This is a genomic window from Streptomyces sp. NPDC049837 (assembly GCF_040674455.1).
GTDB lineage: Bacteria > Actinomycetota > Actinomycetes > Streptomycetales > Streptomycetaceae > Streptomyces.
In genome coordinates, this window is the sequence record NZ_JBFAMP010000001.1 from 909587 (window position 1) to 962746 (window position 53160).

Consider the following 53160-nt stretch of genomic DNA (forward strand, 5'->3'; position numbering starts at 1 on the left):
CCACGCCGTCGGGCGCGAGATCATCCACGCGGGCCTGCACAACCGCGCGTTCGTCGAGCGGGCGACGACCGGTTTCGAGGAGTACGCCGAGCTGGTCGAGCCGTGGACCCCGGTCCTGGCCGAGAAGGTCACGGGCGTGCCGGCCGCGGCGATCCGGGAGCTGGCCCACGCCTACGCCCGGGCCGAACGGGCGCAACTGTGCTGGACGCTGGGCATCACCGAGCACCACAACGGCACCGACAACGTCCGCGCGCTGATCAACCTGGCGCTGCTGACCGGCCATGTCGGGCGGTACGGCTGCGGCGTGCAGCCGCTGCGCGGGCAGAACAACGTGCAGGGCGGCGGCGACATGGGGGCCATCCCCAACCGGCTGCCCGGCTTCCAGGACATCCTCGACGACGGCGTACGGCGGAAGTTCGCGTCCTTCTGGGGCACGGAGATCCGGCCGTCCTACGGGCGCACGCTCACCGAGATGTTCGAGGCGATGGAGACCGGCGAGCTGCGGGCGGTGTACTGCATCGGGGAGAACCCGGCGCAGTCCGAGGCCGACAGCGAGCAGGCGATGCGGCGGCTGGCGCGGCTCGACTGCCTGGTCGTGCAGGACATCTTCCTGACGAGGACCGCCGAGTTCGCGGACGTGGTACTGCCCGCGACGGCCGCCTGGTGTGAGACGGACGGCACGACGACCAACAGCGAGCGGCGCGTGCAGCGCGTGCGCAAGGCGCTCGACCCGCCCGGTGAGGCGCGCGAGGACATCGACGTCATCTGCGACCTGGCGCGGCGGCTCGGCCACGACTGGAAGTACCAGGACGCCGAAGCCGTCTGGAACGAGCTGCGGGCGCTGTCGCCGGACCACTGGGGCATGACGTACGAGCGGCTGGAGAAGCACCAGGGCATCCAGTGGCCGTGCCCGGACACCGAACGGCTGGAGCCGTCCTTCCTGCACGGCCGCCTGTGGGAGGCGGACCCGGCCCGGCGGGGCCGGCCGGCGCCCTTCGGGATCGTGCGGCATGACCCGCCCGTCGACCTGACGGACGACCACTACCCGATCCGGCTGACGACGGGGCGGCGGCTCGACTCGTACAACACGGGTGTGCAGAGCGGGAGTTTCGCCTCGCCGCTGCGGCGCGGGGAGTACGTCGAGCTGTGCCCCGAGGACGCGGAGCGGTACGGGGTCGTGGTCGGCGAACAGGTGCGGGTGACGTCCCGGCGGGGGTCGGTGACGGCGCCGGTGTGGGTGGACCCGGCGCTGCGGCCGGGGCTGGCGTTCATGACCATGCACTTTCCGGACGAGGTGGACACCAACCAACTGACGATCGAGGCGAACTGCCCGATCGCGGGGACGGCGGAGTTCAAGGCGTCGGCCATCCGCATCGAACGCATCGAACGCATCGATCACACCGATCGCATCGAGAGGAACTCAGGTGGACCTGCGCTTCGGTGACAGCAAGCCGACCGACGAGGAACGGGAGGCGGTCGACGCGCTGCTGGGCCCGCCGGCCTCGGCCTGGGAGGGCGGCGACGACCGCGCGGACGCGGACCTGCGCTGGGCGCGCGGCGGCCGCGGGGCCCGGGAGCGGCGCGACCAACTGTTGCCGGGGCTGCACGCCCTGAACGACCGGGTGGGCTGGATCAGCGACGGCGGCCTCGACTACCTGTGCCGGCGGTTGACGGTGCCGCCGGCGGAGGCGTACGGGGTCGCCACGTTCTACTCCCTGTTCTCGGTGCGGCCGCGCCCGGCGGCGGTGCTCCACGTCTGCACGGACCTGGCGTGCGCGGCGCGCGGCTCCGCCGGGCTCACAACGGCCCTGGAGTCGCGCCTGGGTCCGCCCGGCACGCCCTCGGACGGTGCCGTGTGGCAGCCGAGCCCCTGCCTGGGCCTGTGCGAACGGGCCCCGGCGGCGCTCCTGCTGCGGGCGGGTGCCCGGCGCGCGGCGGCGGTGGTCGCGCCCGCCTCGGCGGACGCGCTCCAGGAGGCCGTACGGGCGCCGGGGGGCGCCCCCGCCGAACCGAGCGCGCTCATGGCCGTGCCGCAGGCGGGGCAGGAGGGCCTGTCGCTGCTGCGGCGCGTCGGGGTCGTCGACCCGTACAGCCTGGACGACTACCGGGCGCACGGCGGGTACGCCGCGCTGCGCCGGGCGTTCGCGCTGGGGCCGGCCGGGGTCATCCGGGAGGTGACCGAGGCGGGTCTCCTCGGGCGCGGCGGGGCGGCCTTCCCGACGGGCCGCAAGTGGCAGGCGACCGCCGCCCAGCCCGACCGGCCGCACTACCTCGTCTGCAACGCCGACGAGTCGGAGCCCGGCACCTTCAAGGACCGGGTGATCATGGAGGGCGACCCGTACGCGCTGATCGAGGCCATGACCATCGCCGGGTACGCGGTGGGCGCCCACCGGGGCTACCTGTACATCCGCGGGGAGTACCCGAGGGCCACGGAGCGCCTGGAGAACGCCATCGCACGGGCCCGGGAGCGGGGGCTGCTGGGCGACGACGTGCTCGGGCACGGCTACGCCTTCGACATCGAGGTCCGGCGGGGCGCCGGCGCGTACATCTGCGGTGAGGAGACCGCCCTGTTCAACTCCATCGAGGGCCACCGGGGCGAACCGCGCTCCAAGCCGCCGTTCCCCGTGGAGAAGGGCCTGTTCGGCAAGCCGACCGCCGCCAACAACGTCGAGACGCTCGTCAACGTCCTGCCGATCCTCACGGGCGGCACGGAGTTCGCCGAGACCAAGCTGTTCTGCGTGTCGGGGAACGTGGCCCGGCCGGGGGTGTACGAGCTGCCGTTCGGGGCCACGCTGGGCGAACTGCTGGAAGTCGCGGGCAGGCCGGAGCGGATGCGGGCGATCCTGCTGGGCGGGGCGGCGGGCGGCTTCGTACGCCCCGACGAGCTGGACATCCCGCTCACCTTCGAGGGCACCCGGGCCGCCGGCACCACCCTGGGCTCGGGCGTCGTCCTCGTCCTGGACGACACCGTCGACCTGCCGCGCGTCCTGCTCCGTATCGCCGAGTTCTTCCGGGACGAGTCGTGCGGCCAGTGCGTGCCCTGCCGGGTCGGCACGGTACGGCAGGAGGAGGCGCTGCACCGGATCAAGGACCGTACCGGCGCCGCGGCGGCCGACGACATCGCCCTGCTGCGCGAGGTCGGCCAGGCCATGCGGGACGCCTCGATCTGCGGTCTCGGGCAGACCGCCTGGAACGCCGTCGAGTCCGCCATCGACCGCCTGGGGGCCTTCGAATGACCGCCGTACCGCTCCACTTCCCGCGCCGTCTCGTCGAGTTCACCCTCGACGGCGAGCCCGTGCGCGTCCCGGAGGGGGCCACCGTCCTGGACGCCTGCCGGGCCGCCGGCAAGGACGTACCGACCCTGTGCCACGGCGACACGCTCACACCCAAGAACGCCTGCCGGGTCTGCGTCGTCGAGGTCGAGGGCGCCCGCACGCTCGCCCCCGCCTGCTCGCGCCGCGCCGAGCCCGGGATGACCGTCCGCACGGACACCGAGCGGGCCCGGCACAGCCGGAAGGTCGTGCTGGAGCTGCTGGCCTCCTCCGTGGACCTGTCGACGACACCCCGGGTCCAGGAGTGGATCAAGGAGTACGAGGCGAAGCCGGACCGTTTCGGCCCGGACGCTGCCCGCCTCAACGAGGACCCGAGGATCGACAACGACCTGTACGTCCGCGACTACGACAAGTGCGTTCTCTGTTACAAGTGCGTCGACGCGTGCGGCGAGCAGTGGCAGAACACCTTCGCCATCTCCGTCGTGGGCCGGGGATTCGACGCCCGTATCGCCGTCGAGCACGACGCGCCGCTCACCGACTCCGCTTGCGTGTACTGCGGCAACTGCGTCGAGGTGTGCCCGACGGGCGCGCTCAGCTTCAAGAGCGAGTTCGACATGCGGGCGGCCGGTACGTGGGACGAGTCGCGGCAGACCGAGACGACGACGGTCTGCGCGTACTGCGGAGTCGGCTGCAACCTCACCCTTCACGTGCAGGACAATGAGATCGTCAAGGTCACCTCGCCGCACGACAACCCGGTGACCCACGGCAACCTCTGCATCAAGGGCCGTTTCGGCTACCAACACGTTCAGAACCGGGACTGATCAGCATGGGACGGGTCACCGAGCGCCGCCGCGTCATCCGCATCCGGGACGGAGCCGTCTCGACCCGTCCGGACACCCTGGTCGCCGAGGAGCCGCTGGAGATCCGGCTCAACGGCAAGCCGCTCGCCATCACCATGCGCACACCGGGGGACGACTTCGCGCTGGCGGCCGGCTTCCTCGTCAGCGAGGGCGTCCTCGGGTCGGCGCAGGACGTCCGGAACATCGTGTACTGCGCCGGCGCCAAGGACGACGGGACCAACACGTACAACGTGGTGGACGTCCAGCTCGCCCCCGGCGTGGCCGTCCCGGACATCACGCTGGAGCGGAACGTCTACACCACGTCCTCGTGCGGCCTGTGCGGCAAGGCCAGCCTGGACGCCGTCCGCACCACCGCCCGCTTCCCGCTCGCCGACACTCCCCCGGTCCGCGTCGATCCCGAGCTGCTCGCCGCCCTCCCCGACCGGCTGCGGGAAGCGCAGAAGGTCTTCGACCGGACGGGCGGGCTGCACGCGGCGGCGCTGTTCTCGGAAGGCGGCGAGCTGCTCGACGTACGGGAGGACGTCGGCCGGCACAACGCGGTGGACAAGCTGGTCGGCCGCGCGCTGCGGGAGGACCTGCTGCCGCTGGACCGGGCGATCCTGCTGGTGTCGGGGCGGGCGTCGTTCGAGCTGGCGCAGAAGGCGGTGATGGCGGGTATCCCGGTGCTGGCGGCGGTGTCGGCGCCGTCGTCGCTCGCCGTGGACCTGGCCGCCGGGGCGGGCCTGACGCTGGTCGGCTTCCTGCGCGGCCGGAACATGAACGTGTACGCGGGTGAGGACCGGATCGCCCTGGCCGAGCCGGCCTCCCGGGGCTGACCCTCCCGGGGCTGACGGTCCGCCCGCTGCACGGGCCGGCGCCGGCCGGCGGGGTGCGCCCCCTGCGCCGGCCGGTTCCGCGCCCCTACTTCCTCGGCGGGTCGATCATCTGGAGCGTGAGCGTGTCCGGGGGCTCCGCGATGCCCGGCCCGCCCGCCTCCACCCAGGTGAGGATGTCGTCCAGGCAGTCGTCGTCGAGGGCCCAGCCGATCCAGGCGGCGCGGGCGCCCCGCCGCCGGCCCTCGGTGGAGGGCTGGACGACCACCACGTTGGCCTGGCCGCACGGGCCGAGGCAGTCGCTGGTGCGGACGGCGAGCCTGCCGCCGGAGGCCGCGGCGGCCGCGCGCAGCCTGGCGAGCTGGCCGGCGTGGTCGGTGCCGGGGCGTTTACGGGCGTCGCCGCAGCAGCAGCCGCGGCAGACGACCAGGGAGCAGGGGCGGGTGGCGCCGGGCCGTATCCAGGTGCGGTTCACCGGGCCGCGCCCCGGGCGTCGAATGAGGGCATGACCTCACGTTATCGACCTACGTGATCATCATGGGCCGGTGGGGTGCACGATCCGCTCCAGCAGGGCGGTGAACCGTTCGCGGTCGGCGGGGTCGAGGGGCGCCAGCAGTTCGGCGTTGGCCCGGTCGGCGGCGGCTTGGCAGCGGCGGAGGCGGCGGGTGCCGTCGGCGGTGACGGTGATGGCGTTCTTGCGGCGGTCCGTGGGGTCCGGGGTGCGCGTGACCAGGCCGTCGCCCTGGAGGTCGTTGAGGATGCCCACCATGTCCTTGGGGTCGATGGCGAGGCTGCGCCCGAGTTCGGCCTGGGCGACCGGGCCGCGTTCGGCGACGGCGGCCAGCACGGCGTGGTGCCACATCTTCATGCCCTCCTCGGCGAGGGCCTCGGCGACCAGCGCCCGGCCGCGGGTGGCGGCACGGCCGAGGAGCCAGCTCGGGAGGGTGGCGATGCGGGCGGGGGCGGGCGGGGTGTCGGCCATGCCGCCAGCCTATCCATAAACCGTTGGGCTCACCAACGATCTCTCCGTATCGTTGGTCATCCCAACGATCAGAGGGCGAGGTGTCGCGCCATGCGGCGTGTGCGGTACGAGGTCAACGGCGGCCCCGAGGTGCTGTTCCTGGAGCACGTCCCGGAACCCGTGGCCGGTCCGGGCGAGCTGCTGGTGCGGGTGGAAGCGATCGGAGTGAGCCTGCCCGCCGTGAAGCGGGTGCGGGAGGCGGCCGGGCCGCTGCCGCTGGGCGGCGAGGTGGCCGGGACGGTGGAGGCGGTCGGCGACGGGGTGACCGGCTTCGCGGCCGGGGACCGGGTGACGGGCGTCTGCTTCGCGCACGGGTACGCCGAACTCGCCGTCGTCCACGCCTCGATGGCCTCGCTCGTCCCGGACGGCGCGACGGCGGTCGACGCGGTGGCGCTGGTGCGCGGCGGGCTGGTCGCGCGGGGGGCGTGGGAGGCGGCGCGCCCGGTGGCGGGCGAGTCGGTGCTGGTGACGGGCGCGGCGAGCGGCGTGGGGCAGCTCACGGTGCAGCTCGCCCGGCTGGCGGGGGCCTCGCGGGTGGTCGCGGCAGCGGGGTCGGCCGCCAAGGCGGAGTTCCTGTACGGGCTCGGCGCGGATCAGGTGGTGACGTACCGGGACTCCTCATGGGGCGAGCCGGTCGACATCGTGCTGGACGCCGTGGGCGGAGCGCTGCTCACGCCCGCGATCGCCGCTCTCGCTCCGGGCGGGCGGCTGGTGGCGTACAGCTCCGGCGGCGGCACGGTCGAGGCGTACGACCTGCTCGCCGGCGCCAAGTCGGTGATCGGCTTCCAGATGGCCCACCTGGTCCGCACCCGGCCCGGCGCGTACGCCGCCTGGCGGGACGAGCTGTGGCACCTCCACGCCACCGGCCGCCTCCGCGCCCGTGTGCACGCGGAACTCCCGCTGGCCGAGGCCGCCGAGGCCCACGCGCTCATCGAGTCCCGCGCCAACCAGGGCAAGGTGGTGCTGGTCCCGTGACGGCAGCCCTCAGCGGCGGGCGGACTCCGCCCGGCACATGTCCACCGCGAGCGGCTCCGGCGAGGCGGACGCCGGGTCGTTCGCACGGCGCTTGGCGATGACCGCGCAGACCATCAACTGCATCTGATGGAAGAGCATCAGCGGCAGGACGGCGAGCGAGGCGTGCGCACCGAACAGGACGCTCGCCATCGGCAGGCCCGCCGCCAGGCTCTTCTTCGACCCGGCGAACTGGATCGCGATCCGGTCCTCCCGGCCGAACCCGAGCCGCCCGGCCCCGTACCAGGTGAGCGCCAGCATCACGGCGAGCAGCACCGCCTCGACACCGAGCAGGGCCGCGAGCCGGGCCGGGGTTACCTGGTGCCAGACGCCCTGGACCATGCCCTCGCTGAACGCGGTGTAGACGACGAGCAGGATCGAGCCCCGGTCGACGTACCCCAGCACCTTCTTGTGCCGGGTGAGAAAACCCGCCACCCAGCGGCGCAGCGCCTGCCCCGCCAGGAACGGCACCAGGAGCTGCGCGACGATCCGCAGCAGCGAGTCCGCCGAGAAGCCGCCGGCGGTGCCGCCCAGCAGCAGGGCCGCCAGCAGGGGCGTGAGGACGATCCCGGCCAGCGACGAGAAGGAGCCCGCGCAGATCGCGGCGGGCACGTTGCCGCGCGCCATCGACGTGAAGGCGATCGACGACTGGATCGTGGACGGCACCAGGCACAGGAAGAGCAGCCCGCCGTACAGGGCGGGCGTCAGTACGGCCGGGACCAGGCCCCTGGCGGCCAGGCCCAGCAGCGGGAAGACCACGAAGGTCGCCGCCAGCACGGTCACGTGGAGGCGCCAGTGCCGCAGTCCGTCCAGCGCCTCGCGGGTGGACAGCCGCGCCCCGTACAGGAAGAACAGCAGCGCGATCGCGCCGGTGGAGATCCCGCCGACGGCGTCGGCGGCCGCGCCGGAGGCGGGGAGCAGCGCCGCGAGGGCCACCGTCGCGACCAGCGCCAGGATGTACGGGTCGATCGGCAGACGGAGGCGCGGGGCCAGGGGTCGGCGGCGGGTCATGTGCTCCACGTGCTCTCGGTTCAGGTCGTGCCCTCTCCATCGTCCATGCGATCGAGCCGATCGGGAATCCCGTACACCGCTCTGACTGTCATCACGTTCCGCGATGACCGCGCTAGCCTGGAGACGTGTACGAGCCGACGCAACTGCGCACCTTCCTGGCCGTGGCTCAGACCCTGAGCTTCACCCAGGCCGCCCGCCGCCTCGGGCTGCGCCAGTCGACGGTCAGCCAGCACGTGCGGAAGCTGGAGGAGGCGGCGGGGCGCGCGCTGTTCACCCGGGACACCCACAGCGTGGAGCTCACGGAGGACGGCGAGGCGATGCTCGGCTTCGCCCGGACGATCCTGGCGGCCCACGAGCGGGCGGCGGCGTTCTTCACCGGTACGCGGCTGCGCGGGCGGCTGCGTTTCGGGGTGTCGGAGGACTTCGTGCTGACCCGGCTGCCCGAGATCCTGGAGTCGTTCCGGCGCGAGCACCCCGAGGTGGACCTGGAGCTGACGGTGGGCCTGTCCGGCACGCTGCACGAGCAACTGGCCGCCGGCCGGCTGGACCTGGCCCTCGCCAAGCGGCGCGGCGGCGACACGCACGGCCGGCTGGTCTGGCACTCCACGCTGACGTGGATCGGCTCGCCCCAACTGCGCCTGGACCCGGAGCGCCCGGTTCCGCTGATCGTCTTCCCGCCGCCGGGCATCACCCGGGCGCGCGCCCTGGAGGCGCTGGAGGCGCACGGCCGCCCGTGGCGGATCGTCTGCACGAGCACGAGCCTGAGCGGCCTGATCGCGGCCGCCCGCGCGGGCCTGGGCGTGATGGCCCACACCCGTGGCCTGATCCCGCCGGGCCTGACCCCGCTCCCGGCCCGGGCGGGCCTGCCGGAACTGGGCGACGTGGACTTCGTCCTCCTGCACGGCCGCCCCAGGGGCACGGCCCAGGAGGCGGCGGACGCCCTGGCGGCAGCGATCCTCGCGGGCGGCGACCGGCTGCACCGGTAGCCGCCGTACGTGATGGCGCGTGAGCGCGGCGTGCCGCGTGAGCGTGGCGTACAGATTCCGTGGAGATTCCGGGACCCGCTACTTACCCGGTGGTCAGTAGCGTGCCCACACCCACCCCCGTGGCCGGGCACTTAGCTCCTGACCTGTGGCGATGTCGTACGGACAGGGTTCACGAAGGCCCTCCCGCGCGGGTCCGGCGTGGGGTACCGTCACCCTCCGCCGTGCGGAGCACCCCCCAAGGAGCAGGCCATTGCGCGAGTTCACTGTCCCACCCGTGGCGACGGCTCCCCTGGTCGGCGGACTTGCTGATTCCGTATTCGAGCACGCCGTGGACGACCCGGACCGGGTCGCACTGGGCCGCAAGGACGCGGACGGCCGCTGGGTCGACGTCACGGCCGCGCGGTTCCGGGACGAGGTGCTGGCGCTCGCCAAGGGGCTGCTCGCGGACGGCGTACGGTTCGGCGACCGGGTCGCCATCATGGCGCGGACGCGCTACGAGTGGACGCTGTTCGACTTCGCGTTGTGGACGGTCGGTGCGCAGTCCGTGCCCGTCTACCCCACCTCCTCCGCCGACCAGGTCCACTGGATGCTGCACGACGCCGAGGTGACCGCGTGCGTGGTGGAGCACGAGGACCACGCCATGACCGTCGGCTCGGTGGTCGACCGGCTGCCCCGGCTGAAGCGGCTGTGGCAGCTCGACGCCGGGGCGGTCGCCGAACTGGTGGAGGCGGGCGCGCGCATCGACGAGGAAGTGGTGCAGCGGCACCGGCGGGCGGTGACGCCCGAGTCGATCGCCACGATCATCTACACATCCGGGACGACGGGCCGCCCCAAGGGGTGCGTGCTGACCCACGCCAACTTCATGTTCGAGGCGGACACCCTGGTCAGCCGGTGGGAGCAGGTGTTCCACTCCAAGCCCGGCGACGAGGCGTCGACGCTGCTGTTCCTGCCGCTCGCGCACGTCTTCGGGCGGATGGTGGAGGTGGCGGCGGTCCGCAAGCGGGTGAAGTTCGGCCACCAGCCGCAGCTCGCGGCCGGGCCCCTGCTGGCCGATCTGGCGGCGTTCCGGCCGACGTTCGTGCTGGCCGTCCCGTACATCTTCGAGAAGGTCTACCAGGCGGCGCGGCGCCGAGCGGAGGCGGACGGGCGGCTGGGTCCCTTCGACAAGGCCGTCGAGGTGGCGGTGCGGTACGCGGAGGCGCTGGAGAACAAGGCGTTCGGGCTGGGGCCCGGCCCGTCGGCGGCGCTGCGGGTGCAGCACCAGTTCTTCGACAAGGTGGTGTACGGCAAGGTCCGCGACGCGCTGGGCGGCCGGGTGCGGCACGCGATGTCGGGCGGGTCGGGGATGGCCCGGCGGCTGGGGCTGTTCTTCGAGGGCGCGGGCGTGACCGTGTACGAGGGGTACGGGCTGACGGAGTCGGCGTCGGCGGCCACCGCGAACCCGCCCGAGCGGACGAAGTACGGCACGGTCGGGCCGCCCATCCCGGGGACGACGGTGCACATCGCGGAGGACGGCGAGGTGTGGCTGCGCGGCCCGCACGTCTTCTCGGGCTACCTGGGCGACCCGGCCGCGACCGCCGCCGTGCTCCGGGACGGCTGGCTGGCGACCGGTGATCTGGGGGCGCTCGACGAGGACGGCTATCTGACCATCACCGGGCGGAAGAAGGAGATCCTGGTGACGTCGGGCGGCAAGAGCGTGTCGCCGGCCGCCCTGGAGGAGCGGGTACGGTCCCATCCGCTGGTGGCGCAGTGCATCGTGGTCGGCAACGACCGCCCGTACATCGCCGCCCTGGTCACCATCGACCAGGAAGCCGTGGAGCACTGGCTCGCCATGCAGAACCGGGCGCCCCTGCCGCCCGCCGAACTGGTGCGGGACCCCGCGCTGGAGACGGAGATCCGGCGGGCGGTGGTGGCGGCGAACACGCTGGTGTCGCAGGCGGAGTCGATCCGTACGTTCCGCATCCTGGCGCATCCGTTCTCGGAGGAGCACGGCCTGCTGACGCCGTCGCTGAAGCTGAAGCGGAGGGCTATCGAGGCGGCGTACGCGGCGGAGGTCGACGCCCTGTACCGGTGATGAGCCTCACCGGTGAGGGGCGTCAGCCGATCGTCACCTTGAGGATCCGGTCCGAGCCCGCCGGCTGCCCGCCGTTACCGTCCGCGTTGGTCGTGGACAGCCACAGGTCCCTGCCGCCGGGCACCGTGGTGACAGTGCGCAGCCTGCCGTAGGTGCCGACGTAGTACGCCGTCGCCGTGCCGACGTTCTCGTTGCCGGCGTTGATGGGGATGCGCCAGAGCCGTTGGCCGCGCAGGGACGCCATGTAGACGGCGCCGTCGGCGACGGCGATGCCGCTGGGGGACGCTTCGGCGACGCCCCAGGTCTTCTTGGGGTTGGTCATGCCGGCCACATTGCAGGTGCCTTCGCAGGTGGGCCAGCCGTAGTTGGCGCCGGGCTTGATGAGGTTGAGCTCGTCGCGGGAGTTCTGGCCGAGTTCGGCCTCCCACAGCCGCCCCTGCGCGTCGAAGGCGAGGCCCTGCGGGTTGCGGTGGCCCATGCTGTACACGAGGGTGCCGAAGGGGTTGCCGGGGGCGGGCCTGCCGTCCTTGGTCATGCGGAGGATCTTGCCGTTGAGGGAGTTCCGGTCCTGGGCGAGCGAGGTGACCTGGGCGTCGCCGGTGGAGGCGTACAGGTATCCGTCGGGGCCGAAGGCGAGCCGTCCGCCGTTGTGGTAGCGGGCCTTGCGGATGCCCTGCACGAGCGTGGTGTAGCCGGTGAGCGTGGTCCCGTCGTAGGTCATGCGGGCGATCCGGTTGCCCTCCGACGACGTGTGCATGAAGTAGACGTGCCTGGTGGTGGCCCAGTCGGGGTCGACGGCCACGCCCATGAGGCCGCCTTCGCCGCCGGTGGTCTGGGAGTTGGGGACGGTGCCGATCCGGGTGCGGGCGCCGGAGGGAGTCACCTTCCAGACCGTGAAGGTGTCGCGTTCGGTGACGAGGGCGGCGGAGCCGTCGGGCAGCCAGTGGGTGCCCCAGGGGATGGTCCAGCCGGTGGACAGGGTGGTGACGCCGGTGGGTTGGCTCGCGGGGGCGGTCGCGGCGGAGGACGGCGTTATGAGGCCGGCGAGCAGCGCGGCGGCGCCGAGGGCGGCCGCGAGCAGGGTGGGGCGCGTGGGGGTCATCGGGGTCCTTCCGTGCGGTAGGAGTATCCGGAGTCGGTGCTCACGCCGGCCGCGTCGACGAGGGCGGTGACCAGCCCGTGGTCGGGGGACTTGCGGCAGACGGGGTCGGTGCGGGTGGCGTCGCCGGTCAGGGCGTACGCCTGGCAGCGGCAGCCGCCGAAGTCGGTGGTGCGCAGCTCGCAGCTCCGGCACGGTTCGGCCATCCACTCCTCGCCCCGGTACGCCGTGAACGCCGGGGACTCGCGCCAGATCCAGTCCAGGGCGTGGTCCTTGACGTTCGGCGCGCCGAGCCCGGGCAGGGCGGCGGCGGCCGGGCAGGGCAGGACCGTGCCGTCGGGGTGGACGGTCAGCGACAGGGCGCCCCAGCCGCCCATGCAGGGCTTGGCGGTGCCGTCCACGTAGTCGGGCACGACCCACACCAGGTCCAGGCGCCCGGCCAGCCGCTCGCGCCACCGGGCGACGGCGTCCCGCGCCCGGGCCACCTGTGCCCGGCCGGGCAGCAGTGCCGCGCGGTTGCGCAGCGCCCAGCCGTAGAACTGGGTGTTGGCCAGCTCGACGCGCTCGGCGCCCCAGGCGAGGGCCAGCTCCACGAGGTCGTCCAGCGCGTCGAGGCTGGCCCGGTGCAGGACGACGTTGAGGCCCAGCGGCAGCCGTGCCTCGCGTACGAGCCTGGCGGCGCGCTCCTTGGCGGTGAACGCCCTGGCTCCGGCGATGCGTTCGGCGGCGCCGGCGTCGGTGTGCTGCACGGACAGTTGGACGCTGCGCAGCCCGGCCGCCACCAGGCCGCGCAGCCGTGTCGCGGTGAGCCCGACGCCGCTGGTGACGAGCTGGGTGTGGATGCCGGTGCCGTCGGCGGCGGCCACGATGGCGTCCAGGTCGCGGCGCAGCAGCGGCTCGCCGCCCGACAGGTGGGTCTGGACGACGCCGAGCGCGGCGGCCTGCCGGAAGACGTCCGCCCACTGCCCGGCCGTCAACTCGGTGCTTCTGGGCAGCAGTTCGAGCGGGTTGGAGCAGTAGGCGCAGCGCAGCGGGCAGGCGTGGGTGAGTTCGGCGAGCAGGGCCCAGGGCGGTTGGGGCGGCTGTGTCATGTGAGCCAGCCCTCCTCCCGTAGCCGCCCGAGGAAGGCGGGCACCTCCTCGGCGACGGGCGCGTCCGGGTGGCGGGCCCGGAGTGCGGCGACGATGCCGTCGACGTCCCATTCGCCGTCGCAGAGCCGTACGACGGACCCGGCGTTGCCGTGCAGGACGACCACGCGTTCGGGCAGCACCAGCAGGTCGGTGCCGCGCACATGGTCGTGCCGGAGCATCACCGACCGGCGCAGTGCCGGTCGCCACGTACCGCTGTCGCTCGCGCTCATGCCCGCCCCCCGGCTTCGACGGCGTCCAGCAGCGACCACAGCACGTCGCATTTGAAGGCGAGCGCGGCCACCGCCCGTTCCTGTTCCTCGCGGGTGCGGGCCCAGTCGAGGACCAGGGCGAGCGCTTCGGCGCTGTCGCGGCTGCCCTGTCCGATCCGGTTCTGGAAATAGGCCAGCCCGTCCGCTTCGATCCACGGGTAGTGCGTCTCGAACGCCTGGATGCGGGTGCGCATGATGCTGGGCGCGGACAGTTCGGTGAGGGAGGCGGCGACGGCTTCGAGCCGGGGGCGCAGCCGGCAGAAGTTGACGTAGCCGTCGACGGCGAGCCGTACGCCGGGCAGCACCTCGTCGCCCGATTGGAGGCGGGCCCGGTCGATGCCGGCGGCCTCGCCGAGCCGCAGCCAGCGCTCGATCCCCCCGTCGCCCTCCTTCTCGCCGTCGTGGTCCTGGATGCGCCGCAGCCAGGCGCGGCGCAGCGCGGGTGTGTCGAACTTGGCGAGGATCAGGGCGTCCTTGACGGGGATGTGGCGCTGGTAGTGGAAGCGGTTGAGGATCCACCGGCGCACCTCGGCGGGGGTGAGGGTGCCGTCGTGCATGCGGACGTTGAAGGGGTGGCGGTCGTGGTAGCGGTCGGCGGCGACGGCGCGCAGCCGGGCCGTGAACTCCTCGGGTGTCAGGGGCTGTTGGCTCACAGCTCGATCACCATCCGGTCGGCGGCGACGCCGATGCCCTGGTCCGCGAGCAGCGCGTGCTGCGGGGCGGCGGGGTCGGCGAGGGGGTTGGTGTTGTTGAGGTGGGTGTAGAGGCAGCGGGTGCCCAGGGCGGCCAGCCGGCGGGCGGTGCCGTGCGGTCCGTCGATGGGCAGGTGCCCCATGCCGGTGGCGGTCCTGGTGGAGATGCCGGTGCGTACGGGTTCGTCGTCGTCCCAGAAGGTGCCGTCGACGATGACGCAGTCGGCCTCCTCGACGGCGTCCTGGAACGCGTCGGTCCAGGCGGCGAGCGCGGGTGCGTAGACGAGGGCCCGGCCGGTGTCCGTGTCGCGCAGCCGGAGGGCGACGACCCAGGTGGGGTCGTCGGGCCCGGCGCCGGCGGCGGCGTACCGGGGGCGTTTGGCGGAGACCGGCACGGCGTCGATCTCGATCGTCCCGCCGGGGTTGAGCGGCTGCGGCCTGGCGCCCAGCTCGCGCCACTCGACGCGGGTGTAGGGGGCGAGGGTGTCGCCGAGGCGGAGGCGGTCGGTGAGCGCGGTGCGAACGGGCGGGGTGGCGAGGATCTCGAAGCCGTCGGCCTCGCGGAGGCGGGCGATGCCGAGGGTGTGGTCGAGTTCGGCGTCGGTGAGGACGACGCCCGCGAGGGGCGTGTCGCGGGGGCCGGGCCCCGGCCGCAGTCCGGAGCTGTCCTCGATCTGTTCGCCGAGGTCGGGGGTGGCGTTGACGAGGTACCAGGAGCCCTCGTCCGCGCGGAGGGCGAGCGAGGCGTGGCGGCGGCGCCGCTCGGGGTGGGCGCGTGCCCCGGCGCAGCCGGGACACGCGCAGTTCCACTGGGGCAGCCCGCCGCCCGCCGCGGTGCCGAGCACCTGGAGCAGCATGGCGGTGGGTCTACCGGTCGGCGAGGAAATAGGCGGTGACTTCGAGGCCGGTCTCCACGACCGTGTACTCGGGGGTCTGCCAGGCGGCCGGGGTGGCGGCCGTCTCCTCGGCGTTCTCGTGGGGCGTGAAGGATTCCTGCATGGCCGGACCTGCTTTCCTGAGAGGTGGGGGTTCAGGAGTGCCGAACGCGGCTATTCAACCGTTCAGATGGCTGCATCGCGTTCAGCGACGTGCAATAGAGTCGCGCGTTGACGGGACGCGGTCAATGGCACGGTTATGGGAACGCGCCGGGAGTACGGCGGGAACACGTTCCAGGATGTGATCGTTGTCCCTGGGAGTACCGAACCTGTTAGTACCAACCGACGACGTTAGGATCGACCGCTCGTGACCAAGGTCCCCTCCATCACCCTCAACAACGGCGTCGCCATGCCGCAGCTCGGTTTCGGTGTCTGGCAGGTGCCCGACGACGAGGCGGCGAACGCGGTGGGCACGGCCCTCGAAGCCGGATACCGCAGCATCGACACCGCGGCGATCTACGGGAACGAGAAGGGCACCGGCGAGGCCATCGCCGCCTCCGGCATCGCCCGCGACGAGCTCTTCGTCACCACCAAGGTCTGGAACAGCGAGCACGGCCACGACGCGACGCTGCGCGCGTTCGACGAATCCCTGGCCAGGCTGGGGCTCGATTACGTCGACCTGTACCTGATCCACTGGCCGGTGCCCTCGCGGGACGCGTACGTCGACACGTACAAGGCGCTCGAAAAGATCCACGCGGACGGCCGCGCCAAGGCGATCGGCGTCTCCAACTTCCTGCCCGGGCACCTGGAGCGCCTCCTCGACGAGACCTCCGTCGTACCGGTGCTCAACCAGATCGAGCTCCACCCCCGGCTCCAGCAGAGCGAGTCCCGGGCCTTCCACGCCCGCCACGGCATCCGGACCGAGGCCTGGTCCCCGCTGGGCCAGGGCAGGGGCCTGCTGGAGGTCCCGACGATCGTGGCGGTCGCCCGGAAGCACGAGCGCACGCCCGCCCAGGTGGTGCTGCGCTGGCACCTCCAGCTCGGCAACATCGTGATCCCCAAGTCCGTGACCCCCTCCCGGATCCGGGAGAACATCGACGTCTTCGACTTCGAGCTGGACGCCGACGACCTGGCGGCCTTCGCCGCCCTCGACGAGGGCAAGCGGCTGGGCCCGGACCCGGCCACGTTCGGCCAGGGCTGAGCGCCGGTCGCGCGGACGGCGCAGCCGCCTGCGGGCGGCCGCGCCGGCCGGGTCACGGGTGGGGTCAGGTGGTCAGCAGGCGGTTGAAGAACGACCGGTACTGGCGCAGCGCCTTGCGGAGGTCCTCGGTGTCGACCTCCTCCCCGCGGTTCCACTGACCCTCCAGGTCCTTCTTGTGGTCGGCGAACGTCGAGGCCAACTGCTGCATGACGTCCGCGACGAGCGCGTCGGCCTTGTGCACGGCCTCACGAGGGTCGTCGACGAACTGGGTCTGGATCTCCTGCCAGCGGTCCCGGAAGCCCTCCTCGTCCCCCTCGTCCAGGAGCCGCGGTGTCTCGTCCTCGCTCGGGACGGCCACGTCCGGGGTCGTGGACGGTTCCGCCTCGGCCGCCCCGGCCGGCTCGGCGGTGCTTTCGAGCGGGTAGGCGGGGGCGTCCGGCGGCCCCTCGGTGGCTTCACCCGCGCCGCCCGGCTGGGCGATGTCCTCGGTGGACAGGCCGCTCTCGCCGGGTCCTGGTATGTCCTCGCGTTGCATCTCTCCTCCTCCACTGAGTTCCACCGGGGCTCGCCGGGTCAGGCCGGGGCCCGGTGGGACTGGCCCCCGTCGGACAGCAGCTCGTCGAAGAGGGCGCGGTAGTGCACCATGGCCCCGCGCAACTGCTCGGTCGTGGCCTGGTGCTTCATGCTCAGCCTGTTGATCTCGTGCGCGGCCCGGTAGTGCTCGATCGTGCGGCCGTGCTCGACCGAGAGGTCCTTCAGCCGCTGCTCCAGGCCCTCGGTCGGGTAGCCGCGCTCCCTCATCAGGGAGGTCACCAGGAGGTCCGCGTCCTGCACGGCGTCCTCCGGGCGGTCCACGAACTCGCCCTGGACGTCGGCCCAGTTGCGGCTGTAGCGGTCCCGGACGTCACCCGGCAGCGGCTTGATGTCCAGCTCGTCGTGGCGTTTCTCGCGGGCGCTCAGATCGCGCTCGGCGGCGATCCGGCTTCCGGTGTCCTCGACCGTCCTGTCGTACTCCGGTCCGAAGCGCTCGCGCAGGCGCCGGCTGCGGAAGCCGAGGAAGGCCACCACGGCCAGGGCGGCCAGGATCAGCGCGACGGGAATGACGATCGCCAGGAGGGTTCCTGTCGACATGGGACCGACCCCCTCACTCATGTCCGATTTGCCCCATTCAGGGTATCGCCGACACTCTGTCGCCGAAACGGCCGCGGGCGAGGTGCTGCCCCTAGGGCGAAATGATTGTCATTAGCCGCTACGGCTAATGTGTCGCTCCATGAACCGAGCCGCCCCCGTGCGGGAACGCCCGCCCGGCGCGATACCGCCGTCCGTCGCCGTCACCGGCGCCGTATCGCTGCTGCTGATCGGCGCCCTCGCGCTGCCGGTGCTGAACCACCCCGGCTTCCGGGCATGGCAGACCGTCTGCGTGGCGCTCACCGTGCAGGCGCTGCCCTTCCTGCTCTTCGGCACGGTCGTCTCGGGCGCCGTCAACGCCTTCGTCCCGGCCCGGATCCTCAGCAGGGCGCTCCCCCGCAACCCCGCACTCGCCGTGCCCGTCGCCGGTGCGGCCGGCGTGGTGCTGCCGGGCTGCGAGTGCGCCTCCGTGCCGGTCGCGGGGAGCCTGATCCGGCGCGGGGTCACCCCGGCGGCGGCGTTCGCGTTCCTGCTCTCCGCTCCCGCGGTCAACCCCGTCGTCCTCGTGTCCACCGCCGTCGCCTTCCCCGGCCAGCCGGGCATGGTCGCCGCCCGGCTCGTCGCCTCCCTCGCGACGGCGGCGACCATGGGCTGGCTGTGGCTGAAGTGGGGCCGCTCCGAGTGGCTGAGGATGCCCGCGCGGCACACCGGCCACCGGGCCGGGCACAGCCGCTGGGAGGAGTTCCGGGTGGGTTTCCAGCACGACTTCCTGCACGCGGGCGGCTTCCTCGTCGTCGGCGCGATGGCGGCGGCCACCTTCAACGTGCTCGTACCGCGCTCCGTGCTGGACGTCTTCGCCGGCTCCCCCTGGCTGTCGGTGCTGTTCCTCGCCGCACTCGCGATCGTCCTCGCCGTGTGCTCGGAGGCCGACGCCTTCGTCGCCGCGTCGCTCACCGGCTTCTCCCCCACCGCACGGCTGACCTTCATGGTGGTGGGCCCCATGGTCGACGTGAAGCTGATCGCCCTTCAGGCCGGAACCTTTGGCCGGGCCTTCGCGATGCGCTTCTCGGCGGCGACCGCCGTGGTGGCCGTGGCGTGCGCCTGCCTGACGGGGTGGTGGCTGCTGTGAGACGGCACATCCAGGCGGCCCTGCTGCTGCTCACCGGCTCCGCCGTCCTGCACATCTCGCTGCTGAGCCAGGTCTATCTGCGGTACGTGAAGGAGAGCCTGCGGCCCTTCCTGATCGCGTCCGCCGTGCTGCTGCTCGTGCTGGGCGTCGTCAGTGCCGTACGCGACGGGCTGCCGTTCGCGCCCCGCCGCGAGACGGACGCGGAGGCGGACGACGGGCACGGGCACGGGCATGACGGCGGGCCGCGTGTCGCCTGGGTGCTCCTCCTGCCCGTCCTGGCCCTGCTGCTGTACGCCCCGCCCGCGCTCGGCTCCTACACGGCGGCGCGCGAGACGGACAACGCGGTCGCCCCGGTGTCGGAGTTCGAACCGTTGCCGAACGCCGACCCGGCGCCGCTCGCCCTGTCCGGGTTCATCGCGCGGGTCCAGCAGGACCGCGACCGGAGCCTGGCCGGCCGCACGGTCCTGATGACCGGGTTCGTGACGCCCGCCAAGGACGGCACCGGCACCTGGTACCTCACCCGGCTCGTGGTGAGCTGCTGCGCGGCCGACTCCCGGTCGCTGCGCATCCGCGTCCACGGCAGGCCCGCGCCCCCCGCCGACACCTGGGTGACCGTGACCGGAACCTGGCACCCCGGTGGCGGCGGCGAGCTCGGCACGGCGGCCGCCGCGGTGGCGCTGGACGCCCGGACCGTGGAACGAGTGCCCGAGCCGGTCGACCCGTACCAGGACACCGCGCCCCCGCTGCCCTGAGGTCAGCCGCGGCGGGCCGTGTGCACCGTGCGGGCGGTCAGCATGAACAGGTCCGGCCGCTGGTGCAGGCCCAGCGGGTCCTCCGGGTCCAGCAGCCGGTCCAGCGTGGCCCGGTCCTCGGGCGCGAGCCGCTCGCCGAGCGCGTCACGGGTCCGGGTGAAGGTGGTCACGATCTGCTCCCGCACGGCGTCGGTGACCGGGGCCGGCAGGTCGTGGAGGAACGAGCGCGTACCGCTCGGCACGAGGCCCGCGTCCGCCAGGAGGGCCCGCCAGTCGTCGACGTCCTCCTTGGCGCCGGGCAGCCCCGCCCGCATCTCGGCGAACCAGTCGGCGTGCACGGCGTCGATCCTGGCCTCCAGGCCCGGGCGGCCGATGCCGAAGCTGTGCGGCAGGCGCCGCGTCGGCAGCCCGCCCTCGACGACCGCGAGCAGGCCGCCCGGCCGCAGCAGCCCCGCCAGCTCGGCGAGCGCGCCGCGCTGGTCGCCCAGGTGGTGCAGGGAGTCGGCCGCCCAGATCAGGTCGGCGCCGCCCAGCCCGGCGATGCCGTCCGGGAGTTCGGCGTGGTGCGTGGTGACCCGCTCGCCGAGCGACTCGGCACGGGCGCGCTGCCGGGTGCGCTCCAGGAGCTCGGGCGTGGCGTCGACGGCGACGACCTCCGCGTACGGGAACGCCTCGGCGAGCAGGCACGACTGCACGCCCGGTCCGCTGCCGACGTCGAGGACGCGGCGCACGCCCGCGACCGGTGCCAGCTCGCCGAGCCAGGCCGCCGCCTGCCGGTACAGCGGGCTCTGGAGCTCCGCGCCGTGCTCCAGCAGCGGGAGCATCTCGTTCCAGTCCATGTGGGTGTCGTCGTGGCCGTGGTGATGACCGTGGTGGTGTTGGCTCATGCGGACAGGGTGGCGGCGGGGTGCGGTCACGGCGAGCTTTGTTGCCGCTTCCGCAACGCCGGCGGCGGTACGCCGGGCGCGGCGGCGTACCGCTCGGCCAGCAGCCGGGCCGTTGCGGCCAGCCGGGTGCGCAGCTCCGTCGGGGCGAGGACCTCCACGTCCGCGCCGAGCGCCAGGAACTGGTCGTGGGCGTGGTCCGGTGACTCGACGGGCACCCGGGCGCGCGTCCAGCCGTCCGGTTCGCGGGTGCCGGTGGTGGCGGCGGCCCGGGCGGCGGCGCCCGTGAGCCGGGCGAGGCCGCGCGGCGAGAGGCGGACGAGGACCTCGTCCCGGTACAGCCGGGCGTGGAAGTCACGCTGGTGCGCCTGCCAGTACGCGGCCAGCCCGAAGTCGTCCGGTACGTCGAACTCGTCGTCCGTGACGGTGAGTTCCAGGATCTGGTCGACCCGGTACGTGCGCGGCCCCGACCCGCCCGGGCGCGCCGCCACGACGTACCACCGGCCCGCCTTCAGGACGAGCCCGTACGGCTCCAGGCGCCGTTCGACGTCGGTCGGCTCGGCCCAGCGGCGGTACCGGACGACGAGGACCCTGCCCCGCCACACGGCGTCCGCGACGGCCGGCAGGAACGGTACGTCCTCGTCCTCGGCGTACCAACCGGGCGCGTCCAGGTGGAACCGGCGGCTCATCCGGTCGGCCTGCGCCCGCAGTTGGGGCGGCAGGGCGGCGCGCAGCTTGAGCCGGGCGCCGGAGACGGCGGGGCCGAGGCCCAGGTCGGCGGCCGGGCCGGGGAGCGCGGTCAGGAACAGCGCCTCGGCCTCCCCTGCGGACAGGCCGGTCAGGCGGGTGCGGAAGCCGGCGAGCAGCTCGTAGCCGCCGCGGTGACCGGCGTCCCCGTACAGCGGGATGCCCGCCGTGTGCAGCGCCTCGATGTCCCGGTAGACGGTGCGGACCGAGACCTCCAGCTCGGCGGCGAGCTGGGCGGCGGTCATGCGGCCCCTGGTCTGGAGCAGGAGCAGGATCGACAGGAGCCGGCTGGACTTCACTGACACAGGGTGTCAGTGAAGCGCTCATACCGTCCAGCCATGGCTTTCGCAGAGAAATTCCTCTTCACGCCGCCGCCGGTCGAGGTGGACGGCCGCCGCGTCAAGCGCTACCACGTCACCGCCGACCCGTCCGGCATCGCACCGGACGTCGAAAAGGCGGCGTACGAGGTCCTCCCCGAGCTGCTCCCCGAGCCGGACGGGACCACCCCGCCGGCGTCGTTCACCGTCCTGCACCGGGGCGGTGACGACGGTGCGTACCTCAACACCTATAGCTGGGTGTGGGACAACGTCCTGCACTGCTCCATCGCCGTGGCGGGCCAGCCGTCGCTGGGCTGCCCGGACCGGGACCCGACGCATTTCGTCCCCCTGGAGCGGCCGTGGATCGGCTGCGTCTGGGAGCTGCCGCCGCTCGCGCACGAACGGGACGCGTGGGTACGGCACATACTCGCGCCGGACCGCCCCGATCTCGACGCGTACATGGCCGACTCGCTGCGCACGCCGCGGACGGGGGGCACGCGCGCGTAGACGCCCGCGCGCAGACACCGTCAGTTCGCGCCGTGGGTGGGCGCGATCTCCTCGACGCGGGAGGCGAGCGTGAAGTCCTTCTCCGTGATCGCGCCACCCGCGTCGTGGGTGTTCACGGTCAGGTTGACCGTGTTGTAGCCGAGGGTGAGGTCGGAGTGGTGGTTGAGCTCCTCCTGGATCTGGGCGACGTGGACGACCATGGCGGTCGCGGCGAAGTGCGTGCCGAGGCGGTAGGTGCGGGCGATCCGGTCGCCCTCCTGGGACCAGCCGGGAAGTTCGCGCAGCCGGTCCTCGATCTCCTTCTGCGACAGTGGCTCAGTGGGCATGTCCGGGCTCCCTCCGGGTCGGTGCGGACAATGTCGGCGTGACCGTGAGATTACGGTCCGACGGCCGCCCTCCGTGGTCAACACGTGGGTTACCGTCTGCGGTATGACAACTGTCGCGACGGCTACCGGAGTAGGGCCGCTGCTGCGCGGCTGGCGCGAGCGGCGGCGGCTGAGCCAGTTGGAGCTGGCGCTGCGCGCCGACTCGTCGGCCCGTCACATCTCGTTCATCGAGACGGGCCGGTCCCGGCCGAGCGAGGAGATGATCCTCCGCCTGGCCGAGCACCTGGAGGTGCCGGTGCGGGAGCGCAACGCCCTGCTGCTGGCGGCGGGTTACGCCCCCCGGTACGCGGAGACGTCCCTGGACGACCCGGCGCTGGGCACGCTGCGGGCGGGCATCGAGCAGTTGCTGGCCGGGTACGACCCGTATCCGGCGATCGTCGTGGACGGCTCGTACACGGTGGTGGCCGCGAACCAGGGCATCGCGAGGCTGCTGGACGGGCTGCCCGAGCACCTGCTGACGCCGCCGCTGAACGCCATGCGGATCACCCTGCACCCGGAGGGCCTGGCGCCGCGGATCCGCAACCTCCGCGAGTGGCGCGGGCACCTGCTGGCCCAGATGGAGCGCCAGATGGCGGTGGCCCGCTCGGAGCCGCTGCGCCGGGTGTACGAGGAGGTCGCGGCGTACCCGCTGCCGGAGCCGGCGGACGCCGCCGGGGAGGACCGGGAGGATCCGCATCCGTACCCGTACTTCGCGCTGCCGCTGCGGATCGAGCACGACGGCCATGTGCTGTCGTTCGTGTCGTCGATCTCGACGTTCAACACGCCGATGGACGTGACGGTCGCCGAGCTGGCCATCGAGACGCTGCTCCCGGCCGACCCGGCGACGGTCAAGTACCTCCAGTCGCTCTAGGGCCTTTCCCTAGCGCCCCACCGCCCGGAGGGCCGAGAACTGGAGGGCGGCGAAGCCGGCCACGGTCGCGGCCTGCATCGGGATCCACAGCGTTCCGGCGGTGGTGGGCGACAGCCAGGCGGCGAGCGCGACGACACTCAGCACGGCCCAGATCACGTTGGCGTCCACCACCAGCTTGACCGGAGTGGCGGGCGGCTGCGGCCGGGAGGCGAGGTAGCCGACTCCGGCGGCGAACGCGGTGAGGAAGAGGCCGAGTTCGAACAGGAGCGTCGCGTCGACGCCGAGGAGCCGCCCGAGGGGGGCGGAGGCGAGCGCGTACGCCAGCCCGTTGGCCCCGGTGACGACGGCGTCGAGGGCGAGGAAGCGGCGCAGCATGGTCTGCGGCTCGGTGGTGCGGGAGATGCCGGCGAGCAGGGCCTGGGACATGGCGGACCATCCTCCATCGTGTCGTAGGGGCCCGGAGCCCGGACGGAGTGCGAGACCGCCCGGGTTCCGGTACCGAGAACGATGCCGGGCGCCGCCGCCGGGGTCGATTACCGCTGAGGTAATGGAGCCGGTCAGGGCGCGATCAGGTCGCGGACGCGCTGCTCGGTCCAGTGGCCGGCCGCGCCCGGGCAGGAGGCGAGGTAGGCGGCGACGGTGTCCGCGTCCCAGGCGCCCGCCGCGAGGAGGCCGGCGGCGAGGTAGCGGAGGTAGCCGGCTGAGGGAGCGTTCCAGTCGACGTCCTGCATGCGCCAGGGGGCCGTGAAGGTGAGCATGGGCAGGCCGTCGAGGGTGCCGGGGCGGACGAGCGTCTCGTAACGGCCGTCGCCGAGCACGGCCCTGCCGTCGCGGAGGACGTCCGTCAGGTCGAGGTCGGTGTCCGGGCCGGGCTCGCGGTACATCTCCTGGGCGGCGATGTCGGAGAACTGCTCGGCGGTGACGCGGTGCGCCCGGGCCAGGACGCGGCCCTCGGCGTGCGGGTCGTAGAACGCCCGGCCGCCGGTCCACACCGGGGACTCGGTGGCGAAGTAGAGGGCGCCCTCCAGCTCCACCGGGACGGAGGCGGTCGGCAGGCGGGGGTCGCGGCAGCCGGGGTAGGCGCGGGCCCCGCCCGGGGGCGTACCGCCGACGATGTAGTGGGCCAGGCGGTCGACGTGGGTGTTGGAGCCGTAGGACGTGTACCAGACCTCCGTCGTCATGCGTCGAACGTAGCGGGGCGTGGCGCGTGAAGCTGCGCTGTTGACCCGCTTAAGAAAACCTCGATGGACGCGGCGGGCGCGGGTCGGCAGATTGGTGCGCGTTCACGATCTCTCCCCCTCTGCCTGGAGCCGCACCCATGAAGGCACTCGTCAAGCAGAAGGCCGAGCCCGGCCTCTGGCTCATGGACGTCCCCGAGCCCGAGACCGGGCCCGGCGACGTGCTGATCCGGGTGCTGCGCACCGGCATCTGCGGTACGGACCTGCACATCCGCTCCTGGGACGGCTGGGCGCGGCAGGCGGTGTCGACGCCGCTGGTGCTGGGGCACGAGTTCGTCGGCGAGGTCGCGCACGTCGGTGCCGACGTGACCGACATCGCGGTGGGCGACCTGGTCAGCGGCGAGGGCCATCTGGTGTGCGGCAAGTGCCGCAACTGTCTGGCGGGCCGCCGGCACCTGTGCCGGGCCACGATCGGGCTGGGCGTCGGGCGGGACGGGGCGTTCGCCGAGTACGTGGCGCTGCCCGCGTCCAACGTGTGGGTGCACCGGACCAAGGTGGACCTGGACGTGGCCGCGATCTTCGACCCGTTCGGCAACGCCGTGCACACCGCGCTGTCCTTCCCGCTCGTCGGCGAGGACGTGCTGATCACCGGGGCGGGCCCGATCGGGATCATGGCGGCGGCGGTCGCCCGGCACGCGGGTGCGCGCAATGTGGTGATCACCGATGTGAGCGAGTCGCGGCTGGAGCTGGCCCGCAAGGTGGGCGCCACGCTCGCCGTGAACGTGGCCGGGAGCAGCATCGGCGAGGCGCAGCGGCAGTTGGGGCTGCGCGAGGGCTTCGACATCGGGCTGGAGATGTCCGGGCGGCCCGAGGCCATGCGCGACATGGTCGCGAACATGACGCACGGCGGCCGGATCGCGATGCTGGGCCTGCCCGCCGAGGAGTTCGCCGTCGACTGGTCGAAGATCGTCACCTCGATGATCACGGTCAAGGGCATCTACGGCCGCGAGATGTTCGAGACGTGGTACGCGATGACCGTGCTGCTGGAGGGCGGTCTCGACCTCAGCCCGGTGATCACCGGCAGTTACGGCTACCAGGACTTCGACGCCGCCTTCGACGAGGCGGCCACCGCCCGCAGCGGCAAGATCATCCTCGACTGGACCGTCTGACCTTCCCCTTTAGGAGATCCCTTTCATGTACGCGTCCGTCCGCGACGAGCTGCGCGCCACCCTCGACGAGATCCGCGACGCCGGTCTCTACAAGCCCGAGCGGGTCATCGGCACCCCGCAGAGCGCGAAGGTGTCCGTCCCCTCCGGTGAGGTGCTGAACTTCTGCGCCAACAACTACCTCGGTCTCGCCGACCACCCCGAGGTGGTCGCCGCCGCCAAGGAGGCGCTGGACCGCTGGGGCTACGGCATGGCGTCCGTGCGCTTCATCTGCGGCACGCAGGACGTCCACAAGGAGCTGGAGCGGCGGCTGTCGGCGTTCCTGGGGCAGGAGGACACCATCCTGTACTCCTCCTGTTTCGACGCGAACGGCGGCGTCTTCGAGACCCTCCTCGGCCCCGAGGACGCGGTGATCTCCGACGCCCTCAACCACGCCTCCATCATCGACGGCATCCGGCTGTCCAAGGCGCGCCGCCACCGGTACGCCAACCGCGACATGGCCGACCTGGAGAAGCAGCTCAAGGAGACGCAGGACGCCCGGCGGCGCCTCATCGTCACCGACGGCGTGTTCTCGATGGACGGGTACGTGGCGCCGCTGCCGGAGATCTGCGACCTCGCCGACCGGTACGACGCCATGGTGATGGTCGACGACTCGCACGCCGTCGGGTTCGTCGGCCCCGGCGGGCGCGGCACGCCCGAGCTGCACGGCGTGATGGACCGCGTCGACATCATCACCGGCACGCTCGGCAAAGCGCTCGGCGGCGCGTCCGGCGGGTACGTGGCGGCGCGCGCGGAGATCGTCGCGCTGCTGCGCCAGCGTTCGCGCCCGTACCTTTTCTCCAACTCGCTCGCCCCGGTGATCGCGGCCGCGTCCCTGAAGGTCCTCGACCTGCTGGAGTCGGCCGGTGACCTGCGCCAGAAGCTGGAGGCCAACACCAAGCTGTTCCGTACGAGGATGACGGAGGCGGGCTTCGAGATCCTGCCCGGCGACCACGCGATCGCGCCCGTGATGATCGGCGACGCGGCGGAGGCGGCCCGGATGGCGGAGCTGCTGCTGGAGCGCGGCGTGTACGTGATCGGCTTCTCGTACCCGGTGGTGCCGATGGGCCAGGCGCGCATCCGGGTGCAGTTGTCGGCGGCGCACTCGACGGCGGACGTGGAGCGGGCCGTGGCGGCGTTCATCGACGCCAGGGCCGCCATGGCTGGGTGACAATGGGTGGGTGATCGACCCCCGGCGACTGCGCGTCCTGCGGGCCGCGGCGGACCACCGTACGGTGACCGCCGCGGCCGCGGCGCTGTACCTGACCCCGTCCGCCGTCTCGCAGCAGCTCGCCGCGCTGGAGCAGGAGACCGGGCACGTGCTGCTGACCCGCAGCGGCAAGGGCGTACGGCTCACGGCGGCCGGTGAGATCCTGCTGGAGCACGCCAACGAGGTGCTGGCGCAGTTGGAGCGGGCGGAGGCGGAGCTCGCGGCGTACGCGGGCGGCACGGCGGGCGAGGTGACGGTCGCCGCGTTCGCGACCGGGATCGCCGAGGTGCTGGCGCCCGCGATCGGGCGGCTCGGCGAGACGCACCCCGGCATCCGGGTGCGGGTGCGGGACGCGGAGGGCGACGAGTCGCTGCCGCTGGTCCTGGACGGCGAGGCGGACGTGGCGGTCGCGGTGGAGTACCGGGGCGCGCCGCGCGAGGGCGACCGGCGCCTGGCGCGCGTACCGCTGTACGCGGAGCCGTTCGACGCGGTGCTGCACGCGGGGCATCCGCTGGGGCAGGAACCGGAGGTCGCGCTGGCCTCGCTCGCGGACGCCGACTGGATCGCCCCCTACCCCGGCAACCCGTGCCACGACATGGTGCTCCTCGCCTGCGAGCTGGCCGGGTTCGATCCGCGGGTGGTCCACTCCTCGGACGACTTCCGCGCGGTGGTCGCCCTGGCGGGCGCGGGCGCGGGGGTGGCGCTGGTGCCGCGCTCGGCCCTGCGGGGCATCGAGCTGAAGGACGTGGTGGTCCGCCCGGTCGCGGGGCCGGCGGCGTTCCGGCGCGTGTTCGCGGCGGTACGGCGCGGGGCGGAGGACCACCCGCTGATCCGGCCGGTGCTGGACGCGCTGGCGGGGGCGGCGCGGGGGCTTTCGACGCTGGAAGGGTGACCCGGCAGGTGGGGGCCGGTGCCCCCACCCTTCCGTGGTGCGGGTTACTCCTCGTCCTCCTCGGGCGGCTGGGGCGCGGGGTCCGGCTCGGTGGGTGACGGGGCCTCGTGGTCGGCGGTGCGGGTGGCTTCCGCGCGGATCAGGGCGTTGAGGGCCGCGAAGGGGTCGACGGGCATGGTGGTGCTCCCTGTTCGGTACGTGGTCGGGCTGCGGTGAGCTGCGGGGCGTACCGCTCAGCAGCGGAGGACCACGCACCGGACGGTGCGGAGCGCCGGGTGGCCGTCGCGGGACGGAGCCGTGGGCCGGGTCACCGTGGGCGGCCGGGACGGGCGCGGGGGCCGGGGGCGGACGGCGCGCCGGTGGCGGCGGTCCGCGCGGTGCGGGGCGGCCGTCTCCGCCTCGGTCAGGTCCGGGTCGGGCGCGGCGGAGGCGGCCGGGCGCGGCTCGGCGCCCGTGGCCGGCCCGGTCCCGGCCGTGACGCCCAGGAGGGCGGCCAGCACGAGGAGGGTGACCAGCACGGCCCGGCGTGCGGCGACGGTGAGCCCGGTCATGCTGGTCATGGGCGTTCCTTTGCCCGTGACCGGACGTGTTGTGCCACTCCGGCGCGAGAACCGCTCGTTCAGCGGAGCCCTCAGCGGAGCCTGAACACCGGGCCCCGCGCGGTGAACGGCAGCGACGCCCCGTGCGGGATCAGGTAGGCGTGCTCGCGGCGGACGCGGAGCACGTCGCAGTACCCGTCCGTGATGATCAGGACGGGCGCCGTCGGCGGGAAGTCCTGGGCGCGCTGGAGGAGGTCCACGCCCGGCTGGAGGACCGTGCCGCCACGGCCCCGGACCCGTACCCGCCCGGCGATCTCCGTCGGCGGCAGGTACCCGGCGTCGTGCGGGGCCGCGTCGCAGAACACCACGCGCGCCGCCGGGACGTCGCGGGCCTCGGCGTACGAGGCGATGGCGCCGAGCGCCTTGCCGAGCAGCCGGCGGTCCATGGAGCCCGACGTGTCCAGGACGACGCCGAAGGTGCACCGGGCGACCTCCTCGGGCGGGAAGTACCGTCCGGCGCGCGGGATGTCCGGCGTGGACGCCTGGCGGCGGGCCGGCCGGGCGTAGCTGCGCACCGGCTCCGGGCGGGGCACGAACTCGTCGAACCAGCGCGCCAGTCGGGCGTCCCACGGCACCGGCGGGTGCGCCAGCGCCCGGATCTCCTCGACGAGCCCGGCGGGCAGCAGCCCGCGCTCCCCGCTCACGTGCAGGTCGAAACCCTGGACCAGGCCGCGCCGGTAGAACTCGTCGAGATCCACGTAGTCGTGGGGGCGCCCGCCGAGCGGTTCGCCGAGGATGTCGCCGGTGCCCTTGCCGCGCAGGGTGGCCAGGCGCCGCGTCCGGCGGGCGTCGGTGACGATCCGGTCGTACACCTCCTCCGCCGACAGCCCCTTGAGGTCGGGGTCGTGCAGCAGCCCTTCGGGCATGGTGCCCACGCCCATCTCGACGAGCCAGCCGTTGATGACGTAGTCGGCGGCGACGTTGAACAGGTACGGGTCGCGGGCGCCGCGCCGGTCGCCGTGGCGCAGCGCGGCGTGCAGCATCTCGTGGGCGAGGACGAAGCGCCACTGCTCGTCGTCGTAGCGGCGCAGCGGGTTGAGGTAGATCTCGCCGAGCGTGGCGTCGACGGCGGCGATGGAGATGCCGTGCGCGCGGGCGAGTTCGGCGTCGGCGACCAGCGTCATGCCGGCCGCGATGCCGCCGAGGAGCGGGTAGGAGGAGATGAACCAGCTCAGCGCCCGGTCCCAGGGCTGCTTCGGCCGGACCTCGCCGGTGAGGGAGTCGCGCCGGCCGCCGGCGACGTCCATGGCGGCGGAGACGGTGCGGGTCAGGGCGTGCGCGAAGGCGAGCTGCCAGTCGGGCGGGGTGTGCCAGGTCGACCACGGGACGAGGAGCTGGTCCGGTGCGTCGCCCGCCGTCCCGCAGTGCGCGTACGGGGCGGGGACGCCGCTCTTGCGCCAGCGGTTGGCGAGCTGCTCCTCCTCGCCGTCGGGGTAGCTGGTGGGCAGTTCCTCGGGTGCGCGGCCGACGTGGAGGGTGAGCAGGAAGCGGTTGACGACGGCGCAGCGGGCGGCGAGGTGGAAGCGGTCGGGCTGTTCGCGCCGCATGGCCCGGTCGGCGGGTACGTGGCCGAAGCCGAGGTGGATGAGGCAGTGGGCGAGCGCCCAGGCCCAGTCGGCGGGTTCGGCGCGGCGGTCGGGGTGGACGTGGATCCGGCCGTTGGAGTCGATGGCGGCCAGTCCGTGGCGCGGGGTGCTCTCGCAGTCGCGGCTGCGGCAGACGTCGGACTCCAGCGCGGCGAGGGCCGGGTGGCGCTTGACGAGGGCGAGCCCGGCGAGGAACGCCTCGGCGGCGGGGTCGTTGCCCTTGTTCTTGGCGCGCGGCGCGGGGGTCACCGGCGGGCCTCGACCAGCCGCGGCAGGTCGCGCGCCGCCTCGACCAGGAACCAGGCGGGCAGCACGGGCTGTCCGTCGGCGTCGTCGGCGATGACGGTCTGGGCGACCTCGACGGAGATCTCGGCGAGCTGCACCAACAGCGACTTGGCGCGGTGCGCGGCCTGCCGCACCGCGGGCGGCACGCGGTCCTTGGTGGCGGGCAGCTCCTTGATGAGCCGGCCGCGGAACGCGTCGGCGAGGTAGTAGAGCAGGTCGCGGTCCTCGACGCGGTGCGGCCAGGAGGCGTCGCCCTTGATGATGGCGTCGATGCCGTACGCGTGCCGCACGATCTTGGCGTACCCGCAGAAGGAGACGGCGTGCGCGGGCGTGAGGGTGCCGTGCGCCAGGATCTTGAGCGTCTCCTCGTCGAGCGTGGGCCCGAAGGAGTGCAGCGCGTCGGAGAGCATGTGCCAGGAGCGGGGCGTGGAGAACGGCTCCTCGGTCTTGGGCGGCTGGGACCAGAGGTGGTCGGGGCGGTCGGTGAGGTAGTCGGTGACCCACGGGTGGATGCCGTGCTCGCCCGCCCACACCAGCCAGTCCGTGGCGGAGGCGCGCAGGTGGACATGGGTGAGGCGGTTGACGAGCGCGGAGGCGATGGGGCGCGCGAGGGCGTTGTCGGTGGCGCGGTTGCCGGCGCCGATGACGATGGACCCGGCGGGCAGTTCGTAGCTGCCGATGCGCCGGTCGAGGATGAGGGAGTAGAAGGCCTTCTGTACGTCGGGGGTGGCGGCGTTCAGCTCGTCGAGGAAGAGGCAGTACGGCTCGTCGCGCGCGATGGCCTCGGGCGGGCAGAACACGGACTTGCCGTCCCGGATCCGCGGTACGCCGATGAGGTCCTCGGGCGCGAGCTGGGTGCCGAGCAGGCTCACGCACTCGAGCCCGAGGGACTCCGCGAAGTTCCGTACGAGCGACGACTTCCCGATGCCGGGCGCGCCCCAGAGGAACACGGGGCGTACGGTCGCGAGGCCGAGCAGCAGCTCGGGGATACGGGCGGGCGTGACGGTGACGGCGGCCTGCAAGCGGGCTCACTCCTGGAGGGTCAGGGTTCGGTGCCCGCCCAGTGTGTGCGCGGCACGTTGTGCGGCGCAGCCGAATATTTGGGCGGTCGGTCCGCCAACCGTGGTGGGCAGTCGTTCCGCAGGGCGATGGGGGTCCCCCCTGCTCGAGCGAAGCCGAGAGCTTGGGGGAGGGTGGGCACAACGGGACGGGGCGGTGCCTGTTCCCGGTGACCCCGGTTGCGGTGCCTGTCCGGTGGGTGGGGGCGGGGCCCCTCCGGGCTCACCTCCTCGAGGCCGGCGGCCTTGGGTTACGAGGTTGGGAGCCCAAGCTTCGCCGCCAACCTCTGCGGGGGCGACCCTGCACGGCCCCACCCGGCCGGACGCCGACTGCGGATCGTGGGGTGCGGGGCCCGGCGTTACGCGCGGCGGGCTGACATCCAGGCGTAGACCAGGACGCCTGCGAAGAGGAACAGCACGCCCTGGTAGACCGCCGCGTAGCCGGAGCCGGCGACGAGCCACATGGAGAAGGCGAAGGCGATCAGCGAGAGGACGGCGTCGCGGACGAGGCGGGGGCGGTGGACGCGCGAGGACTGGCCGGAGGCGAGGAAGTAGATCTGCGCGGCGGTCGACAGGAGGTAGGGCACCGTGGCGGTGAAGGTGGTGACCAGGACGAGGATCTCGAAGACGCCTTCGGAGCCGGCCGTGTAGTTGTAGACGGTCAGCAGGGAGGCGAGGACGACGGTGACGAGGACGCCGTAGGTGGGGACGCCGCGCCGCTTGTGGGTGAACGCCTTCGGGAAGAGGCCGTCCTTGGCCGCCGCGTACGGGGTCTGGGCGCTGAGCAGGGTCCAGCCGTTGAGGGCACCGACCATGGAGACGAGGGCCATGCAGGCGACGGCGGTGCCGCCCCAGGTGCCGCCGAACATGGTGTTGACGGCGGCGGAGAAGGGCGCACTGGACTCGACGAGCCGGTCGTGGGCGACGAGGCCGAAGACGGAGAGGGTGCCCAGCAGGTAGATGGCGGCGGCGCCGAGCGTGCCGAGGATGGTGGCGCGGCCGACGTTGCGCCGGGGGTCGCGGACCTCGCCGGCGCTGACGGCCGCGGACTCCACGCCCAGGTAGCTGAAGAGCAGGATGGCGGCGGACGCGGAGACCGCGCCGACGGCGCCGGAGTCGCTCGCCTGGAAGGGGCCGAGGTTGGCGGGGTCGAAGAAGAACAGGCCGCCGACGGCCACCAGGAGGAGCGGCACGAACTTCAGGACCGTGGCGACGAGTTGGACGGCGCCGACGTACCGCGTGCCGGCGAGGTTGGCGAGGGCGGGCAGCCACTGGAGGGCGAGGGCCGCCGCGATCGTCGCGGCCTTGGAGTCGTGTACGGGGACGAGGACGTCGAGGTAGCCGACGGCCGCGACGGCGAGCGCCGCGTTGGAGACCCAGGTGGTGATCCAGTACGACCAGGCGGCGAGGAATCCGGCGAAGTCGCCGAAGGCCTCGCGGGCGTAGATGTAGGGGCCGCCGGTGAGGGGGTGCCGCTGGGCGAGGCGGCCGAAGACGAGCGCGAGGGCGATGGCACCGGCGGTGAGGACGGCGAAGGCGACGAGGCTGATGGTGCCGTAGGGGGCGACGGAGGCGGGGAGGAGGAAGATCCCGCCGCCGATGATGTTGCCCATGACCAGGGCGGTGGCGATGGGCAGTCCGAAGCTGCGGGCGTGCTTGGACCGCTCGTCGGGGGTGGGGTCGGTGATCATGGGGGGTGGTGCGCCTTTCGCCGTACAAACCCGAACATGTTCGGGTACGGCGAACGCTGCACCAAATCAGTGGTGTTTGTCCGGCACGACGGGGTCGGCAACCGGAAATGCTTCTTCCGGTCGGGGGCGTGACGGGGATTCCTCCAGCGGCACCTGCGGGCCCCCGGCCTCGCGCAGCCAGCGCCGCAGCACCCGGTGGACCTCTTCGGCGCCCGTCAGGCGGCTGCCGTCGGCGACCGGCGCGGACAGGGTGCGCGGCGACAGCAGGAACGCCTCCGACTGCTCGCCGCCGAGTCCGCCGTGCGAGCCGATCTGTTCCTCGAAGGCGTGCACGGTGCCGGTCTCCGGGTCGTACATGGAGTTGACCATGATGTCGGCGACGTGCGGGAAGGAGTCGGTGCGGCGGATCAGGTCGGCCGCGCCGGGGCCGAACACCGCGAGCGGGCCGTCGTCGGTGAGGTCGTCCACGGGGATTTCCCGGCCGGCGGGGCCCAGCAGCACCGAGCCGTGCTCCTCGCTGCGCACGAGCACGAAACCGATGCCGGGGTGGCCCGCGAGGGTGCGCAGGAGGGCGGGGTGACGGCGCTCGATCTCCTCGCGGCACATCCGGTGGGTCACGTCCGGGAAGGAGATCAGGCCCAGGTTGCCGGAGGCCAGCACGATCGGGCCGGAGGTGCGGGCCGGGCGCTCCTCGCGGCCCTCCTCGACCGGCAGGTGCACCGCGCTGCGCAGCGCGTTGCGCGCCTCGGCGCCGCTCGGGGTGTGCTGGGCGCGGCGCGGTACGGGCAGCCCGCAGCCGGCCCGGACCAGGTCGCGCAGCGTCAGCCCGTACGCGGACTCGAAGGTCTCGCCCGGGCTCTGGCCGTGGTCGGAGAGGAGCACGATGCGGTAGGGGCGGGGGGCGTGCTCGGCGACCTTGGCGATCAGGGCGATGGACCGGTCGAGGCGTTCCAGGACCTTGAGCGCGTCGCGGCTGTGCGGCCCCGAGTGGTGGGCGACCTCGTCGTAGGCGACGAGGTCGGCGTACACGGCGGTGCGGCCGGCGAGCAGGTCGCCCATGACGGCGGCGACGACCACGTCCCGCTCGACGACGGTGGCGAAGGCGCGGATGAAGGGGTACAGCCCGCCCCGGCCGACCCTGGGGGTGTCCTTCCTGAGACGGGACCGGGTGGACTGGCCGATCTCCCGGCAGACCTCGGCGACGAAGGAGATGGCGGTGCGGACGGCGTTGGCGGGGTCGCGGAAGTAGGCGAAGTACCCGGCCCGGGAGCGGTTGCGGCGGCCCCGGCGGGCCGAGACGGAGAGCACGAGGGCGAGCTGGTCGGCGCCGCCGCTGAAGAGGTTGCCGCGGCTGGCGCCGTCCAGGGTCAGCAGCCCGCCGTCGCCGGTGCGCGTTATGGCGCGGCGCTGGAGTTCGACGGCGCTGGCGGGCCGGTTGCTGACCATGAGCCGGCCGGTGTCCTTCTCGTACCAGCGGAAGGCGGGTACGTCGTGGTTGGTGCCGTGCAGGATGGCGAGCTGGCTGGCGCCGGTCTGGCTGGACCAGTCGGTGCGCCAGGGCGTGAGGCGGTGGGTGGAGCCCAGCCAGGCGGCGACGGTCGGCATGACCCCGCCGGCGACGGCGTCCCGCAGCACCTGGTGGCCGACGCCGTCGAGCTGGAGGAACACCGTGCCGGGCGGGCTGTCGGGGCCTATTCCGGGCCGGCCCGACCGGCGGCGGCCGGCGAGCCGGTAGAGGCGGCGGCGGTAGGCGTTGTCGTCGCGTACGGCGAGGGCGGTGGAGGTGGCGGACGCGACGGCCGACATCACGGCGGCCACCACGACGGCGTTCTCGGGGTCGGCCTCGCCGCGCCCGTCGGGGATGAGCCAGAGCGCGACCAGCAGCAGGGAGCCGTTGAGGAAGAAGGCGAGGAGCCCGAGGACCAGGGCGGGCACGAGCAGCAGGGCGCGGACGACCAGCGGCCACACCAGGGCGCTCAGCAGGCCGAACGCCCCCGCGCCCCAGGCGGCGGTGACGGCGGTGCGGGTGATGCTGTCGCCGTCGTCGGACTGGAGCTGGAAGTCGGGCAGGAGACCGGCGAGCGCGAGCATCGTGAGGGTGGACACCGCCCACACCACGACGACCCGCAGCAGGGCGCCCCCTGCCGTACGCCAGTGTCCCTCGGCCACGCCGCTCGCTCCTCGGTCCGGCTCAGCAGCCGTCGTAGCCCGCCGTCGGCATGGAGAGCCGGCGGTGCACATGGGCCTTCATGGCCGCGTCGTACGCCGGTTCGTCGAGCCCGGCCGTCTCCAGCCGTACGCCCCGGCGCTCGCACTCGGCCGTGAAGTCCCGCGCGGAGGTCAGCGCCCGGTCGAGGACCCGCTGGTTGGGCGCGACGAACAGGTCGACCGCGCCCGCCTCGACGTCGGCCCACAGCATCCGGTGGTCGGGCCGCATCCCGTAGAACAGCAGTTGGCGGCTGACGACATAGCCCTTGTCGGCCGCCCACCGCTCGCACATGGCGTGCTGGCTGCGGGTGTCGACCAGGAAGGGGTCGCTGTCGAGCTCCTCGAGCGGCGTCAGGCTGGCGATCGCCGCCACGCGTACGTCGTCCATGCCGCCGACCCTACTCCGATCGCCTCCGGGCGAGGAGGAGCGCATTTACGCTCGTAGGAGCAACGCGGGAGCGAGGAGGGCGGGCGGTGCCGGTGGAGGTCACCTGGTGGGGTCATGCCACCTGTACGGTCCAGGACTCGGGGGTGCGGGTGCTGACCGACCCGCTGTTCGTGCGCCGGCTCGCGCATCTGCGGCGGCGGCGCGGTGAGCTGCCGCCGCCGGCGGCCGCGCGGGCGGAGGCGGTGCTGGTCTCGCACCTCCACTCCGACCACCTGCACCTGCCGTCGCTGGCCCGGCTCGCGCCCGGTACGCGGCTGATCGTGCCGAGGGGCGCGACGCGTGCGGTGCCGGGGCTGCGGAGGCTGGGCGCGGCGGGCGGGCTGCGGATCACCGAGGTGGCCCCCGGTGACGAGGTGAAGGTGGCGGAGCTGGTCGTCCGGGCGGTGCCGGCGCGGCACGACGGGCGGCGGCTGCCGGTGGGGCCGCACCTGTCCCCCGCGCTCGGATACGTGATCCGCGGTGCGGCGCGCACCTACTTCGCCGGGGACACCGGGCTGTTCGACGGGATGGCGGCGGCCGTGGGCGAGGTGGACGTGGCGCTGCTGCCGGTCGGCGGGTGGGGGCCGTTCCTGGGGCCCGGGCATCTGAACGCGACCCGGGCGGCCGAGGCGCTGGCGGCGCTGGCGCCCCGGGCGGCCGTTCCGGTGCACTACGGCACGTACTGGCCGATCGGGCTGGACGGGGTGCGGCCGCACGAGTTCCACGCGCCGGGCGACGAGTTCGTGCGGCACGCGGCGCGTCTGGCGCCGGACGTGGCGGTGCACCTGCTGGGGCACGGCGAGAGCGTGCGGCCGGAGGTGTCCGGGTGATCGCGGCGGTGGCCCAGCTCCCGCCCGAGTCGACCCAGCAGGCGCTCGGCTATCCGGCGCTGTTCCTCCTGGTGGCGCTGGGGGCGCTGGTGCCGGTGGTGCCGACGGGGGCCATCGTCAGCTCGGCCGCGGTGGTGGCGTTCCATCAGACGTCGCCGGTCGCGCTGCTGGTGGTGTTCCTGCTGGCGGCGGGCGCGGCGTTCCTGGGCGATGTGACGCTGTACTGGCTGGGCCGGCGCGGGGTGCGGTCGAAGAACGGTTCGCGCTGGCTGGTGGCGCTGCGGGAGCGGGCGGCGCCGGACCGGCTGGAGCAGGCGCAGGCAAAGCTGCGGGAGCACCGGGTGTCGGTGCTGGTGCTGTCCCGGCTGGTCCCGGCGGGCCGCATCCCGGTGATGCTGGCGTGCCTGCTGGCCGGGATGCCGCTGCGCCGCTTCGTGCGCGGCAACATCCCGGCGTGCCTGGCCTGGGCGGTGACGTACCAGCTCATCGGCATCCTGGGCGGCTCCCTCTTCGCCCGCCCCTGGGAGGGCGTCCTGGCGGCGGTGGCGCTGACGGTGCTGATCAGCGCGGTGCCGTCGGTGTGGCGGCGGTGGCGCCATTCCTGAGCGGGCGGATCGGCGAGTGAGCCGAAGGGGCGCGACTGTGTCGAGAGGGAGAACGCGCGGAGGTCGTGAGGAACGAGCGACCGAGCACGGTCGACCGTCGACACAGGCTGAAGCGCCCCGGAGGAGAACCGAGCCCTAACAAGACAGCACGCGTGAGGCGCCGACTGGGAGGTCCCAGAGGTGGTCGCGGGGCAGGCCGGCCTGTTCCCAGGCGGCGCGGACGCGGGTGAGGGGTTCCATGACCGGTTCGGAGGACAGGACGAACGTGGCCCAGTGCATGGGGGCCATGATGCGGGCGCCGAGGTCCTGGTGGGCCTGGACGGCCTCCTCCGGGTCGGTGTGGACGTCGCGGAGCCACCAGCGGGGGGCGTAGGCGCCGATGGGGAGGAGGGCGAGGTCGATGCCGGGGTGGCGGCGGCCGATCTCCTTGAACCAGTGGCCGTAGCCGGTGTCGCCCGCGAAGTACACGCGGTGCCCGTGGGGGTCGCCGATGACCCAGCCGCCCCACAGGGAGCGGCAGGTGTCGGTGAGGGTGCGCTTGGACCAGTGGTGGGACGGTACGAAGTCGAAGCGGACGCCCACCCGTCGCCCGCCACCACCCTCAGCCGAGGCGCCTTCGGCGCCGCCCCTTGGACGCAGTTCGGCGTGCTCCCACCAGTCGAGTTCGGTGACGCGGGTGAAGCGGCGGCGGCGGAACCAGCGGCCGAGACCGGCGGGGACGAAGACGGCGGTGTCGCGGGGCAGTCTTCTTACGGTGGGGGCGTCCAGGTGGTCGTAGTGGTTGTGGCTGATGACGACGGCGTCGACGGGCGGGAGGTCCTCCCAGCGCACGCCGACGGGGGTGATGCGGGCGGGCGTGCCGAGGATGCGGCGGGACCAGACGGGGTCGGTCAGGACGGTGAGGCCGCCGATGCGGACGATCCAGCTCGCGTGCCCGGCCCAGGTGACGGAGACGGAGCCGGGCTCCACGGCGGGCAGGGGCTCGGGCCGGAACGGCAGGTGCGGGATGTCGCGGAGTCCTTCGGCGCTGGGGCGCACGGCCCCTTCGCGGGCGAGTCTGGCCATGGCGCGGACACCGGGGAGGGGCGCGGTGAGCCGGTCGGTGAAGGATCTGGGCCAGGTGCGGATCTGGCCGAGGGGCCGTGGGCCGCCGCCCTGGGTGTGCTCCGCCGATGGGTGCTCAAGAGGGGGCTGCTCGGTGGGTGCCGTCTGTTCCGTCATCTGCCAGCTCCGTTCACCGTGGTTCTCCAAGTTCGTGGAAAGCAGAACCGAACCTGTCCAACGCTTCCGCCACGTGCGGCGATTCCAGCGGCTCCGCCGCCGTGAGGGACTCCGTGCGCTCCTCGGGGGTTGCTCCGAGCAGGGGCCAGGTGGGCAGGCGTACGCGCAGCGCGCCGAGCTCGTCGCCGAACCGGTGGCCGCCGGGTGCGGGCACGCCCAGGCGGTCCGTCAGGTACGCCTCCAGTTCCATGGAGTCGGTCACGCCGCGCTCGGCGAGCCGGCCGCGCAGCGGGCCCAGGTCCGCGTAGAGGTGCCGCCCCGCCCGGGGCGGGAGGGCGAGCGCCCCGGCGGTCAGCACGGCGTGGTGCGCGGCGGCGGCCACGCGCGCGTGCAGGGCGGCGGTGGCCGCCGCGCGGGTGGTGACCGGTTCGGGTTCGCCGAGCGCGTGGGCGGCGGCCGCGGCGACGGGGGCGGCGACCTGCGCGCCGAGCGCGGTGAGCCGGTCGAGGGTGCGGGCGCGGCGGGCCGGGCCCCGCCCTGTGTGCGGGAAGCGGGCGATGGCGGCGGGCCAGCCGGCGGGGGTGAGGGAGCCGGCCAGGTCGCACAGGACGGTGACGTCGTCGGGGCACATCTCGGCGGGGCTGACGAGCACGGTGTCGTGGGGGTCGTGCAGGGTGTCGCGCCAGGTCTCGTCGCTGATGATGTGCAGGCCCTCGGCGACGGCCGCCTCGCACGCCTCGCGCACCACCTCGGGCGGGGCGACGGTGGCGGTGGGGTCGTCGGCCACGGAGAGCAGCAGGACTGCCGGGTGGCCGCCTTCGGCGCGGACGCGCCGTACGGTCTCCAGGAGCGCGAACGGGTCGGGCACGCCGCCGCACTCGGCGGGGGTCGGCACGTGGTAGGCGGGCCGCCCCAGGAGCCGGGCCTGCGGGGTCCACCAGGCGGGGCAGGGCCGGGGCATCAGGATGTCGCCGCCGTGGGCGGCCATGAGCGCCGACAGCAGCGGCTGGGCGCCGGGCGCGGCGGCGAGGTCCTCGGGGTGGCAGCGCAGTCCGCGCCGCCACCAGTAGCCGGCTGCCGCGTCGCGCAGGACGACGCCGCCGCCGGGCGGTTCGGGTTCGGTGCGGCCGGCGGCGGCCGCGAGGACGGCGGCCAGCTCGGGCAGGACGGGCAGGCCGGGCTCGGGCGCGGGCGGCCCGTAGCGGACGGGGCCGCGCCCCCGCGTGTCCGGCTGCCGCATGTCCTTACCTCCGCCGCTGGGTCTCCGCCGCTGGTGGTCCGGGGACATGTGCCCAGCCCCACAGCCCTTTATACGGAGGTTCCTCGCAAATCGCCGCTCCGAGGCGTCCGGGCTCCCCGTCACCGGCGCGGGGCGTCCGGTGCCAGGCGGGCCAGTTCCTTCTCCAGGCCGCGCCCCCGGGTGCGGACGACGCCCGCCGCCACGTCCGCGAGCTTGCGGTTGGTGAGCTGCGAGACGTGCCGCAGCACCCGGTACGCCTCGTCGGCGTCGCAGCCCAGGACGTGCATCACGATGCCGCCGGCCTGGTCGATCACGGGGCGGGAGCGGAGGGCCGTGGAGAGCTGGCCGACCTCGGTGAGGGCGGCGCGGTAGCGCCGGTCGCGGGCGAGGCCCGCCGTGATCTCCTCGCCGAGTATCGCGGCGCAGCCGTGCGCGGCGTGTCCCAGGGAGCCGGGCCGGAAGCCGTACAGGTTGAGCGTGATGTCCATGCCGGCCCGGTGGAAGGGGAGCGTGACGCTGGCCCGTACGCCGGAGCCGAGCGCCATCGCGCGGTAGTCGGGCCAGCGTTCGTCCGTCAGGAGGTCCTCCGCGTCGACCGGTTCGCCGCTGTCGAGGGCGGCGCGTATGGGGCCGTCGCCGGAGTCGAGCTGGACGGCCACGAGGGCCGCGAGGTCGGGGTGGGTGGCGCTGGTGCGGCGTTCGCCGTCACCGTCGCCGTCGCCGCCGCCGTCGCTGAGAGTGGCGACGGCCCCGCAGCAGGCGGGTACGGAGCGTACGCAGTGTTCGGCGAGTCGCTGGAGTTTCCGTACGGTGGACGCCGGTTCCAGGCCTTCGTACTCCTGCTCGGGAAACATGGCGCGCTCTCCTCTCAGGCTGCGGCTGCCCCGTGCCCGCAGCGCGAAACGGCCCGTACCGCCCGCTCCCCGGTCCGGTTACGGTGCTTCCATGACGCAGACGGACGAGTTCGGCGAGGACCTCACGGATTTTGTACGACGGGTCGCCGAGCTGCGCTCCGCCCGCGCTCTTCCGCCCGGCGAACAGCAGGGCGTCCTGGACGCGGCGCTCTTCGAACTCCAGCATGCGGCAGAGTCGCTCTGGCCGCGCTACGAGCGGCTGGCGGCCCGTGCCCCGGACGGCACGTCGGCCGACCGGCAGGAGCGGCAGTTGCTGAAGACGCTGTTCCAGCGGTTGCCGCTGCCGGTCGCGCTGGTCGACCGGGACACGGTGGTGCGCCGGATGAACTTCGCCGCGACGGGTCTGACCGGGGTCCGCGCGGGCTACGCCACGGGCCGCCCGCTGGCCGGGCTGCTGGTCTCCGGCGACCGGGGCCCGCTGCGGACGCAGGTGGCGGCCACGGCGCGCGGCGAGGGCGCCCGCAGCCTGACCGTACGGCTCCAGCAGCGGCCGGACGAGCCGGTGCGGGCCTCCCTGGTCGCCCTGCCGCTGCCGGGCGAGCCGCAGCCCACGGTGCTGGTGGTACTCCAGCCGGGCGTGTCGGGGCCGGCGGCGCCGGCGGCCGGCGGGGCGGCGGGGCGCCGGCTGCTGCCGCCCGATCTGGCGGAGGCCACGCAGCGCGCCGGGATGATGGACCTGGTGGACGCGATGGCGTGCGCGCTGCTGACCTGTCCGCCGGGGGACGCGGACGCGGCGCTGAGTGCGGCCGCACGGGTGCTGCACGGCCGGTTCGCGGACTGGGTGGTGGCCGACACGGCCGGGGCGCGGCCGCTGCGCCGGGCCGTTGCGCTGGGGCCGGCGGAGGAGGCGTACGCGCCGCTGGTGAGGACGGTCGCGGCGCAGGACCCGGCGGGCTGCCCGCTGGTGGTGGAGGTGGCCCGGGGCGGGTCGGCCTCGTTGCAGGTGCGGCCCGAGGACATCCTCGCGTTCGGCGAGGACGCCTCGGGCGCGGCGGTGCTGGTGCGGGCCGAGGTGAGCTCGCTGTTGTGCCTGCCGCTGCCGCTGGAGGACGGCGGCGTGCTGGGCGTGCTGACCCTGTTCCGTACGGGTGCGAGACGGGCCTTCTCGATGGCCGAGGGGCAGGCCGCCGATGTGATGTCCCGCCACATCGCGCTCGCTATGCGGCGACGTCCCGCATGATGTCCTCCCGCATCTGGGTGCAGCAGCGGCTGATCAGCCGGGAGACGTGCATCTGGGAGATGCCGAGGTCCTCGGCGATGCGGCTCTGGGTCATGTCGCGGAAGAACCGCATGTAGAGGATCTTCTGTTCGCGTTCGGGCAGGTTGCGCAGGCGCGGCTTGACCGATTCGCGGTCGATGACGACGTCGAGGGCCGGGTCGGGGCCGCCGAGCGCGTCGACGAGGGTGTATCCGTCCTCGGTGCCGGGCAGCTCCGCGTCCAGGGACAGGGCGGTGAAGCTGTCCAGGGCCTCCAGCCCGGCGACGGCCTCCTCCTCGGTCATACCGGCCTTCTTGGCGATCTCGGACACGGTGGGAGCGCGGCCTCCGACCGAGTGCGAGAGCTCCTGGTAGGCGGTGCGGACCCGGCCCCGCAGGTCCTGGACGCGGCGCGGGACGTGGAGGGTCCACATGTGGTCGCGGAAGTGGCGCTTGATCTCGCCCGTGATGGTGGGTACGGCGAAACTCTCGAAGGCCGCGCCGCGTTCGGGGTCGTACCGGTCCACGGCCTTCACCAGGCCGAGGGCGGCGACCTGCTTGAGGTCCTCCAGGGACTCGCCGCGGTTGCGGAACCGGCCGGCGAGCCGGTCCGCCATGGGGAGCCAGGCGCGGACGATGTCCTGCCGGACTGCTTCCCGTTCCTCGCCCTCTGGCAGGGTGGCCAGGCGCTGGAACGCCTCGGCGGTGTCGGGGGCGTCGTCGTGCGGATGCTTCGTCTGAGCGAGGGTAGGCATGATGCTTTTCAGCTCCCTGAACGGTGCTGACGGTTGGCTGTCACCCCGAGGAGAGCTCCTTTCTCCGGGCAGGGGGACACGCCCGGAGCGGATCGCCGCTCCTACGGACGTGCCTCCGGTCCGAAGCACGAGATGCGCATGCCCGGGGCCGACCCAGGCAAACTCCTCTTTCCATGCTGGCCGCCCCCGCGCGTTTCCGCTCTTCGGGGCCCGGTACCCGGGCCTGTGCCGCTGCGGCACAACGGCTGTTACCGCTGAGTAATAAGGGACCCAAGAGGCCAGGAGGAGCGCTGATGAGCAAGGATGTCGCCGACCTGATTCTCGCGCGGCTGCGCGACTGGAACGTCGAGTATGTGTTCGGCTATCCGGGTGACGGGATCAACGGACTGATCGCCGCCTGGGGCCGCGCCGAGAACCAGCCCCGGTTCATCCAGGCCCGGCACGAGGAGATGGCCGCGTTCCAGGCGGTCGGGTACGCCAAGTTCGGGCACCGGCTCGGAGTGTGCGTGGCGACCTCGGGGCCGGGCGCGATCCACCTGCTGAACGGCCTGTACGACGCCAAGCTCGACCACGTGCCGGTGGTGGCGATCGTGGGCCAGACCGCCCGCAGCGCGATGGGCGGCTCGTACCAGCAGGAGGTCGACCTCCACTCCCTTTTCAAGGACGTCGCCTCCGACTTCATCGCCACGGTGAACGTCCCGGAGCAGCTCCCGAACGTCCTGGACCGGGCGATCCGCACCGCGTACGCGCGCCGCTGCCCGACCGTGGTGATCGTGCCGGGCGACGTGCAGGAGCTCGAATACACGCCGCCGACCCACGAGTTCAAGATGGTGCCCTCCAGCCTGGACCGCAGCGCCTGGACGGCCGTACCCGCCGACGACGCCCTGGAGCGGGCCGCCGAGGTGCTGAACTCCGGCGAGAAGCCGGCCATCCTGATCGGCCAGGGCGCGGCGGCGGCCCGCGCGGAGGTCGAGGAGGTCGCCGACCTGCTGGGCGCGGGGGTCGCCAAGGCGCTGCTCGGCAAGGACGCGCTGTCCGACGAACTGCCCTACGTCACCGGGTCGATCGGGCTGCTGGGCACCCGGCCCTCCTGGGAGCTGATGCAGGGCTGCGACACGCTGCTGACGGTCGGCTCCAGCTTCCCCTACAGCCAGTTCCTGCCGGAGTTCGGGCAGGCGCGGGCGGTGCAGATCGACCTCGACCCGCACATGGCGGGGATGCGCTACCCGTACGAGGTGAACCTCATCGGCGACGCCCGCGCCACGCTGCGCCGCCTGATCCCGCTGCTGCGGCGGAACAGGAAGCGCGGCTGGCAGGAGAAGACCGAGAAGTCGGTCCGGCGCTGGGAGGAGGTCATGGCGCGAAGGGCCTCCCTGAGCACCGATCTTGTGAACCCCGAGTACGTGGCGCGGGCGCTGTCGCCGCTCCTGCCCGACCGTACGCTGCTGACCTCCGACTCCGGCTCGGTGGCGAACTGGTACGCGCGGCACATCACGATGCGCGGCGACATGCGCGGCTCGCTGTCCGGGACCCTCGCCACGATGGGGTGCGGGGTGCCGTACGCGATCGGCGCGAAGTTCGCGCACCCGGACCGGCCGGTGGTGGCGCTGGTCGGGGACGGGGCCATGCAGATGAACGGGCTGGCGGAGCTGATCACGGCGGCCAAGTACCGGCACCAGTGGGACGATCCGCGGCTGGTGATCGGCGTGTGGAACAACCGGGACCTCAACCAGGTGACGTGGGAGCTGCGTGCCATGGGCAACGCGCCGTCGTTCCTGCCGTCCCAGGAGCTGCCGGACGTGCCCTACGCGCTGTTCGCCGAGTCGATAGGGCTGACCGGTCTGCGGGTGGAGAAGCCGGACGAGGTGGAGAGCGCCTGGCGGATGGCGCTGGCGGCGGACGGCCCGGCGGTCGTCGAGTTCGTCACCGACCCGTCCGTACCGCCGATCCCGCCGCATGCGACCTGGCAGCAGCTCGAGTCGACCGTCGCGGCCCTCGTGAAGGGCGACGCCGAGCGTGGCGCGGTCGTGAGGCAGGGGCTGAAGGCGAAGATGCAGGAGTTCCTGCCGGGCGGGAAGCCGTGACCGTGCGGGCCTCCTCCCCCGTGGTCCCCGGCCCCGGTTCCGGTTCCGGCAGCATGAGTTCCTCGTAACGCCCCATCGCCATGATCACGCCGAGCATCACGGGCGGCAGCAGCAGGGGAACCAGTACGGATAGCAGTCCCATGACCCGGTCCTTCCGTCAAGGGCCGGGTCTCCCCCGTGACGGAAGACAAACCCTCGGTGACGCAGGCGGGCGGAACGCGCGAGGGCCGGAACGCCGCAACGCGCGGGGGCCGGAACAGCCTTCGGGCGCGGACCGCCGTCCGCGCCCGAGACCTTTTTCTTCCCTGTCACCCATGGCCGCTCGGCCGCACCGGCGAGTCCCCCACTCCCCCGGTCCCAAACCCGGGTTTGCCTCCGCCGGGCCGGGTACCCGCCCGGCGACCGCACACGGAAGATCGTGGAGGGCGCCATGCAGCGAGGCAGCGACCGGCTCAGCCGCCGCCAGGACGATGAGATGAAGCACCAGCTCAAGGGGCTGCTCAGGTCCGGGCACCCGACCAGGACCGAGGAGTGGCACGACCCGGAGCCGGTCGCCGAGGACGACCCGGAACTGGCACCGCCCCGGGTGCACACCGACCCGTTCGAGGCGCTGCGCCTGGAGCTGGGCCGGCATCTGGCACGTACGCCGTTCCCGGCGCACCGCGGCGACCTCCTGCGCATCCTGCGGGAGCGCCACGCGCCCGACCCGCTCATGGAGCGGGTGGCGTCGCTGCCCGGCGACCGCACCTACCGCAGCGTGCAGGACGTGGCCGTGGCACTGGTGCGACCACCGCACCCGGCCTGATCGGGCATGAAGGGACCCGGGGCGGGTACCCCGGGCGGCGTCATCCGAAGGGAAGAGGCGAGAGGGAAGAGGCAGGAGGGCGGACAGCCATGGCACAGCTCGTGAGGGACGTCATGACGCCCGGGGTGGCGGCGGTGCGCCCCGACGCGTCGCTCGTCGAGGCGGCCCAGCTCATGCGCGCCCAGGACATCGGGGATGTGCTGGTGGCGGACGGCGACCGGCTGCTGGGCGTGGTCACCGACCGCGACATCGCGCTCCGCGCGGTCGCCGACGGCGCCGACCCCCTCACGGTGAACGCCGTGTCGGTGTGCACACCGGACCCGGTGTGCGTCGCCCCCGACGACGAGGTGGCGTCCGCCGTGGACCTCATGCGGCGTTATGCCATCCGCCGGCTGCCCGTCGTGGAGGACGGCCGCCCGCTCGGCATGGTCAGCATCGGGGACCTGGCCGTGTCGCAGGACCCGCACTCCGCCCTCGCCGACATCAGCCGGGCCGAGCCCAACACCGGCACCTGACAGAGCCAGAAAGGAACCACTGTGCAGATCGCGTTTCTCGTGGCGCCCGAAGGCGTCGAACAGATAGAGCTCACCGACCCCTGGCAGGCGGTGAAGGACGCCGGAGACACGCCCGTCCTCGTCTCGACCAAGCCGGGCGAGATCCAGGCGTACAACCACCTCGACAAGGCGGACACCTTCCCCGTCGACCGGACCGTCGCCGGCACCTCGGCCGGGGACTTCGGCGGCCTGGTGCTGCCCGGCGGCGTCGCCAACCCGGACTTCCTGCGGATGGACGAGAAGGCCGTCTCCTTCATCCGGGAGTTCTTCGAGGCGGGCAAGCCGGTCGCGGCGATCTGTCACGGGCCGTGGACGCTGGTGGAGGCTGATGTGGTGCGCGGCCGGCGGCTCACGTCCTGGCCGAGCCTGCGGACCGACATCCGCAACGCCGGCGGTGAGTGGGTCGACGAGCGGGTCGAGGTGTGCGAGGCACAGCCCAGCACACTGATCACCAGCCGCAAGCCGGACGACCTCAAGGCGTTCTGCGAGGCGTTCACGGCCGAGTTCGCCAAGGCGGCCAAGGTGTCCGCGAGTGGCTGATCACGGTTCCCACGCCAGGCCGGCTCCTCGTCCCGCGCGGCGGACGAGGAGCCTCGTCGTGACCCGTCGTGCCCCCCCCGCCGGGCCACCCCGCCTCGCGCCGCGTACCGCGCGGGGGAAGAGTGGACGGGGTGGCGTCGGTGACGTCATACGGACCCACGGAGGTGACCCCGGATGCCGAACCCCCATGTGCCCAGCTCGCTCCTCGCCCGGCACGGTGAGGCGCTCGACCTGTTCGGCGAACGGGTGCACGCCGTGCGCCCGGACCAGTGGGACGCCCCGACGCCCTGCACCGACTGGACGGTCCGCGACCTGGTCAACCACCTGACCGCCGAGCAGTTGTGGGTGGTCCCGCTGCTGCGGGAGCGGCGCACCGTCGCGGACGTCGGCGACGCCTTCGAGGGCGACGTCCTGGGCGACGACCCGGTCGCCGTCTGGGACCGGGCGGCGGCGGAGTGCCGGGAGGCGTTCCTGGAGAAGGGCGCCATGGACCGGACGGTCCACCTCTCCTACGGGCCGACGCAGGCCACCGCGTACTGCTCGCAGATGACTTCGGACCTGGTCATCCACGCCTGGGACCTGTCGCGGGCGATCGGCGCCGACGAGCGGCTGCCGCACGACCTGGTCGAGTTCACCGTGCGGGAGGTGTCCCCGTACGCGGACAGCCTGGCCGGGAGCGGCCTGTTCGCCCCCCGGCTCAAGACTCCGCCGGACGCCGACGAGCAGACGAGGCTGCTGGCGATGGTCGGACGCGAAGCGTGACCTGTGTGGCCCGTGGTCTGTCGGGTACCCGTCGGGGACGCACAATCCGGCCTCCGGGAGGGAGCCATGCAACTCGCCTTTCTCACCCCCCTCTTCGACCGTCCCGGGCCGTGGGCCAGCGTGTATCTGGACACGTCCCGGATCGACGAGTCCACGCAGGAGCGGCGGGAACTGCAAGCCCGGGACGCCTGCCGGGCGCTCGCCGCCCAAGGGTGTGACCCGGCCACCGAGCGTGCCGTGTACGAGGCGCTGACGAGCGGGCGCCGCCCGCCGGGCGAGGCCGGGCGGGCGGTGTTCGCGGCGCACGGCGAGGTCGTCCTCGACCCGCCGCTGACGCGCCGCCCCATCGCCCCCGCCGACGTGACGTGGGCCGCGCTGCCCAGGCTGACGCCGCTGCTGGACCTGGCGGCGCAGGAGCCGGTCTGCCTGGTCGCCTACATCGACCGCACCGGCGCGGACCTGGAGCTGCGCAGTCCGCTCGGGGGCCGCCCCGCCGGTCATGTGGAGGGCCGTGACTGGCCGATCCACCGCACCGGCTCGGCCGACTGGTCCGAGCGTCACTTCCAGCTCAGCGTGGAGAACACCTGGGACGAGAACGCGGAGCGGATCGCCGAGGCCGTCGCCGAGTGCGAGGAGGAGACCGGCGCGGATCTGATCGTGCTGACCGGTGACGTCCGTGAGCGGCACTCCGTGCACGAGCGGCTGCCCGCCGAGTTCAGCCCGCTGGCCGTGGAGAGCGAGCACGGGAGCCGGGCGCCTGGCGCCGGCAAGAGCGTGCGGCTGCTGGACGAGGACGTGGAAGCGGCCCGGCAGGAGCACCTGCGGCGGCAGGCCGAGGAGGAGCTGGACCGCTTCCGGGCGGCGCGCTCCAGCGGCGGCGGCGCGCCGGCCGCGGCCGAGGGTGTGCCCGCGCTGATCGAGGCGGCCCGCGAGCACCGGATCGCCGAGCTGCTCATCCGGCCCGAGGGGCCCGACACGCACCGCGAGGTGTGGGTGGGCGCCGAACCCGACCAGATCGCGGTGCGCCGCAGTGACACGCACTACCTGGGCGAGCGCGAGCCGCTGCCCGCCCGCGCCGACGACGCGCTGCTCCGCTCGGCGGTCATGACGGGCGCGGAGGTGCTGCGGGTCCGCCCCGAGGTCGAGGACGACGTCCCGGTCGGCGGCCTCGGCGCGCTGCTGCGCTGGCCGTACGCGGAGAAGGAACGCGAGCGGGAGGCGGCACCCGCCTGACGCGTGGGCACGTGAGGGACGGGGTACGCGCGGGGCATGTCCGATTCCCACGGCGTGCAGCCGGCCGAGACCGTCCGTGACCGGGTGACCGCCCGGCTCAGCGCCTGGGACCGTGAGGTCTTCCACCGGGTCGCCACCCGCCACTGGCCGGGTGGCGACCGGGTGCTGCCCCGGTTGAGTCGTGCGGCGAACCACGGGCTGCTGTGGTTCGGCGCGGCGGCCGGTATGGCCGTCGTCGGGCGCGACGCGCGGTCGCGGCGGGCCGCCGTGCGCGGCGTGGCGTCCCTGGCACTGGCGTCCGCGGCCATCAACACGGTCGGCAAGCGGTCCGTGCGCCGCGCCCGGCCGGTGCTGGACGCGGTGCCGCTGGTGCGCCAACTGAAGAAGCAGCCGTTCACCACGTCGTTCCCGTCCGGGCACTCGGCCTCCGCCGCCGCCTTCGCGACGGGCGTCCTGCTGGAGTCCAGGGGCTGGGGCGCGGCCGTGGCGCCGGTCGCCGCCGCCGTGGCGCTGTCCCGCGTCTACACGGGCGTCCACTATCCGAGTGACGTGCTCGTCGGCGCGGCGCTCGGTGTGGGCGCCGCGTTCGCCGTGCGCGGGATCGTGCCGACCCGGTCGCAGTTGCCCGCCCCGGGCCGCCCGCACGCCGACGCGCCCGCCCTGCCCGGCGGCGCCGACCTGGTCGTCGTCGCCAACCGGGGCTCCGGCTCCGGGGACACGGCCGCGCTCGTACGGGACGCGCTGCCGCGTGCCGAGGTGCTGGAGTGCGACCCGGACGACATACCGCACGTGCTGGAGAAGGCCGCCGTGTCCGGGCGGTGCCGTGCCCTGGGGGTGCTCGGCGGCGACGGCACGGTCAACCGGGCCGCCGAGGTGGCCGCCCGGTACGGCCTGCCGCTCGCGGTGTTCCCGGGCGGCACCCTGAACCACTTCGCGTACGACCTGGGCGTCGAGTCGGTCCACGACACCTGCCGCGCGCTCGCCTCGGGGGACGCGGTCCGCGTCGACCTGGGCCGGTTCGCCCCGGGGCCGGACGGCTCGCCGTACGGGTACTTCCTCAACACCTTCAGCCTGGGCGTGTATCCGGAGCTGGTACGGCTTCGGGAGCGCTGGTCGCCCCGGATCGGCGGCTGGCCCGCCGGTGTCCTGGCCGCGTGGCACGTGCTGCGCGGCGAGCATCCGCTGGAGGCCGAGCTGCACGGCCGCCGGCGCCCGCTGTGGCTGCTGTTCGCGGGGAACGGCGTCTACCGGCGCATGGGCCCGACGCCCGGCCGCCGCCACGACCTGGCCGACGGCCTGCTGGACGTCCGGGTGGTACACGCCGGGCGGCTGCCGGGGCTGCGGCTGCTGGCGGCGGCGCTGGCGGGGCCGCTCAGCCGGTCGCCGGTGCACGCGGCCGAGCAGGTGCGGCGGGTGCGGGTCTCGGGCCTGGTGCCGGGGACGCCGCTGGCGTACGACGGCGAAGTGACCGAGGCCCCGCCGGAGTTGTTCGTCGACAAGGCCGACGAGGCACTGACGGTCTACCGCCCTCGTAAGGCTCTGTGACGCCGGACCCGGAAGGCCCTCCGGCGCCCGGCGGTCACCGCCCGAGCGTCCCCGCGTCCCCCATCACGATCACCGGCTTCTTCGCCGGGTCCAGGGCGAGCAGCAACTGCCGCATGTCGTCCCGCTGGAGGGAGATGCACGCGCGCGTGGGCCCGCCGTGGTCGACGTGGATCCAGACGCCGCCGCCCTTGCCGAGCCCGAGGGGGCGGACCTTGTTGAGGGGGGACGTGCCGGGGATCCGGTTGTAGTCGATGGCCACGACGTGGTCGAAGGAGCCCTCCAGGGGTTCGCCCAGGAAGCCCGTGCCGGACAGGTTGAACTCCGCGTCCTGGTCGTAGGGCAGCAGGGTGCCCGGGTCGGGCAGGGCTCCCCCGGCGTCGCCCAGGGCGAACACCCCGATGGGCGTCCGCAGGTCGCCGGCGCGGTGGTTGGCCGTCCAGCCGCGCAGCGCGTTGTGCGCGGGCCACGGCTGGCTGACGGCCTTCCACCCGGTCGCCGGATCGCGCTCGTACAGCACGGCGGTCGACTGGTGGGAGTGCGGTCCGTCGCCCTTGACGACGAGCGCCTGGGTGCTGGTGGCGGGGATGTGCGAGCGGGTGCCGGGGCCCAGGCCGGGGATCTCGGCGGGCGCGGGCCGCGCGGGCGCTCCGGGTGCCGGGGCCGCCGCCGTCTTCTTCACCGGGACCTGGGGGCCCTGGGCTGTCCGTGGCTCTCCCGCACATCCCACGAGCAGTCCGGCGCACACCGCGGCGGTGAGCACGAGACGTCCTGCGCTGGTGACGAGGGGCATGTCGGAGCCTTTCCCTTCGTGGACTGCGGCCACAGGGATGATGATGTGCTGATCCGGCCGCCCCGGCGCGGTGGTGACGGGGCGACGCGCACGAAGTTCCCCCGGTCCACCTAAGCGCCACCCCGCACCGGGCGCGTTCCGTGTACGAGTTCGAATCCGGGGCACCCGGAGGGCGGAGGTGCAGATTATGGTTCCCATCCTGCTCGTTCTGCTGCTGGCGCTGGTGCTGTTCGGCTTCGGCTTCGCGGTGAAGGTGCTGTGGTGGATCGCGTTGGCGGTCCTGGTGATCTGGCTGCTCGGTTTCCTGATGCGCACGACGACGGACGCCGGACGGTCGCGCTGGTACCGCTGGTAGCGGGATCAGAGAAGGGGCCCGAGCGGCCCCAGGTCGATGTCGAGGTCCTCCGGCGCGAGTCCGAACCGCGTCCGGAGGACCTCCATCCGGTCCTCCAGCAGCATCAGCGTCAGCCCGATGCGCTCCTCCTGCTCCTCGGTGAGGTCCCCGCTCTCCACACGCCGCAGCGCCTGACGCTCCATGAGCTGCCGCAGCAGCTCCACGACCGTCAGGACGAGCGCGGCCAGGTCCCGTTCGACGGTGTCGGGGTCGAGCTCCACCGTGCGGCGACGCGACGCGGTCACGGGCGCACCTCCCGGAGGGCTTCCCAGGGAGACGGCACGTCCTCGCTGACCGAGCTGATGAGGGCCTTCAGGTCGACGCGTACGAGGTCGACGTCGGCGATCCGCAGGGTGAGGTCGCCCGTCAGCACGACCCCGCCCGCCAGCAGCCGGTCCAGCAGGTCGACCAGGGCGATACGGCGCTCGCCCAGCGGCTCCACCGTGCTCGTCGTGCTCATCGGGCTCACCGTGCTCATCGGCCGGCCTCCTGGACCTCTTCGTCCGCTATGCCGGCGAAGGAGTACGGCGCCCACGGCCCCGTGAGTTCGACGCGTACGCCCGGCTCGGACGCCCCGTCGACCAGCTCGACGAACCGCTGGCTGCGCGCCCGGTCCACCAGGTAGGCGGCGTTGAGCACGTTGACCCCGGCGGCGCCGGAGAGCCGGGCGTCCTGGGGCCGGTGGACGGTGCCGGCCTCCGCGTACCGGGACAGCTCGGCGTGCAGCCGGCGGCACAGGGCGTCGGCCCGCTGCCAGTCGCCCTCGCGGCTGCGGCGGGCGTGCAGGCGGCGGCGCAGGTAGTCGCGGCCGCTCGCCTCGCGCCCGGGGGCCGCCGCTTCCTCGCTCTCGGCGGCGGCGCCTGGCTCCGCGTACACCTTGACGCCCCATTCGACCCGGCCGTCCAGCCGCTTCAGCGCCCGGACGAACCGGTCGTGCCCCTCCTCCAGCAGGCGCCGTACGCCGCTGTCGTCGCGGCAGACGGTCGCGAGGCGCAGCGGGAGGGGGCAGGTCACGGTCGACAGGGCGGAGATCACCGCGTCGTGGGCGCGCGCGGTGCCGGCCAGCCAGTCGAGGTCCTCCAGGCGGGCCCGCAGCGGCGCCTCGTCGAACTCCTCGGCCGGGACGCCGCTGGTGACGGCGACCAGGTCGCCGTGGCGCAGCAGCCTGGGCGGTTCGCCGTCGATGCCGCGTGCCCCCTCGGGCAGGACGCCGTCGAAGGGGCGCGTGACGGCGTACACGTAACGCAGCCGGTCGGTGCTCATGCGGTGCGTCCCTCCAGTTCGGCGATGCGGCGCTGCAAGTCGGCGTTCTCGCGGGAGAGTTCGCTGTGGCGGGCGCGGGAGGAGAGCGCGGGGTCGCTCTCCCACCAGTCGATGCCCATCTCCTTGGCGCGGTCGACGGAGGCGACGACGAGGCGCAGCTTGATGGTCAGCAGCTCGATGTCGAGCAGGTTGATCTTGATGTCACCGGCGATGACGACGCCCTTGTCGAGGACGCGTTCCAGGATGTCGGCGAGGTTGGCGCTGCTGCCGTCCGAGGCGTACGGGCTGGGCAGGCCGCCGCCGGGGCGTGCGGGGCGTGGGGTGGTCATGGCTGTCTCGGGCCCTTCTCCAGTCGGTCGAGGAGCTCGTCCTCGCGGCGGTCGAATTCCGCCTCGTCGATCTCGCCCGCCTCCAGCAGTTCGTTGAGGCGGGCGAGTTCGCGCTGTACGGCGGCGGGGTCGTAGTACTGCCGCTCGGCCTCCGCCACCACCTGGCGCAGCACCCAGGCGGTGCCGCGCAGGGGGGCGGCCGGCAGGAGCAGCAGCTCTCCCAGCAGGCCCATCGCTCGGGTCCTTCCCTCTCACTCCACGAAGCTGTACGGCGGCAGCGGTCCGTTCACCTGGAGCACGAGGTGGTTGTGCGTCCGTCGGAGCTTGTCGATCGCGGCGATGAGGGCGCCGGCGCGGTCCCGCTCCACCAGGAACGAGATGTTGGTGAGCCAGCCGCCGCTCTCCGGGCCGGGGCGGACGTCGGCGGCCTCGGCCTCCAGCGCCTGCTGGATGAGCACCGCGTCGCCCGCCTCGCGCTGCTGGACGGCGGCCGCGACGCGTTCGCCGAGGGCCAGCTTCTGTTCGTACGTGCCGCCGCCGGCCGCGCGGTTGGCCTCGCTGAGCTCGCGCAGCTCGGGGTTGTCGGCGAGCACCCGGTGCAGGACGGCCTCTTCGTCGTGGCTGGCCTTGACGTTGTACTCGACCTTGTCGTCCAGGGCCCGCAGCCGTTCCAGGTAGTGCTCCTCGCGCTCGCCGAGGACGGCGACGACCGCGTCGTCGTCGGGCGAGATGCCGCCGAACCGCATG

At 73.5% G+C, this 53160-nt stretch carries 60 protein-coding genes (2 of these 60 only partly in view); 26 read left to right on the plus strand and 34 right to left on the minus strand.

What is annotated here, in order from left to right; genetic code table 11:
• The 4 genes in view from AB0J57_RS04045 to fdhD are tightly spaced (at most 5 nt apart) and all read left to right on the plus strand, a layout consistent with a single transcriptional unit that may run on beyond the window.
• A protein-coding gene (locus tag AB0J57_RS04045) for a molybdopterin-dependent oxidoreductase (RefSeq protein ID WP_366126327.1) crosses the window boundary here: on the plus strand, positions 1-1444 show its 3' portion. It extends 500 nt beyond the left edge of the window; the window shows 1444 of its 1944 coding nt (coding positions 501-1944); its start codon lies off the left edge, out of view; its stop codon occupies positions 1442-1444.
• On the plus strand, positions 1425-3236 hold the full coding sequence (locus AB0J57_RS04050) for an NAD(P)H-dependent oxidoreductase subunit E (protein WP_366126328.1): 1812 nt from the start codon (positions 1425-1427) through the stop codon (positions 3234-3236). Before AB0J57_RS04045 ends, AB0J57_RS04050 begins: the two co-directional genes overlap by 20 nt.
• Positions 3233-4093 (plus strand): 2Fe-2S iron-sulfur cluster-binding protein, encoded by an 861-nt coding sequence (locus AB0J57_RS04055; RefSeq protein WP_366126329.1) that lies wholly within the window; start codon positions 3233-3235, stop codon positions 4091-4093. The genes AB0J57_RS04050 and AB0J57_RS04055 overlap by 4 nt, the downstream gene beginning before the upstream one ends.
• 5 nt (positions 4094-4098) lie before the next feature.
• Entirely contained in the window at positions 4099-4947 is an 849-nt protein-coding gene (gene fdhD / locus AB0J57_RS04060) for a formate dehydrogenase accessory sulfurtransferase FdhD (RefSeq protein WP_366126330.1), read from the plus strand.
• Between the two features lie 85 nt (positions 4948-5032).
• On the opposite strand, the gene AB0J57_RS04065 is transcribed toward fdhD, so the two are convergent.
• Complete coding sequence (locus AB0J57_RS04065) at positions 5033-5419, minus strand: (2Fe-2S) ferredoxin domain-containing protein (protein WP_366126331.1); 387 nt, start codon at positions 5417-5419, stop codon at positions 5033-5035.
• Positions 5420-5479: 60 nt separating this feature from the next.
• Positions 5480-5926 (minus strand): MarR family winged helix-turn-helix transcriptional regulator, encoded by a 447-nt coding sequence (locus AB0J57_RS04070; RefSeq protein ID WP_366126332.1) that lies wholly within the window; start codon positions 5924-5926, stop codon positions 5480-5482.
• Between the two features lie 90 nt (positions 5927-6016).
• On the opposite strand from AB0J57_RS04070, the gene AB0J57_RS04075 reads away from it, so the two are divergent.
• A complete protein-coding gene (locus tag AB0J57_RS04075; RefSeq protein ID WP_366126333.1) occupies positions 6017-6940 on the plus strand; it encodes a zinc-binding dehydrogenase in 924 nt (307 codons plus the stop codon).
• A gap of 9 nt (positions 6941-6949) precedes the next feature.
• Here AB0J57_RS04075 and AB0J57_RS04080 read toward each other — a convergent pair whose 3' ends face one another.
• Positions 6950-7987, minus strand: coding sequence for a bile acid:sodium symporter family protein (locus tag AB0J57_RS04080; protein ID WP_366126334.1), 1038 nt, complete (start codon positions 7985-7987; stop codon positions 6950-6952).
• A 125-nt stretch (positions 7988-8112) separates the two neighbouring features.
• Here AB0J57_RS04080 and AB0J57_RS04085 point away from each other — a divergent pair, with 125 nt between their 5' ends.
• Complete coding sequence (locus tag AB0J57_RS04085) at positions 8113-8973, plus strand: LysR substrate-binding domain-containing protein (RefSeq protein ID WP_366126335.1); 861 nt, start codon at positions 8113-8115, stop codon at positions 8971-8973.
• Positions 8974-9247: 274 nt separating this feature from the next.
• Positions 9248-11047, plus strand: coding sequence for a long-chain fatty acid--CoA ligase (locus tag AB0J57_RS04090; RefSeq protein ID WP_366126336.1), 1800 nt, complete (start codon positions 9248-9250; stop codon positions 11045-11047).
• Between the two features lie 22 nt (positions 11048-11069).
• Here AB0J57_RS04090 and AB0J57_RS04095 read toward each other — a convergent pair whose 3' ends face one another.
• The 6 genes from AB0J57_RS04095 to pqqA are packed head-to-tail and all read right to left on the minus strand — an operon-like array spanning position 11070 to position 15236.
• The gene (locus AB0J57_RS04095; RefSeq protein ID WP_366126337.1) at positions 11070-12149 is read right to left on the minus strand and encodes a PQQ-dependent sugar dehydrogenase; all 1080 of its coding nucleotides are present in this window, start codon (positions 12147-12149) and stop codon (positions 11070-11072) included.
• A complete protein-coding gene (gene pqqE, locus AB0J57_RS04100; protein ID WP_366126338.1) occupies positions 12146-13237 on the minus strand; it encodes a pyrroloquinoline quinone biosynthesis protein PqqE in 1092 nt (363 codons plus the stop codon). The genes AB0J57_RS04095 and pqqE overlap by 4 nt, the downstream gene beginning before the upstream one ends.
• Positions 13234-13506, minus strand: coding sequence for a pyrroloquinoline quinone biosynthesis peptide chaperone PqqD (gene pqqD / locus AB0J57_RS04105; protein WP_366126339.1), 273 nt, complete (start codon positions 13504-13506; stop codon positions 13234-13236). Before pqqD ends, pqqE begins: the two co-directional genes overlap by 4 nt.
• The gene (gene pqqC / locus AB0J57_RS04110) at positions 13503-14198 is read right to left on the minus strand and encodes a pyrroloquinoline-quinone synthase PqqC (protein ID WP_366126340.1); all 696 of its coding nucleotides are present in this window, start codon (positions 14196-14198) and stop codon (positions 13503-13505) included. Before pqqC ends, pqqD begins: the two co-directional genes overlap by 4 nt.
• The gene (pqqB, locus tag AB0J57_RS04115) at positions 14195-15094 is read right to left on the minus strand and encodes a pyrroloquinoline quinone biosynthesis protein PqqB (RefSeq protein ID WP_366126341.1); all 900 of its coding nucleotides are present in this window, start codon (positions 15092-15094) and stop codon (positions 14195-14197) included. Before pqqB ends, pqqC begins: the two co-directional genes overlap by 4 nt.
• Before the next feature lie 10 nt (positions 15095-15104).
• Positions 15105-15236: a pyrroloquinoline quinone precursor peptide PqqA gene (pqqA, locus tag AB0J57_RS04120; RefSeq protein ID WP_366126342.1), complete on the minus strand. Its 132-nt coding sequence runs from the start codon at positions 15234-15236 to the stop codon at positions 15105-15107.
• 243 nt (positions 15237-15479) lie between these two features.
• Here pqqA and AB0J57_RS04125 point away from each other — a divergent pair, with 243 nt between their 5' ends.
• Entirely contained in the window at positions 15480-16313 is an 834-nt protein-coding gene (locus AB0J57_RS04125) for an aldo/keto reductase (RefSeq protein WP_366126343.1), read from the plus strand.
• 64 nt (positions 16314-16377) lie between these two features.
• Here AB0J57_RS04125 and AB0J57_RS04130 read toward each other — a convergent pair whose 3' ends face one another.
• A complete protein-coding gene (locus AB0J57_RS04130; RefSeq protein WP_366126344.1) occupies positions 16378-16848 on the minus strand; it encodes a hypothetical protein in 471 nt (156 codons plus the stop codon).
• 38 nt (positions 16849-16886) lie between these two features.
• Entirely contained in the window at positions 16887-17444 is a 558-nt protein-coding gene (locus AB0J57_RS04135; RefSeq protein ID WP_366126345.1) for a hypothetical protein, read from the minus strand.
• A 139-nt stretch (positions 17445-17583) separates the two neighbouring features.
• On the opposite strand from AB0J57_RS04135, the gene AB0J57_RS04140 reads away from it, so the two are divergent.
• Complete coding sequence (locus tag AB0J57_RS04140; protein ID WP_366126346.1) at positions 17584-18570, plus strand: permease; 987 nt, start codon at positions 17584-17586, stop codon at positions 18568-18570.
• Positions 18567-19322, plus strand: a complete 756-nt coding sequence (locus tag AB0J57_RS04145; protein ID WP_366126347.1) for a TIGR03943 family protein — start codon at positions 18567-18569, stop codon at positions 19320-19322. Before AB0J57_RS04140 ends, AB0J57_RS04145 begins: the two co-directional genes overlap by 4 nt.
• 2 nt (positions 19323-19324) lie before the next feature.
• On the opposite strand, the gene AB0J57_RS04150 is transcribed toward AB0J57_RS04145, so the two are convergent.
• Positions 19325-20209, minus strand: coding sequence for a class I SAM-dependent methyltransferase (locus AB0J57_RS04150; protein ID WP_366126348.1), 885 nt, complete (start codon positions 20207-20209; stop codon positions 19325-19327).
• Between the two features lie 26 nt (positions 20210-20235).
• Positions 20236-21252: a WYL domain-containing protein gene (locus tag AB0J57_RS04155; protein ID WP_366126349.1), complete on the minus strand. Its 1017-nt coding sequence runs from the start codon at positions 21250-21252 to the stop codon at positions 20236-20238.
• A 39-nt stretch (positions 21253-21291) separates the two neighbouring features.
• Here AB0J57_RS04155 and AB0J57_RS04160 point away from each other — a divergent pair, with 39 nt between their 5' ends.
• Positions 21292-21777 carry a hypothetical protein gene (locus tag AB0J57_RS04160; RefSeq protein WP_366126350.1) on the plus strand — a complete coding sequence of 162 codons (486 nt, stop codon included), beginning with the start codon at positions 21292-21294 and terminating at the stop codon, positions 21775-21777.
• Between the two features lie 20 nt (positions 21778-21797).
• Here AB0J57_RS04160 and AB0J57_RS04165 read toward each other — a convergent pair whose 3' ends face one another.
• Positions 21798-22103 carry a 4a-hydroxytetrahydrobiopterin dehydratase gene (locus tag AB0J57_RS04165; protein ID WP_366126351.1) on the minus strand — a complete coding sequence of 102 codons (306 nt, stop codon included), beginning with the start codon at positions 22101-22103 and terminating at the stop codon, positions 21798-21800.
• Between the two features lie 103 nt (positions 22104-22206).
• Here AB0J57_RS04165 and AB0J57_RS04170 point away from each other — a divergent pair, with 103 nt between their 5' ends.
• The gene (locus AB0J57_RS04170; RefSeq protein WP_366126352.1) at positions 22207-23013 is read left to right on the plus strand and encodes a helix-turn-helix transcriptional regulator; all 807 of its coding nucleotides are present in this window, start codon (positions 22207-22209) and stop codon (positions 23011-23013) included.
• A 9-nt stretch (positions 23014-23022) separates the two neighbouring features.
• On the opposite strand, the gene AB0J57_RS04175 is transcribed toward AB0J57_RS04170, so the two are convergent.
• Positions 23023-23439, minus strand: a complete 417-nt coding sequence (locus AB0J57_RS04175) for a hypothetical protein (protein ID WP_366126353.1) — start codon at positions 23437-23439, stop codon at positions 23023-23025.
• Positions 23440-23570: 131 nt separating this feature from the next.
• On the minus strand, positions 23571-24194 hold the full coding sequence (locus AB0J57_RS04180) for a histone deacetylase (RefSeq protein ID WP_366126354.1): 624 nt from the start codon (positions 24192-24194) through the stop codon (positions 23571-23573).
• Positions 24195-24331: 137 nt separating this feature from the next.
• Here AB0J57_RS04180 and tdh point away from each other — a divergent pair, with 137 nt between their 5' ends.
• From tdh to AB0J57_RS04195, 3 genes are read left to right on the plus strand one after another with little or no spacing between them, the layout of a single operon-like run.
• On the plus strand, positions 24332-25360 hold the full coding sequence (gene tdh, locus AB0J57_RS04185; protein WP_366126355.1) for an L-threonine 3-dehydrogenase: 1029 nt from the start codon (positions 24332-24334) through the stop codon (positions 25358-25360).
• A 25-nt stretch (positions 25361-25385) separates the two neighbouring features.
• On the plus strand, positions 25386-26567 hold the full coding sequence (locus AB0J57_RS04190) for a glycine C-acetyltransferase (RefSeq protein WP_366126356.1): 1182 nt from the start codon (positions 25386-25388) through the stop codon (positions 26565-26567).
• Between the two features lie 10 nt (positions 26568-26577).
• Entirely contained in the window at positions 26578-27498 is a 921-nt protein-coding gene (locus AB0J57_RS04195; protein WP_366126357.1) for a LysR substrate-binding domain-containing protein, read from the plus strand.
• 44 nt (positions 27499-27542) lie between these two features.
• On the opposite strand, the gene AB0J57_RS04200 is transcribed toward AB0J57_RS04195, so the two are convergent.
• The 7 genes from AB0J57_RS04200 to AB0J57_RS04230 all read right to left on the minus strand — a co-directional run bounded on the left by AB0J57_RS04200 (position 27543) and on the right by AB0J57_RS04230 (position 35313).
• Positions 27543-27674 carry a hypothetical protein gene (locus AB0J57_RS04200; RefSeq protein ID WP_366126358.1) on the minus strand — a complete coding sequence of 44 codons (132 nt, stop codon included), beginning with the start codon at positions 27672-27674 and terminating at the stop codon, positions 27543-27545.
• Positions 27675-27731: 57 nt separating this feature from the next.
• The gene (locus tag AB0J57_RS04205; RefSeq protein WP_366126359.1) at positions 27732-28058 is read right to left on the minus strand and encodes a hypothetical protein; all 327 of its coding nucleotides are present in this window, start codon (positions 28056-28058) and stop codon (positions 27732-27734) included.
• A gap of 71 nt (positions 28059-28129) precedes the next feature.
• Entirely contained in the window at positions 28130-29932 is a 1803-nt protein-coding gene (locus tag AB0J57_RS04210) for a hypothetical protein (protein WP_366126360.1), read from the minus strand.
• Positions 29929-30990 (minus strand): MoxR family ATPase, encoded by a 1062-nt coding sequence (locus AB0J57_RS04215; protein ID WP_366126361.1) that lies wholly within the window; start codon positions 30988-30990, stop codon positions 29929-29931. Before AB0J57_RS04215 ends, AB0J57_RS04210 begins: the two co-directional genes overlap by 4 nt.
• A gap of 395 nt (positions 30991-31385) precedes the next feature.
• A complete protein-coding gene (locus tag AB0J57_RS04220) occupies positions 31386-32717 on the minus strand; it encodes an amino acid permease (protein WP_366126363.1) in 1332 nt (443 codons plus the stop codon).
• Positions 32718-32783: 66 nt separating this feature from the next.
• On the minus strand, positions 32784-34886 hold the full coding sequence (locus tag AB0J57_RS04225; RefSeq protein WP_366126364.1) for a phage holin family protein: 2103 nt from the start codon (positions 34884-34886) through the stop codon (positions 32784-32786).
• Between the two features lie 22 nt (positions 34887-34908).
• Positions 34909-35313 carry a hypothetical protein gene (locus tag AB0J57_RS04230; RefSeq protein ID WP_366126365.1) on the minus strand — a complete coding sequence of 135 codons (405 nt, stop codon included), beginning with the start codon at positions 35311-35313 and terminating at the stop codon, positions 34909-34911.
• Positions 35314-35399: 86 nt separating this feature from the next.
• On the opposite strand from AB0J57_RS04230, the gene AB0J57_RS04235 reads away from it, so the two are divergent.
• Together AB0J57_RS04235 and AB0J57_RS04240 are read left to right on the plus strand one after the other, a co-directional pair.
• The gene (locus tag AB0J57_RS04235) at positions 35400-36182 is read left to right on the plus strand and encodes an MBL fold metallo-hydrolase (protein WP_366126366.1); all 783 of its coding nucleotides are present in this window, start codon (positions 35400-35402) and stop codon (positions 36180-36182) included.
• Complete coding sequence (locus AB0J57_RS04240) at positions 36179-36787, plus strand: VTT domain-containing protein (protein ID WP_366126367.1); 609 nt, start codon at positions 36179-36181, stop codon at positions 36785-36787. Before AB0J57_RS04235 ends, AB0J57_RS04240 begins: the two co-directional genes overlap by 4 nt.
• Positions 36788-36922: 135 nt before the next feature.
• On the opposite strand, the gene AB0J57_RS04245 is transcribed toward AB0J57_RS04240, so the two are convergent.
• The 3 genes from AB0J57_RS04245 to AB0J57_RS04255 form a co-directional block, all read right to left on the minus strand.
• Positions 36923-38008 carry an MBL fold metallo-hydrolase gene (locus AB0J57_RS04245; protein WP_366126368.1) on the minus strand — a complete coding sequence of 362 codons (1086 nt, stop codon included), beginning with the start codon at positions 38006-38008 and terminating at the stop codon, positions 36923-36925.
• Between the two features lie 13 nt (positions 38009-38021).
• On the minus strand, positions 38022-39248 hold the full coding sequence (locus AB0J57_RS04250; protein ID WP_366126369.1) for an aminotransferase class I/II-fold pyridoxal phosphate-dependent enzyme: 1227 nt from the start codon (positions 39246-39248) through the stop codon (positions 38022-38024).
• A gap of 119 nt (positions 39249-39367) precedes the next feature.
• A complete protein-coding gene (locus AB0J57_RS04255) occupies positions 39368-40102 on the minus strand; it encodes an ANTAR domain-containing protein (protein WP_366126370.1) in 735 nt (244 codons plus the stop codon).
• Positions 40103-40193: 91 nt separating this feature from the next.
• On the opposite strand from AB0J57_RS04255, the gene AB0J57_RS04260 reads away from it, so the two are divergent.
• Positions 40194-41342, plus strand: a complete 1149-nt coding sequence (locus tag AB0J57_RS04260) for a PAS domain-containing protein (protein WP_366126371.1) — start codon at positions 40194-40196, stop codon at positions 41340-41342.
• On the opposite strand, the gene AB0J57_RS04265 is transcribed toward AB0J57_RS04260, so the two are convergent.
• Positions 41320-42114, minus strand: a complete 795-nt coding sequence (locus tag AB0J57_RS04265) for an RNA polymerase sigma factor SigF (protein ID WP_366126372.1) — start codon at positions 42112-42114, stop codon at positions 41320-41322. The two genes, AB0J57_RS04260 and AB0J57_RS04265, sit on opposite strands and share 23 nt — an antisense overlap.
• 293 nt (positions 42115-42407) lie before the next feature.
• Here AB0J57_RS04265 and AB0J57_RS04270 point away from each other — a divergent pair, with 293 nt between their 5' ends.
• The 7 genes from AB0J57_RS04270 to AB0J57_RS04300 all read left to right on the plus strand — a co-directional run bounded on the left by AB0J57_RS04270 (position 42408) and on the right by AB0J57_RS04300 (position 49637).
• Entirely contained in the window at positions 42408-44198 is a 1791-nt protein-coding gene (locus AB0J57_RS04270; RefSeq protein ID WP_366126373.1) for a thiamine pyrophosphate-requiring protein, read from the plus strand.
• A gap of 430 nt (positions 44199-44628) precedes the next feature.
• Positions 44629-45003 (plus strand): DUF2795 domain-containing protein, encoded by a 375-nt coding sequence (locus tag AB0J57_RS04275; protein ID WP_366126374.1) that lies wholly within the window; start codon positions 44629-44631, stop codon positions 45001-45003.
• Between the two features lie 89 nt (positions 45004-45092).
• Entirely contained in the window at positions 45093-45518 is a 426-nt protein-coding gene (locus AB0J57_RS04280; protein ID WP_366126375.1) for a CBS domain-containing protein, read from the plus strand.
• A gap of 21 nt (positions 45519-45539) precedes the next feature.
• The gene (locus AB0J57_RS04285) at positions 45540-46097 is read left to right on the plus strand and encodes a type 1 glutamine amidotransferase domain-containing protein (protein WP_366126376.1); all 558 of its coding nucleotides are present in this window, start codon (positions 45540-45542) and stop codon (positions 46095-46097) included.
• 174 nt (positions 46098-46271) lie between these two features.
• Positions 46272-46859, plus strand: a complete 588-nt coding sequence (locus AB0J57_RS04290; RefSeq protein ID WP_366126377.1) for a TIGR03086 family metal-binding protein — start codon at positions 46272-46274, stop codon at positions 46857-46859.
• Between the two features lie 66 nt (positions 46860-46925).
• The gene (locus AB0J57_RS04295; protein WP_366126378.1) at positions 46926-48092 is read left to right on the plus strand and encodes a Vms1/Ankzf1 family peptidyl-tRNA hydrolase; all 1167 of its coding nucleotides are present in this window, start codon (positions 46926-46928) and stop codon (positions 48090-48092) included.
• Positions 48093-48128: 36 nt separating this feature from the next.
• Positions 48129-49637 (plus strand): phosphatase PAP2 family protein, encoded by a 1509-nt coding sequence (locus AB0J57_RS04300; protein WP_366126379.1) that lies wholly within the window; start codon positions 48129-48131, stop codon positions 49635-49637.
• A 34-nt stretch (positions 49638-49671) separates the two neighbouring features.
• On the opposite strand, the gene AB0J57_RS04305 is transcribed toward AB0J57_RS04300, so the two are convergent.
• On the minus strand, positions 49672-50427 hold the full coding sequence (locus AB0J57_RS04305; RefSeq protein ID WP_366126380.1) for a hypothetical protein: 756 nt from the start codon (positions 50425-50427) through the stop codon (positions 49672-49674).
• A gap of 187 nt (positions 50428-50614) precedes the next feature.
• Here AB0J57_RS04305 and AB0J57_RS04310 point away from each other — a divergent pair, with 187 nt between their 5' ends.
• Complete coding sequence (locus AB0J57_RS04310) at positions 50615-50782, plus strand: hydrophobic protein (RefSeq protein WP_366126381.1); 168 nt, start codon at positions 50615-50617, stop codon at positions 50780-50782.
• Positions 50783-50787: 5 nt separating this feature from the next.
• Here the strand turns inward: AB0J57_RS04310 and AB0J57_RS04315 are convergent, their stop codons facing one another.
• The 6 genes in view from AB0J57_RS04315 to AB0J57_RS04340 are tightly spaced (at most 18 nt apart) and all read right to left on the minus strand, a layout consistent with a single transcriptional unit that may run on beyond the window.
• Positions 50788-51066, minus strand: coding sequence for a gas vesicle protein K (locus AB0J57_RS04315; RefSeq protein WP_366126382.1), 279 nt, complete (start codon positions 51064-51066; stop codon positions 50788-50790).
• A complete protein-coding gene (locus tag AB0J57_RS04320; protein ID WP_366126383.1) occupies positions 51063-51281 on the minus strand; it encodes a gas vesicle protein in 219 nt (72 codons plus the stop codon). Before AB0J57_RS04320 ends, AB0J57_RS04315 begins: the two co-directional genes overlap by 4 nt.
• A gap of 14 nt (positions 51282-51295) precedes the next feature.
• The gene (locus AB0J57_RS04325) at positions 51296-52084 is read right to left on the minus strand and encodes a GvpL/GvpF family gas vesicle protein (protein WP_366126384.1); all 789 of its coding nucleotides are present in this window, start codon (positions 52082-52084) and stop codon (positions 51296-51298) included.
• Positions 52081-52413 carry a gas vesicle protein gene (locus tag AB0J57_RS04330; RefSeq protein WP_366126385.1) on the minus strand — a complete coding sequence of 111 codons (333 nt, stop codon included), beginning with the start codon at positions 52411-52413 and terminating at the stop codon, positions 52081-52083. The genes AB0J57_RS04325 and AB0J57_RS04330 overlap by 4 nt, the downstream gene beginning before the upstream one ends.
• Positions 52410-52646: a gas vesicle protein GvpG gene (locus tag AB0J57_RS04335; RefSeq protein ID WP_366126386.1), complete on the minus strand. Its 237-nt coding sequence runs from the start codon at positions 52644-52646 to the stop codon at positions 52410-52412. The genes AB0J57_RS04330 and AB0J57_RS04335 overlap by 4 nt, the downstream gene beginning before the upstream one ends.
• 18 nt (positions 52647-52664) lie before the next feature.
• Positions 52665-53160 carry the 3' portion of a GvpL/GvpF family gas vesicle protein gene (locus AB0J57_RS04340; RefSeq protein WP_366126387.1) on the minus strand. Its footprint extends 221 nt past the window's final position, so only the last 496 of its 717 coding nucleotides appear in the window; its start codon lies beyond the right edge, outside the window; its stop codon occupies positions 52665-52667.

What these genes read in the sequence shown, in the direction of transcription:
- AB0J57_RS04055 (WP_366126329.1), top strand. Translation starts at nt 3,233, where the DNA reads ATGACCGCCGTACCGCTCCACTTCCCGCGCCGTCTCGTCGAGTTCACC.
- fdhD (WP_366126330.1), top strand. Translation starts at nt 4,099, where the DNA reads ATGGGACGGGTCACCGAGCGCCGCCGCGTCATCCGCATCCGGGACGGA.
- AB0J57_RS04070 (WP_366126332.1), bottom strand. Translation starts at nt 5,926, where the DNA reads ATGGCCGACACCCCGCCCGCCCCCGCCCGCATCGCCACCCTCCCGAGC.
- AB0J57_RS04075 (WP_366126333.1), top strand. Translation starts at nt 6,017, where the DNA reads ATGCGGCGTGTGCGGTACGAGGTCAACGGCGGCCCCGAGGTGCTGTTC.
- AB0J57_RS04080 (WP_366126334.1), bottom strand. Translation starts at nt 7,987, where the DNA reads ATGACCCGCCGCCGACCCCTGGCCCCGCGCCTCCGTCTGCCGATCGAC.
- AB0J57_RS04095 (WP_366126337.1), bottom strand. Translation starts at nt 12,149, where the DNA reads ATGACCCCCACGCGCCCCACCCTGCTCGCGGCCGCCCTCGGCGCCGCC.
- pqqE (WP_366126338.1), bottom strand. Translation starts at nt 13,237, where the DNA reads ATGACACAGCCGCCCCAACCGCCCTGGGCCCTGCTCGCCGAACTCACC.
- pqqD (WP_366126339.1), bottom strand. Translation starts at nt 13,506, where the DNA reads ATGAGCGCGAGCGACAGCGGTACGTGGCGACCGGCACTGCGCCGGTCG.
- pqqB (WP_366126341.1), bottom strand. Translation starts at nt 15,094, where the DNA reads ATGCTGCTCCAGGTGCTCGGCACCGCGGCGGGCGGCGGGCTGCCCCAG.
- pqqA (WP_366126342.1), bottom strand. Translation starts at nt 15,236, where the DNA reads ATGCAGGAATCCTTCACGCCCCACGAGAACGCCGAGGAGACGGCCGCC.
- AB0J57_RS04130 (WP_366126344.1), bottom strand. Translation starts at nt 16,848, where the DNA reads ATGCAACGCGAGGACATACCAGGACCCGGCGAGAGCGGCCTGTCCACC.
- AB0J57_RS04135 (WP_366126345.1), bottom strand. Translation starts at nt 17,444, where the DNA reads ATGTCGACAGGAACCCTCCTGGCGATCGTCATTCCCGTCGCGCTGATC.
- AB0J57_RS04140 (WP_366126346.1), top strand. Translation starts at nt 17,584, where the DNA reads ATGAACCGAGCCGCCCCCGTGCGGGAACGCCCGCCCGGCGCGATACCG.
- AB0J57_RS04150 (WP_366126348.1), bottom strand. Translation starts at nt 20,209, where the DNA reads ATGAGCCAACACCACCACGGTCATCACCACGGCCACGACGACACCCAC.
- AB0J57_RS04160 (WP_366126350.1), top strand. Translation starts at nt 21,292, where the DNA reads ATGGCTTTCGCAGAGAAATTCCTCTTCACGCCGCCGCCGGTCGAGGTG.
- AB0J57_RS04165 (WP_366126351.1), bottom strand. Translation starts at nt 22,103, where the DNA reads ATGCCCACTGAGCCACTGTCGCAGAAGGAGATCGAGGACCGGCTGCGC.
- AB0J57_RS04170 (WP_366126352.1), top strand. Translation starts at nt 22,207, where the DNA reads ATGACAACTGTCGCGACGGCTACCGGAGTAGGGCCGCTGCTGCGCGGC.
- AB0J57_RS04175 (WP_366126353.1), bottom strand. Translation starts at nt 23,439, where the DNA reads ATGTCCCAGGCCCTGCTCGCCGGCATCTCCCGCACCACCGAGCCGCAG.
- AB0J57_RS04180 (WP_366126354.1), bottom strand. Translation starts at nt 24,194, where the DNA reads ATGACGACGGAGGTCTGGTACACGTCCTACGGCTCCAACACCCACGTC.
- tdh (WP_366126355.1), top strand. Translation starts at nt 24,332, where the DNA reads ATGAAGGCACTCGTCAAGCAGAAGGCCGAGCCCGGCCTCTGGCTCATG.
- AB0J57_RS04190 (WP_366126356.1), top strand. Translation starts at nt 25,386, where the DNA reads ATGTACGCGTCCGTCCGCGACGAGCTGCGCGCCACCCTCGACGAGATC.
- AB0J57_RS04200 (WP_366126358.1), bottom strand. Translation starts at nt 27,674, where the DNA reads ATGCCCGTCGACCCCTTCGCGGCCCTCAACGCCCTGATCCGCGCGGAA.
- AB0J57_RS04205 (WP_366126359.1), bottom strand. Translation starts at nt 28,058, where the DNA reads ATGACCAGCATGACCGGGCTCACCGTCGCCGCACGCCGGGCCGTGCTG.
- AB0J57_RS04220 (WP_366126363.1), bottom strand. Translation starts at nt 32,717, where the DNA reads ATGATCACCGACCCCACCCCCGACGAGCGGTCCAAGCACGCCCGCAGC.
- AB0J57_RS04230 (WP_366126365.1), bottom strand. Translation starts at nt 35,313, where the DNA reads ATGGACGACGTACGCGTGGCGGCGATCGCCAGCCTGACGCCGCTCGAG.
- AB0J57_RS04245 (WP_366126368.1), bottom strand. Translation starts at nt 38,008, where the DNA reads ATGACGGAACAGACGGCACCCACCGAGCAGCCCCCTCTTGAGCACCCA.
- AB0J57_RS04250 (WP_366126369.1), bottom strand. Translation starts at nt 39,248, where the DNA reads ATGCGGCAGCCGGACACGCGGGGGCGCGGCCCCGTCCGCTACGGGCCG.
- AB0J57_RS04255 (WP_366126370.1), bottom strand. Translation starts at nt 40,102, where the DNA reads ATGTTTCCCGAGCAGGAGTACGAAGGCCTGGAACCGGCGTCCACCGTA.
- AB0J57_RS04260 (WP_366126371.1), top strand. Translation starts at nt 40,194, where the DNA reads ATGACGCAGACGGACGAGTTCGGCGAGGACCTCACGGATTTTGTACGA.
- AB0J57_RS04265 (WP_366126372.1), bottom strand. Translation starts at nt 42,114, where the DNA reads ATGCCTACCCTCGCTCAGACGAAGCATCCGCACGACGACGCCCCCGAC.
- AB0J57_RS04270 (WP_366126373.1), top strand. Translation starts at nt 42,408, where the DNA reads ATGAGCAAGGATGTCGCCGACCTGATTCTCGCGCGGCTGCGCGACTGG.
- AB0J57_RS04275 (WP_366126374.1), top strand. Translation starts at nt 44,629, where the DNA reads ATGCAGCGAGGCAGCGACCGGCTCAGCCGCCGCCAGGACGATGAGATG.
- AB0J57_RS04280 (WP_366126375.1), top strand. Translation starts at nt 45,093, where the DNA reads ATGGCACAGCTCGTGAGGGACGTCATGACGCCCGGGGTGGCGGCGGTG.
- AB0J57_RS04290 (WP_366126377.1), top strand. Translation starts at nt 46,272, where the DNA reads ATGCCGAACCCCCATGTGCCCAGCTCGCTCCTCGCCCGGCACGGTGAG.
- AB0J57_RS04295 (WP_366126378.1), top strand. Translation starts at nt 46,926, where the DNA reads ATGCAACTCGCCTTTCTCACCCCCCTCTTCGACCGTCCCGGGCCGTGG.
- AB0J57_RS04300 (WP_366126379.1), top strand. Translation starts at nt 48,129, where the DNA reads ATGTCCGATTCCCACGGCGTGCAGCCGGCCGAGACCGTCCGTGACCGG.
- AB0J57_RS04305 (WP_366126380.1), bottom strand. Translation starts at nt 50,427, where the DNA reads ATGCCCCTCGTCACCAGCGCAGGACGTCTCGTGCTCACCGCCGCGGTG.
- AB0J57_RS04310 (WP_366126381.1), top strand. Translation starts at nt 50,615, where the DNA reads ATGGTTCCCATCCTGCTCGTTCTGCTGCTGGCGCTGGTGCTGTTCGGC.
- AB0J57_RS04320 (WP_366126383.1), bottom strand. Translation starts at nt 51,281, where the DNA reads ATGAGCACGACGAGCACGGTGGAGCCGCTGGGCGAGCGCCGTATCGCC.
- AB0J57_RS04325 (WP_366126384.1), bottom strand. Translation starts at nt 52,084, where the DNA reads ATGAGCACCGACCGGCTGCGTTACGTGTACGCCGTCACGCGCCCCTTC.
- AB0J57_RS04330 (WP_366126385.1), bottom strand. Translation starts at nt 52,413, where the DNA reads ATGACCACCCCACGCCCCGCACGCCCCGGCGGCGGCCTGCCCAGCCCG.
- AB0J57_RS04335 (WP_366126386.1), bottom strand. Translation starts at nt 52,646, where the DNA reads ATGGGCCTGCTGGGAGAGCTGCTGCTCCTGCCGGCCGCCCCCCTGCGC.